This is a genomic window from Cupriavidus sp. LA-1, from assembly GCF_055385985.1.
Genome location: NZ_AP031387.1, coordinates 3,653,528 through 3,709,085, shown reverse-complemented (window position 1 = coordinate 3,709,085; position 55,558 = coordinate 3,653,528). Strand labels below are relative to the sequence as shown.

56 protein-coding genes (2 of these 56 cut by a window edge) are annotated in these 55,558 nt (G+C 68.0%); 44 read left to right on the top strand and 12 right to left on the bottom strand.

The genetic code is table 11. The features are described from left to right. From ACZ5MJ_RS17370 to ACZ5MJ_RS17350, 5 genes are all read left to right on the top strand, one after another. On the top strand, positions 1-402 hold the 3' end of the coding sequence (locus ACZ5MJ_RS17370; RefSeq protein ID WP_432258916.1) for a homocysteine S-methyltransferase family protein. Its footprint begins 660 nt before the window's first position; 402 of the gene's 1,062 nt are visible here — the last part of the coding sequence; its start codon lies beyond the left edge, outside the window; its stop codon occupies positions 400-402. A 17-nt stretch (positions 403-419) separates the two neighbouring features. Further along, positions 420-3,167, top strand: a complete 2,748-nt coding sequence (metH, locus tag ACZ5MJ_RS17365; RefSeq protein WP_464221020.1) for a methionine synthase — start codon at positions 420-422, stop codon at positions 3,165-3,167. Positions 3,168-3,430: 263 nt separating this feature from the next. Then, entirely contained in the window at positions 3,431-3,820 is a 390-nt protein-coding gene (locus tag ACZ5MJ_RS17360; protein ID WP_464221018.1) for a hypothetical protein, read from the top strand. Between the two features lie 329 nt (positions 3,821-4,149). After that, positions 4,150-4,782, top strand: a complete 633-nt coding sequence (locus ACZ5MJ_RS17355; RefSeq protein ID WP_464221017.1) for a response regulator — start codon at positions 4,150-4,152, stop codon at positions 4,780-4,782. A gap of 81 nt (positions 4,783-4,863) precedes the next feature. Then, complete coding sequence (locus tag ACZ5MJ_RS17350; RefSeq protein WP_464221016.1) at positions 4,864-5,271, top strand: response regulator; 408 nt, start codon at positions 4,864-4,866, stop codon at positions 5,269-5,271. A 15-nt stretch (positions 5,272-5,286) separates the two neighbouring features. Here ACZ5MJ_RS17350 and ACZ5MJ_RS17345 read toward each other — a convergent pair whose 3' ends face one another. Continuing rightward, positions 5,287-6,690: a sensor histidine kinase gene (locus ACZ5MJ_RS17345; protein ID WP_464221015.1), complete on the bottom strand. Its 1,404-nt coding sequence runs from the start codon at positions 6,688-6,690 to the stop codon at positions 5,287-5,289. Between the two features lie 547 nt (positions 6,691-7,237). Here ACZ5MJ_RS17345 and ACZ5MJ_RS17340 point away from each other — a divergent pair. Next, positions 7,238-7,405: a DUF1328 domain-containing protein gene (locus ACZ5MJ_RS17340; RefSeq protein ID WP_464221014.1), complete on the top strand. Its 168-nt coding sequence runs from the start codon at positions 7,238-7,240 to the stop codon at positions 7,403-7,405. A gap of 49 nt (positions 7,406-7,454) precedes the next feature. Further along, a complete protein-coding gene (locus ACZ5MJ_RS17335) occupies positions 7,455-7,883 on the top strand; it encodes a DUF883 family protein (protein WP_464221012.1) in 429 nt (142 codons plus the stop codon). Between the two features lie 174 nt (positions 7,884-8,057). Here the strand turns inward: ACZ5MJ_RS17335 and ACZ5MJ_RS17330 are convergent, their stop codons facing one another. After that, positions 8,058-8,378 carry a DUF1840 domain-containing protein gene (locus ACZ5MJ_RS17330; RefSeq protein ID WP_464221011.1) on the bottom strand — a complete coding sequence of 107 codons (321 nt, stop codon included), beginning with the start codon at positions 8,376-8,378 and terminating at the stop codon, positions 8,058-8,060. A gap of 233 nt (positions 8,379-8,611) precedes the next feature. Between ACZ5MJ_RS17330 and argS the strand changes: the two genes are divergently transcribed. The 5 genes from argS (at position 8,612) to ACZ5MJ_RS17305 (ending at position 13,830) form a co-directional block, all read left to right on the top strand. Beyond that, on the top strand, positions 8,612-10,408 hold the full coding sequence (gene argS, locus ACZ5MJ_RS17325) for an arginine--tRNA ligase (RefSeq protein WP_464221009.1): 1,797 nt from the start codon (positions 8,612-8,614) through the stop codon (positions 10,406-10,408). Between the two features lie 117 nt (positions 10,409-10,525). Next, positions 10,526-11,260 (top strand): SPOR domain-containing protein, encoded by a 735-nt coding sequence (locus ACZ5MJ_RS17320; protein WP_464221008.1) that lies wholly within the window; start codon positions 10,526-10,528, stop codon positions 11,258-11,260. A 184-nt stretch (positions 11,261-11,444) separates the two neighbouring features. Next, the gene (locus ACZ5MJ_RS17315) at positions 11,445-12,080 is read left to right on the top strand and encodes a thiol:disulfide interchange protein DsbA/DsbL (protein ID WP_464221006.1); all 636 of its coding nucleotides are present in this window, start codon (positions 11,445-11,447) and stop codon (positions 12,078-12,080) included. Between the two features lie 107 nt (positions 12,081-12,187). Further along, entirely contained in the window at positions 12,188-12,994 is an 807-nt protein-coding gene (locus ACZ5MJ_RS17310) for an SDR family oxidoreductase (protein WP_464221004.1), read from the top strand. Positions 12,995-12,996: 2 nt separating this feature from the next. Beyond that, a complete protein-coding gene (locus ACZ5MJ_RS17305) occupies positions 12,997-13,830 on the top strand; it encodes a helical backbone metal receptor (RefSeq protein ID WP_464221003.1) in 834 nt (277 codons plus the stop codon). A 16-nt stretch (positions 13,831-13,846) separates the two neighbouring features. Here ACZ5MJ_RS17305 and ACZ5MJ_RS17300 read toward each other — a convergent pair whose 3' ends face one another. Then, a complete protein-coding gene (locus ACZ5MJ_RS17300; protein ID WP_464221002.1) occupies positions 13,847-14,923 on the bottom strand; it encodes an MBL fold metallo-hydrolase in 1,077 nt (358 codons plus the stop codon). Positions 14,924-15,129: 206 nt separating this feature from the next. Between ACZ5MJ_RS17300 and ACZ5MJ_RS17295 the strand changes: the two genes are divergently transcribed. The 26 genes from ACZ5MJ_RS17295 to ACZ5MJ_RS17170 all read left to right on the top strand — a co-directional run bounded on the left by ACZ5MJ_RS17295 (position 15,130) and on the right by ACZ5MJ_RS17170 (position 40,166). Further along, the gene (locus ACZ5MJ_RS17295; protein WP_464221001.1) at positions 15,130-15,594 is read left to right on the top strand and encodes a MerR family transcriptional regulator; all 465 of its coding nucleotides are present in this window, start codon (positions 15,130-15,132) and stop codon (positions 15,592-15,594) included. Positions 15,595-15,722: 128 nt separating this feature from the next. After that, entirely contained in the window at positions 15,723-16,199 is a 477-nt protein-coding gene (locus ACZ5MJ_RS17290; protein ID WP_464221000.1) for a PaaI family thioesterase, read from the top strand. 62 nt (positions 16,200-16,261) lie between these two features. Further along, the gene (locus ACZ5MJ_RS17285; RefSeq protein ID WP_464220999.1) at positions 16,262-17,443 is read left to right on the top strand and encodes an isovaleryl-CoA dehydrogenase; all 1,182 of its coding nucleotides are present in this window, start codon (positions 16,262-16,264) and stop codon (positions 17,441-17,443) included. A gap of 113 nt (positions 17,444-17,556) precedes the next feature. Then, on the top strand, positions 17,557-19,377 hold the full coding sequence (aceK, locus tag ACZ5MJ_RS17280; RefSeq protein WP_464220997.1) for a bifunctional isocitrate dehydrogenase kinase/phosphatase: 1,821 nt from the start codon (positions 17,557-17,559) through the stop codon (positions 19,375-19,377). After that, positions 19,374-20,045 carry a carbonate dehydratase gene (can, locus tag ACZ5MJ_RS17275; protein ID WP_464220995.1) on the top strand — a complete coding sequence of 224 codons (672 nt, stop codon included), beginning with the start codon at positions 19,374-19,376 and terminating at the stop codon, positions 20,043-20,045. Before aceK ends, can begins: the two co-directional genes overlap by 4 nt. A 49-nt stretch (positions 20,046-20,094) precedes the next feature. Continuing rightward, positions 20,095-21,273, top strand: a complete 1,179-nt coding sequence (locus ACZ5MJ_RS17270; protein ID WP_464220993.1) for an acetyl-CoA C-acetyltransferase — start codon at positions 20,095-20,097, stop codon at positions 21,271-21,273. A 115-nt stretch (positions 21,274-21,388) separates the two neighbouring features. Beyond that, positions 21,389-22,069: an SDR family oxidoreductase gene (locus ACZ5MJ_RS17265; protein ID WP_464220992.1), complete on the top strand. Its 681-nt coding sequence runs from the start codon at positions 21,389-21,391 to the stop codon at positions 22,067-22,069. 31 nt (positions 22,070-22,100) lie between these two features. Further along, complete coding sequence (locus tag ACZ5MJ_RS17260) at positions 22,101-23,231, top strand: acyl-CoA dehydrogenase family protein (RefSeq protein ID WP_464220990.1); 1,131 nt, start codon at positions 22,101-22,103, stop codon at positions 23,229-23,231. Positions 23,232-23,364: 133 nt separating this feature from the next. Further along, entirely contained in the window at positions 23,365-24,030 is a 666-nt protein-coding gene (locus ACZ5MJ_RS17255) for a DsbA family protein (RefSeq protein WP_464220988.1), read from the top strand. Then, complete coding sequence (locus ACZ5MJ_RS17250) at positions 24,027-24,713, top strand: HAD family hydrolase (protein ID WP_464220986.1); 687 nt, start codon at positions 24,027-24,029, stop codon at positions 24,711-24,713. The genes ACZ5MJ_RS17255 and ACZ5MJ_RS17250 overlap by 4 nt, the downstream gene beginning before the upstream one ends. Then, positions 24,710-25,147 (top strand): YchJ family protein, encoded by a 438-nt coding sequence (locus ACZ5MJ_RS17245; protein ID WP_464220985.1) that lies wholly within the window; start codon positions 24,710-24,712, stop codon positions 25,145-25,147. The genes ACZ5MJ_RS17250 and ACZ5MJ_RS17245 overlap by 4 nt, the downstream gene beginning before the upstream one ends. Then, entirely contained in the window at positions 25,144-25,821 is a 678-nt protein-coding gene (locus ACZ5MJ_RS17240) for a glutathione S-transferase family protein (RefSeq protein ID WP_464220983.1), read from the top strand. The genes ACZ5MJ_RS17245 and ACZ5MJ_RS17240 overlap by 4 nt, the downstream gene beginning before the upstream one ends. A 60-nt stretch (positions 25,822-25,881) precedes the next feature. Continuing rightward, entirely contained in the window at positions 25,882-27,489 is a 1,608-nt protein-coding gene (locus ACZ5MJ_RS17235; protein ID WP_464220981.1) for a carboxyl transferase domain-containing protein, read from the top strand. A gap of 32 nt (positions 27,490-27,521) precedes the next feature. Next, positions 27,522-28,418, top strand: coding sequence for a dienelactone hydrolase family protein (locus tag ACZ5MJ_RS17230; protein WP_464220979.1), 897 nt, complete (start codon positions 27,522-27,524; stop codon positions 28,416-28,418). Between the two features lie 47 nt (positions 28,419-28,465). Further along, positions 28,466-29,254 carry an enoyl-CoA hydratase/isomerase family protein gene (locus ACZ5MJ_RS17225; RefSeq protein WP_464220978.1) on the top strand — a complete coding sequence of 263 codons (789 nt, stop codon included), beginning with the start codon at positions 28,466-28,468 and terminating at the stop codon, positions 29,252-29,254. Positions 29,255-29,519: 265 nt separating this feature from the next. Then, positions 29,520-30,932 (top strand): adenosylmethionine--8-amino-7-oxononanoate transaminase, encoded by a 1,413-nt coding sequence (gene bioA / locus ACZ5MJ_RS17220; RefSeq protein ID WP_464220976.1) that lies wholly within the window; start codon positions 29,520-29,522, stop codon positions 30,930-30,932. Beyond that, complete coding sequence (gene bioF, locus ACZ5MJ_RS17215; protein ID WP_464220974.1) at positions 30,922-32,136, top strand: 8-amino-7-oxononanoate synthase; 1,215 nt, start codon at positions 30,922-30,924, stop codon at positions 32,134-32,136. The genes bioA and bioF overlap by 11 nt, the downstream gene beginning before the upstream one ends. Continuing rightward, positions 32,133-32,879 carry a dethiobiotin synthase gene (bioD, locus tag ACZ5MJ_RS17210; RefSeq protein ID WP_464220972.1) on the top strand — a complete coding sequence of 249 codons (747 nt, stop codon included), beginning with the start codon at positions 32,133-32,135 and terminating at the stop codon, positions 32,877-32,879. Before bioF ends, bioD begins: the two co-directional genes overlap by 4 nt. An 18-nt stretch (positions 32,880-32,897) precedes the next feature. Continuing rightward, positions 32,898-33,920 carry a biotin synthase BioB gene (gene bioB, locus ACZ5MJ_RS17205; protein WP_464220970.1) on the top strand — a complete coding sequence of 341 codons (1,023 nt, stop codon included), beginning with the start codon at positions 32,898-32,900 and terminating at the stop codon, positions 33,918-33,920. Between the two features lie 72 nt (positions 33,921-33,992). After that, positions 33,993-36,011: an acetyl/propionyl/methylcrotonyl-CoA carboxylase subunit alpha gene (locus ACZ5MJ_RS17200; RefSeq protein WP_464220968.1), complete on the top strand. Its 2,019-nt coding sequence runs from the start codon at positions 33,993-33,995 to the stop codon at positions 36,009-36,011. An 88-nt stretch (positions 36,012-36,099) separates the two neighbouring features. Next, positions 36,100-37,041, top strand: a complete 942-nt coding sequence (locus tag ACZ5MJ_RS17195; RefSeq protein WP_464220966.1) for a 2-hydroxyacid dehydrogenase — start codon at positions 36,100-36,102, stop codon at positions 37,039-37,041. Positions 37,042-37,078: 37 nt separating this feature from the next. Then, complete coding sequence (locus ACZ5MJ_RS17190) at positions 37,079-38,014, top strand: hydroxymethylglutaryl-CoA lyase (RefSeq protein ID WP_432258951.1); 936 nt, start codon at positions 37,079-37,081, stop codon at positions 38,012-38,014. Between the two features lie 41 nt (positions 38,015-38,055). Then, positions 38,056-38,544, top strand: a complete 489-nt coding sequence (locus tag ACZ5MJ_RS17185) for a YbaK/EbsC family protein (RefSeq protein ID WP_464220964.1) — start codon at positions 38,056-38,058, stop codon at positions 38,542-38,544. Beyond that, positions 38,541-38,969, top strand: a complete 429-nt coding sequence (locus ACZ5MJ_RS17180; RefSeq protein WP_464220962.1) for a thioesterase family protein — start codon at positions 38,541-38,543, stop codon at positions 38,967-38,969. Before ACZ5MJ_RS17185 ends, ACZ5MJ_RS17180 begins: the two co-directional genes overlap by 4 nt. 10 nt (positions 38,970-38,979) lie before the next feature. Then, entirely contained in the window at positions 38,980-39,240 is a 261-nt protein-coding gene (locus ACZ5MJ_RS17175; protein ID WP_010813277.1) for a DUF1289 domain-containing protein, read from the top strand. Continuing rightward, positions 39,237-40,166 (top strand): MBL fold metallo-hydrolase, encoded by a 930-nt coding sequence (locus ACZ5MJ_RS17170; protein ID WP_464220961.1) that lies wholly within the window; start codon positions 39,237-39,239, stop codon positions 40,164-40,166. The genes ACZ5MJ_RS17175 and ACZ5MJ_RS17170 overlap by 4 nt, the downstream gene beginning before the upstream one ends. Positions 40,167-40,188: 22 nt before the next feature. Here ACZ5MJ_RS17170 and ACZ5MJ_RS17165 read toward each other — a convergent pair whose 3' ends face one another. From ACZ5MJ_RS17165 to ACZ5MJ_RS17140, 6 genes are all read right to left on the bottom strand, one after another. Beyond that, positions 40,189-42,384 (bottom strand): TonB-dependent receptor, encoded by a 2,196-nt coding sequence (locus ACZ5MJ_RS17165; protein ID WP_464220959.1) that lies wholly within the window; start codon positions 42,382-42,384, stop codon positions 40,189-40,191. 158 nt (positions 42,385-42,542) lie between these two features. Next, positions 42,543-42,980, bottom strand: a complete 438-nt coding sequence (locus tag ACZ5MJ_RS17160) for a hypothetical protein (RefSeq protein WP_464220958.1) — start codon at positions 42,978-42,980, stop codon at positions 42,543-42,545. Then, on the bottom strand, positions 42,946-44,235 hold the full coding sequence (locus tag ACZ5MJ_RS17155) for a GTP-binding protein (RefSeq protein WP_464220957.1): 1,290 nt from the start codon (positions 44,233-44,235) through the stop codon (positions 42,946-42,948). The genes ACZ5MJ_RS17160 and ACZ5MJ_RS17155 overlap by 35 nt, the downstream gene beginning before the upstream one ends. Positions 44,236-44,485: 250 nt before the next feature. After that, the gene (gene dksA, locus ACZ5MJ_RS17150; RefSeq protein WP_078194821.1) at positions 44,486-44,905 is read right to left on the bottom strand and encodes an RNA polymerase-binding protein DksA; all 420 of its coding nucleotides are present in this window, start codon (positions 44,903-44,905) and stop codon (positions 44,486-44,488) included. A gap of 586 nt (positions 44,906-45,491) precedes the next feature. Continuing rightward, positions 45,492-46,565 carry a CobW family GTP-binding protein gene (locus ACZ5MJ_RS17145; RefSeq protein WP_464220955.1) on the bottom strand — a complete coding sequence of 358 codons (1,074 nt, stop codon included), beginning with the start codon at positions 46,563-46,565 and terminating at the stop codon, positions 45,492-45,494. A gap of 30 nt (positions 46,566-46,595) precedes the next feature. Beyond that, positions 46,596-47,132: a Fur family transcriptional regulator gene (locus tag ACZ5MJ_RS17140; protein ID WP_464220954.1), complete on the bottom strand. Its 537-nt coding sequence runs from the start codon at positions 47,130-47,132 to the stop codon at positions 46,596-46,598. A 109-nt stretch (positions 47,133-47,241) separates the two neighbouring features. Between ACZ5MJ_RS17140 and ACZ5MJ_RS17135 the strand changes: the two genes are divergently transcribed. The 5 genes from ACZ5MJ_RS17135 (at position 47,242) to ACZ5MJ_RS17115 (ending at position 52,154) form a co-directional block, all read left to right on the top strand. After that, a complete protein-coding gene (locus tag ACZ5MJ_RS17135; protein WP_464220953.1) occupies positions 47,242-48,141 on the top strand; it encodes an alpha/beta fold hydrolase in 900 nt (299 codons plus the stop codon). A 294-nt stretch (positions 48,142-48,435) separates the two neighbouring features. Beyond that, positions 48,436-49,422 carry a tripartite tricarboxylate transporter substrate-binding protein gene (locus tag ACZ5MJ_RS17130; RefSeq protein ID WP_464220951.1) on the top strand — a complete coding sequence of 329 codons (987 nt, stop codon included), beginning with the start codon at positions 48,436-48,438 and terminating at the stop codon, positions 49,420-49,422. Between the two features lie 228 nt (positions 49,423-49,650). Then, a complete protein-coding gene (gene hslV, locus ACZ5MJ_RS17125) occupies positions 49,651-50,187 on the top strand; it encodes an ATP-dependent protease subunit HslV (RefSeq protein WP_078194830.1) in 537 nt (178 codons plus the stop codon). 52 nt (positions 50,188-50,239) lie between these two features. Then, on the top strand, positions 50,240-51,571 hold the full coding sequence (gene hslU / locus ACZ5MJ_RS17120) for an ATP-dependent protease ATPase subunit HslU (protein WP_464220950.1): 1,332 nt from the start codon (positions 50,240-50,242) through the stop codon (positions 51,569-51,571). Between the two features lie 289 nt (positions 51,572-51,860). Next, on the top strand, positions 51,861-52,154 hold the full coding sequence (locus tag ACZ5MJ_RS17115) for a hypothetical protein (RefSeq protein WP_464220949.1): 294 nt from the start codon (positions 51,861-51,863) through the stop codon (positions 52,152-52,154). A 24-nt stretch (positions 52,155-52,178) separates the two neighbouring features. Here the strand turns inward: ACZ5MJ_RS17115 and ACZ5MJ_RS17110 are convergent, their stop codons facing one another. Beyond that, positions 52,179-52,790: a response regulator transcription factor gene (locus tag ACZ5MJ_RS17110; RefSeq protein WP_432258965.1), complete on the bottom strand. Its 612-nt coding sequence runs from the start codon at positions 52,788-52,790 to the stop codon at positions 52,179-52,181. Beyond that, positions 52,787-54,181: an ATP-binding protein gene (locus ACZ5MJ_RS17105; protein WP_464220948.1), complete on the bottom strand. Its 1,395-nt coding sequence runs from the start codon at positions 54,179-54,181 to the stop codon at positions 52,787-52,789. The genes ACZ5MJ_RS17110 and ACZ5MJ_RS17105 overlap by 4 nt, the downstream gene beginning before the upstream one ends. Positions 54,182-54,356: 175 nt before the next feature. On the opposite strand from ACZ5MJ_RS17105, the gene ACZ5MJ_RS17100 reads away from it, so the two are divergent. After that, positions 54,357-54,839, top strand: a complete 483-nt coding sequence (locus tag ACZ5MJ_RS17100) for a copper chaperone PCu(A)C (protein WP_464220947.1) — start codon at positions 54,357-54,359, stop codon at positions 54,837-54,839. 175 nt (positions 54,840-55,014) lie between these two features. On the opposite strand, the gene ACZ5MJ_RS17095 is transcribed toward ACZ5MJ_RS17100, so the two are convergent. Beyond that, positions 55,015-55,558 carry the 3' portion of a LysR family transcriptional regulator gene (locus ACZ5MJ_RS17095; RefSeq protein ID WP_464220946.1) on the bottom strand. The gene runs 392 nt beyond the window's last position, so only the last 544 of its 936 coding nucleotides appear in the window; its start codon lies off the right edge, out of view; the stop codon is at positions 55,015-55,017.

Genomic DNA, 55,558 nt, shown 5'->3' with positions numbered 1-55,558 from the left:
ATCTCCGGCACCGTGACCGATGCCTCGGGCCGGATCCTGTCGGGCCAGACCGTGGAGGCGTTCTGGAACAGCCTGCGCCACGCCCGGCCCGTCACCTTCGGCCTGAACTGCGCGCTCGGCGCGACGCTGATGCGCCCGTATATCGCCGAGCTGGCCAAGATCTGCGACGCCGCGGTGTCGTGCTACCCGAACGCGGGCTTGCCCAACCCGATGAGCGACACGGGCTTCGACGAAACGCCCGAAGTCACCTCCTCGCTGGTGGAAGAGTTCGCCGCGTCCGGGCTGGTGAACCTGGTGGGCGGCTGCTGCGGCACCACCCCCGAGCATATTGCCGCGATCGCCCAGCGCGTGGCCAACAAGACCCCCCGCACCTGGCCCGGCCAGTACCGCGACGCCGCCTGAGCCCGGAGCCCCTGAACATGAGCGACAACAAACTGCCCCCGCGCCCGATGCGCCTGTCCGGCCTCGAGCCCTTCACCATCGACGACGACACACTGTTCGTCAACGTCGGCGAGCGCACCAACGTGACCGGCTCCAAGGCCTTCGCGCGCATGATCCTGAACGGCCAGTTCGACGAAGCGCTGGCGGTGGCCCGCCAGCAGGTCGAGAACGGCGCGCAGATCATCGACATCAACATGGACGAGGCCATGCTGGACTCGAAGGCCGCCATGGTTCGCTTCCTGAACCTGATCGCCTCCGAGCCCGACATCGCGCGCGTGCCGATCATGCTGGACTCGTCCAAGTGGGAAGTGATCGAGGCCGGCCTGCAGTGCGTGCAGGGCAAGCCCGTGGTGAACTCGATCTCGCTCAAGGAAGGGGAAGAACAGTTCCGCCACCACGCCGAGCTGATCCGCCGCTATGGTGCGGCAAGCGTGGTGATGGCCTTCGACGAGAAGGGCCAGGCCGACACCTTCGCGCGCAAGACCGAGATCTGCAAGCGCAGCTACGACATCCTGGTCAATGAAGTCGGCTTTCCGCCGGAAGACATCATCTTCGACCCGAATATCTTCGCGGTCGCCACCGGCATCGAAGAGCACAACAACTACGCGGTGGACTTTATCGAGGCCACGCGCTGGATCAAGCAGAACCTGCCGTATGCCAAGGTCAGCGGCGGCGTGTCCAACGTGTCGTTCTCGTTCCGCGGCAACGACGTGGTGCGCGAGGCGATCCACACCGTGTTCCTGTACCACGCCATCGGCGCGGGCATGGACATGGGCATCGTCAACGCGGGCCAGCTCGGCGTGTACGACCAGCTTGACCCAGAGCTGCGCGAGCGCGTGGAAGACGTGGTGCTGAACCGCCGCGAGGATTCCACCGACCGCCTGCTGGAGATCGCCGACCGCTTCAAGGGCGGCGGCGCCAAGAAGGAAGAAAACCTCGCCTGGCGCGGCACGCCCGAGCAGCCGGTGCCGGTGGGCGCGCGCCTGGCGCACGCGCTGGTGCACGGCATCACCACCTTCATCGTCGAAGACACCGAAGAAGTCCGCCAGCAGGTCGAGGCGCGCGGCGGCCGTCCGATCGAGGTGATCGAAGGCCCGCTGATGGACGGCATGAACATCGTCGGCGACCTGTTTGGCGCCGGCAAGATGTTCCTGCCGCAGGTGGTCAAGAGCGCGCGCGTGATGAAGCAGGCGGTGGCGCACCTGCTGCCCTACATCGAGGAAGAGAAGCGCCTGCTGGCCGAGGCCGGCGGCGACGTCAAGGCGCGCGGCAAGATCGTGATCGCCACCGTGAAGGGCGACGTGCACGACATCGGCAAGAACATCGTGTCGGTGGTGCTCCAGTGCAATAACTTCGAAGTGGTCAACATGGGCGTGATGGTCCCGTGCAACGAGATCCTGGCGCGCGCCAAGGTCGAGGGCGCGGATATCGTCGGGCTGTCGGGGCTGATCACGCCGTCGCTGGAAGAAATGGCGTATGTCGCGTCGGAAATGCAGCGCGACGACTACTTCCGCGTGAAGAAGATCCCGCTGCTGATCGGCGGCGCCACCACCTCGCGCGTGCATACCGCGGTCAAGATCGCGCCCAACTACGAAGGCCCGGTGGTGTACGTGCCGGACGCCTCGCGCTCGGTGAGCGTGGCCTCGAGCCTGCTGTCCGACGACGGCGCGGCAAAGTACCTCGACGATCTGAAGTCCGATTACGACCGCATCCGCACCCAGCACGCCAACAAGAAGGCCACGCCGATGGTGACGCTGGCGCAGGCGCGCGCCAACAAGACCCCGATCGACTGGAGCACCTACGTGCCGCCGAAGCCCAAGTTCATCGGCCGGCGCGTGTTCCGCAACTATGACCTGGCGGAGCTGGCCAATTACATCGACTGGGGCCCGTTCTTCCAGACCTGGGACCTTGCCGGCAAATTCCCCGACATCCTCAACGACGAGATCGTCGGCGAATCCGCGCGCCGCGTGTTCTCGGACGGCAAGGCCATGCTGTCGCGCCTGATCCAGGGCCGCTGGCTGACCGCCAATGGCGTGATCGCGCTGCTGCCGGCCAACACGGTGAATGACGACGATATCGAGATCTACACCGACGAGACCCGCAGCAAGGTCGCGCTGACCTGGCACAACCTGCGCCAGCAGAGCGAGCGTCCGGTGGTGGACGGCGTGCGCCGCCCCAACCGCTGCCTGGCGGACTTTGTCGCGCCGAGGGACAGCGGCATCGCCGACTACATCGGCCTGTTCGCCGTGACCGCGGGCCTGGGCGTGGAGAAGAAGGAGGCCCAGTTCGAAGCCGACCATGACGACTACAGCGCGATCATGCTCAAGGCGCTGGCCGACCGCTTCGCCGAAGGCTTTGCCGAGTGCCTGCACGAACGCGTGCGCCGCGACCTGTGGGGCTACGACGCCGCCGAGCAGCTCAGCAACGAGCAGCTGATCGCCGAGTCGTACCGCGGCATCCGCCCGGCGCCCGGCTATCCGGCCTGCCCGGAGCACACCGTCAAGGGCCCGATGTTCGAGTTCCTCGACGCGGCCGAGATCGGCATGGGCATCACCGAGTCGCTGGCGATGACGCCGGCCGCGTCGGTGAGCGGCTTCTACCTGGCGCATCCCGAGTCGACCTACTTCACCATCGGCAAGATCGGCCAGGACCAGCTCGACGACATGGCGGCGCGCCGCCACGAAGACCGCGCCACGCTGGAGCGCGCGCTCGCACCCAACCTGTAACCGGGTGCGACGGCAGGGCGGCGGCGGCGGCGGTAGTGCCCCGCCGCCAGCCCGTTGATGCGGCAGGGAAAAGCGCTGCGGGCGACCTGCCAGGCCATGCCGGGGAGCCGTGTACGGCGCCTCACAACTCCTTACAGAGCCTTTCAACTGCTCACAGACCGGCGCGGTCCGGCTCCCTAGACTGAGGGCTCGATACACGCAATCACCAGCGTGATCACCGCGGCGAATGTTTCGCCGTGGGGCATCCTGAAAGGAGTCTGTCCATGAAGAAACTGCTGCTCTCCCTGTCCGTCCTGTCGATCGCCGCCGCTTCCTCGCTGGCCATGGCCCAGGGCACCGGCGTCTCGGTTGGCACGAAGGCCGATGTCGGTGCATCCGTGAGTACCCCCTCGCCCGCCGCCGCGGCGCACGGTGGCCTGAATACCGCCGGCAGCGCCGCGACGGGTGCCGCAGGCGCGGCTGAGAAGGGCCTGTCCACCGCCGGCTCGGCCGTCGACAAGAGTGTGGGCACCGCCGCCGACACCGCCGATGCCGCCAAGGCAGACGCAGGCAGCGCGGCCAAGCATGGCAAGCACGCCGCCAAGTCGGCCAAGAAGTCGAAGGCCGACGTGGGTGTCAGCGCTGGTGCGGAAGCTGGCGCCAAGGCGCAGTAACCTCGCCAGTCAGCGCACCGCAGTAAGCGCCAATAGTCTCTTGCAGTACTAGCCCCAGCCTCAACCGGTGCCGGCCGCGCCGGGCCCCCTCCAGGGATGTCACGGGCCTGACGCGCCGCAGCAAAGCGGGACGGATCTTATCCGTCCCGCTTTGCATTGGTGCGCGGAGAACGCGCGCCGGGTGCGCTGCTGCCGCCTCGCATTGTCAGCCTGACACCGACATCCTGCGCGCGCGCCCGGCACTACAATGACATCATCGCAAGCGGTTCCGCCTGCACCCGACGTGCACCGGGCTGATGTGCCGGGCCGCTCAACCCGTGGAGCCCACCATGATCCGTGTCCTGATCGCCGATGACCACGAGATTGTGCGTGCCGGGCTGCGCCAGTTCATTTCCGAAGAGCCCGATATCCAGGTGACGGGCGAGGCCGGCAGCGGCGACCAGGTCATGGCGCAATTGCGCGATGCCGAGTTCGACGTGCTGGTGCTCGACATCTCCATGCCCGACCGCAACGGCATCGATGTGCTCAAGCTGATTCGCCAGCGCAAGCCCGAATTGCCGGTCCTGATCCTGTCCACCTACCCGGAAGACCAGTACGCGATCAACCTGATCCGTGCCGGCGCCTCCGGCTACCTGACCAAGGAAAGCGCCCCTGACGACCTGGTCAAGGCGATCCGCACGGTGGCGCAGGGCCGCCGCTACGTGAGCGCCGTGGTGGCCGACCTGCTGATCGGCGGGCTCGACAAGCCGACCGAGCAGCCGATGCACCAGATGCTGTCCGAGCGTGAATTCCAGATCTTCTGCAAGCTGTCGCGCGGGCAGTCGGTGTCGGTGATTGCCGACGAATTGTTTCTCAGCGTCAAGACCGTCAGTACCTATCGATCCCGGATCCTGGAGAAAATGGGCATGAAGACCAACGCTGACCTGACCTACTACGCAATCAAGAACGGCCTGGTCGAATAGGGGGGCCGCAAACTGACTGTATGGCGAACTGCATCACGGACCACGTTGGCCCGCACCGGACGAGAACCAGCAATACTGAATATGTCGGAGCAGGCTTCCAACACTTCCTACCGCGCGCTGAGCATACTGCTGATTGAAGACTCGGCGGTCCTGCGAGGCATGTTGCTCGAATACCTGAAGGATTTCCCGTTCATCGAGAACGTGGACTGGGCCGACACCGAAGCCATGGCCCTGCGGCTGCTCGCCGCCGGCAAGTACGATGTGGTGATCGTTGATATCCAGCTGCGCCAGGGCAACGGCATCAATGTGCTGCGCGCGATGCAGCGCAACGGCTCCGGCGCGGTGCGCATCGTCTACACCAACCACGCCCAGGTCAGCATGTACCGGCGCCAGTGCACCGAGGCCGGCGCGGACTACTTCTTCGACAAGTCGCTCGAGCTCGAGCAGGTGTTCCGCGTGATCGAAGAGCACGCTGCGCCAGCGCCCTGAGCCGGCCGGCACGCGTCAGGCGCGCGCCGGTTCCTGGTTTTCCGGCGCCTCTGCCGGCGCCAGCACCGCGTCTGTCAGCGGCACTTCGATGCGGATGCGCACCCCCGCCTGCGCCGAGGAATCGATCCGCATGCTGCCGCCCAGTGCGGTGACGCGCTGCTCCATGCCCAGCAGCCCGTGGTGGCCGGCGATGCTGCCTGCGTCGAAGTCGGGCGGCAGGCCCTTGCCGTTGTCGCGCACGGTCAGCGTCAGCAGGCTGTCCTGGCAGGCCAGGCTGACATCGATATGCTTGGCTTCAGAGTACTTGCTGGCATTGGTCAGCGATTCCTGCACGATCCGGTACAGCGCGATCGCCGCCTCGTCGCGCAGCGGCGGCAGGTCCTCCGGCACGCTGACCTCGGTTTCCCAGTCATTGCGCGCGCCCACTTCCTCGACCAGCTGGCAGACCGCCGCGCGCAGGCCCAGGTTCAGCAGCACGGTGGGGCGCAGGTCTTCGATCAGGCGGCGCTTGATCTGGATGCCCTGGTCCACGTGCAGCATCACGCGAGTCAGGCGCTCGGCCGCCACCGGATGGTCGTCCTGCACCTTGCGGCGCACCCAGTGCAGGTCCAGCTTGATCGCGGTGAGGATCGCGCCCAGTTCATCGTGCAGCTCGCGCGCCAGGCGTGTCTTCTCGTCCTCGGTCACGCGCTGCAGGTGGGCCGCCAGCGCCGACAGCTGGCGCGTGCGCGCGCGCACCTTGCGGTCCAGCCGCACGCCTTCCTCTTCCAGCTGGGTGCGCACCGCCTCGGCCATGGCCAGGCGCTTGGCATGGCCGAATCCCACCGCCATCATCAGGATGATGTTGATGGCGGTGAGCAGGGCGATGCCGTAGCGCGACAGCTGCACGTCATTGTCGGCGCCCTCCAGCCGGTGCGAGACCGTGCCGGCTTCGCGCGCCTGCAGCTGCTCCAGCCCGCGGCGCGCGTTGTCCATGGTCTGCTTGCCGTAGCCGGTGCGGATCAGGTCCAGCGCCACTTCCAGGTCGCGCTTGCCGTACACCAGCGTCAGCGCCATTTCGTTGAGCTTGCTGTTGACCAGCTTGGAGGTGTCGCCGAACTGCTTCAGGCCCTCGGGGTCATTGGCGTAGCCCGCGCGGATCTGCGCCATCAGCTCGGCGATGCGCGGCAGTGCCTTGTAGTACGGCTCCAGGTAGTTTTCCTTGCCGGTCAGCAGGAAGCCGCGCTGGCCGGCCTCGGCATTGACCAGCTCGCCGTTGAGCGCGGCCAGCTCGGTCTGCAGGCGCTGCGAGCGGATCACGTCGGTATAGCTTTCGCGCAGGCGGATATTGCCGGTTTCCGACGCCACCAGCACTGCCAGCGTCAGCAGGATGCCGCCCGCCAGCAGCAGCGTATGGGGGAGAAAGGACTGCTTGAACATGGGGCAATTCCTGTAAGGACCCGTTTCATCATGAAACAGGGGCGCGAAGGCTGCTGCCGGGCCGCAGGGCTAGGCGTGGCCGACGCCGCGTGGTTACTCCACGCAAGGAGGCCGCAACAACGCCATGCGGCCCGGCAGCAGCCTTCCCTGCGGGTTCAAGCCAGGCGCGGCGCATGCGTCGTTGCGGGCCTTGACCTTGGAATGACCAAGGCCGGCGACCCGCGCCTAGCCTGCGCCGCGCCTGGCTTGAACGCGTCCCCTGTTTCATGATGAAACGGGTCCTAAGGCGCGCCGCTCGCCCGCCGCAGCGCCAGGGAGCGCCCATGGAATCACATCGAACACCAGGGGTCAACCTGGAAACTGCGCCCGCGCGGGCGTTGTCCGGGTGCCTGTAGGACTCCGCTGACAGTGGAATCGGCTCGCTGTCAGTATTGGTGCGCGTGCCGGCTTTCTACGATGAGGCTATGAGCTTGCACCGCTTGGCGCAAGCCCTCACACGGGCCCAGCCGGTGCGCCTGGCGTGGTCCGATCGCTCGGGAGCGTAGCCATGCTGCAATATGCACTCGTATTTTTTGTTATCGCGCTGATCGCCGCGATCTTCGGCTTCGGCGGCATTGCCGCCGGCGCCGTGGAGATCGCCAAGATCCTGTTCTTCATCTTCCTGATCGTGGCGCTGGTCGCCGCGGTCATGGGTCTGGTGCGCAGGGGACGATAGCCGGCGCAGGCCGGCATTGCCCCGCACCGACCGAACCTGAGGAGACCGTATGCTGACGCAGAACCCGAAAGTCCGGAAGGAACTGAACCATCTGTCCGACAGTGCCGACAGCGCCATCCGCCATATCAGGCACGCCGCGCGCGACACGCGCGACGCGGCGGCGCCGGTACCTGCCGAGGTCAGGGCGCTGATCGCCCAGCTGGAGCACACCATCGAAGTGCTGGCGCGCGAGGGCTCTGCGGAGAGCATGCGCGCCGGGCAGCGCCTGCGCGAGCGGGCCAGCGACATGGCGCAGCGCCTGCGCGCCCAGACCGCAGACGGCATGATGCGCGCCCGCGAGCGCATGGACGGCGCGGTAGAGCACGCCCAGCACCGTGTGGCGGAGTCGCCGCTGATGGCGGTGGCGCTTGCCGCGGCAGTCGGTGCGCTGATCGGGCTGCTGCTGGCCAATGGCCGGAATCGCTCAGAGGAGGACTAGCCAGTCTGGCTGAAAGACGTCAAGACCTGCACCGGTATCCGCCTGGCATGCCAGGCGGGTTCCGCAGGGATTTCCCCCTTTTCCGGAATCCTCGTCCGGAAGCCCGGCAGCCTACTGCGGTGCCGGGCGTTTTTTTGCGCGCGGCACGCAGAGGCAAGGCGGCGTCAGGGCGGGTCAGACACCCCAGAGCACGTTGGCGCCCTCGCGTTGCGAGGCACGCAGCATGTCCAGGAACGGGTAGGCGCGCTGGCCCAGGTGCAGCGGTTCCTCTTCTTCCTCGGCGGCGGGCTGCGTTTCGACCGCGGCGTCGGCGGGATGGGCGCGCCGGGCATCGGCGACGGCCGCTTCCAGCTTGTGGATCGCGTGCGGCAATTCTTCGACCGTGATCACCCCTCGCTCCCCAAGACGCTTGCCGATGATGCCCAGCAGCGTCACAGCCAGATCCTTCATCATGATCAGGTCCTGCGCAGCGTGGGATTTGAAGGTGATCAGCATGATGGTTTTTCCTTTCACGGATGGCCGGTCTGGCCAGGATTTGTGGCCCGGATTGTGGTCCGCAGCCATCCTCGCGCATGATGTCAGCATAGCACCTGATAAAATTCCGCGTTCCCGATTCCCATGCCTGTCACGCGGCGCGGCGTTGATTTGCCGTCACTTGCCGTATTCCGGGCGCCGGCGCTGCCCCAGGGCTGCGCCTGAATACCTTGCCCACAGGGCTTCCGACATCCATGCTGCCTGTTCAGACCTCCAATCTTGCCGCCGCGTTCACTGAAGCGGTGCGCGCGCTCGCCCCGGCCGATGCCACCCTGCCCGCCGTCACCTTCGAGCGGCCCAAGGTGGCCGCCCACGGCGACCTTGCCTGCAACATCGCCATGCAGGTCGCGCGCGCGCTCAAGAGCAATCCGCGCGAGCTGGCGCAGCGCATCGTCGATGCCGTGCAGGCCGACGCGCGCGCGCAGGGCCTGGTCCAGGCCATGGAGATCGCCGGCCCCGGCTTCATCAACCTGCGCCTGACCCCGGCCGCCAGGGCCGACGTGCTGCGCGCGGTGCTGGCCGAGGGCGACCACTACGGTGCGCGCGAGCGCGGCGTGCATGGCCAGGTGCTGGTGGAATTCGTCTCGGCCAACCCGACCGGCCCGCTGCACGTCGGCCACGGCCGCCAGGCGGCGCTGGGCGACGCGCTGGCCAACCTGCTGTCGTGGCAGGGCTGGCACGTGCACCGCGAGTTCTACTACAACGACGCCGGCGTGCAGATCCAGACCCTGGCGCTGTCGGTGCAGGCGCGCGCGCGCGGCCTGAAGCCGGGCGACGCCAGCTGGCCCGAGGCCGCCTATAACGGCGACTACATCGCCGACATCGCCGCCGACTTTCTGGCCGGCAAGACCGTCAGCGCCTCGGACGGCGAGCCCGTGACCGCGTCGGGCAACGTCGAGGACATCGACTCGATCCGCAAGTTTGCCGTCACCTACCTGCGCAACGAGCAGGACATCGACCTGCAGGCCTTCGGCGTCAAGTTCGACCGCTACTACCTGGAATCGTCGCTGTACAGCGACGGCCGCGTCGAAGCCGCGGTGCAGTCGCTGATCGGCAAGGGCAAGACCTACGAGAGCGAGGGGGCGCTGTGGCTGCGCACCACCGACGACGGCGACGACAAGGACCGCGTGATGAAGAAGAGCGACGGCACCTATACGTACTTCGTGCCGGACGTGGCCTACCACACCACCAAGTGGGAGCGCGGCTTCACCAAGGTCATCAACGTGCAGGGCAGCGACCACCACGGCACCATCGCCCGCGTGCGCGCCGGCCTGCAAGGCCTGGACATGGGCATCCCGCAGGGCTACCCCGACTACGTGCTGCACAAGATGGTCACCGTGATGAGGAACGGCGAGGAGGTCAAGATCTCCAAGCGCGCCGGCTCCTATGTCACCGTGCGCGACCTGATTGAATGGTCCAATGGCCAGGATGACACCTGCGAGACCATCCGCGGCTGCCTGGACGCCGGCGTGGCCGACTGGCCCGCGCACTTCACCCGCGGCCGCGACGCGGTGCGCTTCTTCCTGCTGTCGCGCAAGGCCGATACCGAGTTCGTGTTCGATGTCGACCTGGCGCTCAAGCAGAACGACGAGAACCCGGTGTACTACGTGCAGTACGCCCACGCGCGCATCTGCTCGATCTTCGAGTCGTGGGGCGGCGCGGACTGGGACGCCCGCCTGGCCGAACTGGCCGGCGCCGACCTGTCCGCCGTGACCGGACCCGAAGCCAGCGCCCAGGCGCAGGCGCTGGGTCGCCGCCTGGCCGAGTTCCCGGACATGCTGTCGGCCGCCGCGGCCGAGCTGGCGCCGCACGCGGTGGCCTTCTACCTGCGCGACCTGGCCGGCGACTTCCACGCCTTCTACAACGCCGACCGCGTGCTGGTGGACGACGAGGCCGTCAAGCGCGCCCGGCTGGCGCTGCTGGCCGCCACGCGCCAGGTGCTGCGCAACGGCCTGGCGGTGATCGGCGTGTCCGCCCCGCGCCGCATGTAAGCAGGCGTCTGGCGTCCCCCGCGCGGGACGCACGGGGCCATCCGGCCCCGGGGACGATGCCAGTGCGGCCGTTGGCGGCACTGGCCCTATAATCCCGGCATCACCGAAGAGGACTTCATGCAACAGCAACGCAAGCGCGAGTCGCGCAAGGTCCGCCGCAACCAGCAACGCGGCGGTACGTTCCTGGGCCTGGTGCTAGGGCTGATCGTCGGGCTGGCCATCGCCGTGGTGGTCGCCCTGTACATCACCAAGTCGCCGACCCCGTTCCAGCAGAAGAATGCCCCGCGCCCGAGCGAGCCGGGCAATGTCGCCAGCCAGCTGCCGCCGCCGGCCCAGCGCGCCGAGGAGGCCCCGAGCGACCCCAACAAGCCGCTGTGGAGCAAGACCCCGGCCAAGCCGGTGGGCCAGCCGCCGGAGCCCGAACCGAAGCAGAACGGCCAGTCCCAGCCCCCGGTGGCGGTGGCCCGCCCGGCCGAGAAGCCGGTGGAAAAGCCCGCGGAACGGCCCGTGGAGAAGCCGGCTGACAAGCCTGTCGCCAGCAAGCCGGCCGAGAAGCCCGCCGAGAAGCCGGTGATCGACCCGATCGCCGAGATCGCCCAGGCCGACGCGCACAAGGTGGGCTACCTGCTGCAGGTGGGGGCGTTCCGCTCGTCGGACGACGCCGACCGCCAGAAGGCCAACCTGGCGATGCAGGGTTTCGAGGCCAAGATCACCGAGCGTGACGTGAACGGCGTCAAGATGTACCGGGTGCGCCTGGGGCCGTACAACCGCATCGACGATATGACCAAGGCGCGCGACCGGCTGCAGTCGTCGGGCTTCGAGTCCTCGGTGATCCGCTTTACCAAGCAGTAAGCCGGACCGCAGGGTCGGGCGTTATCCGGTTATCCCGGGCGGGCGCGGCGGATTGCCGCACCCACCGCCGGATGCCCGGTAACAGCCGCAACACGTTGTCACCAGACGCGGCCGGCGTTTCGCTGAACCGGACGCCGCCGCCGCTGTCATACGCTCATCGTCCAAACCGCAAGGCCGCTCCAAGATGAAAAAACTCGCCGCACTGTTCGCCATGTTCGCCGCCGTGGGCGGCCTGCTGATGTCCGCCCCGTCCCGGGCGGCGCCCGCCGAGGGCAAGGAATACCAGGTGCTGAAGGCGCCCCAGCCGGTCGCCGCGGGCAAGGTCGAGGTGACCGAATTCTTCTGGTACGGCTGCCCGCACTGCTTCGATTTCGAGCCGGAGCTGGAAGCCTGGGTCAAGAAGGAGGGCAGCAACATCGTGTTCAAGCGCGTGCCGGTCGCGTTCCGTGAAGACCTGTTGCCGCACACCAAGATCTTCTATGCGCTGGAAGCCATCGGCAAGCTCGACGCCATGCACACCAAGGTCTTCAACGCCATCCACGTGGACCGCAAGCGCATGACGGACCCCAACGAGATCGCTGACTTCATGGCCAAGAACGGCGTGGACCGCAAGGCCTTCCTGGATGCCTACAACTCGTTCACGGTGACTACCAACTCGCAGCGCGCCAACAAGATCGCCGACGCCTACAAGGTCGACGGCGTGCCGACCGTGGTGGTGCAGGGCAAGTACGTGACCTCGCCGTCGATTGCCGGCAACAAGCAGGGCGCGATCCAGACCATGGATTACCTGGTTGATCAGGTGAAGGCCAGGAAGATGTAATTTGCCGGCGACCTTCGCAAGCCGAGGGTGATCGAAGACCTGTAGCAAGCCAGACGGCTGGTATCCTGTACCAGCCGTTTTCTATTTCAGACTGCATTCCTGCCTTCATGCGCCCCCTCAAAGTCTTCCTCACCGGCGCCTCCAGCGGACTGGGCCAGGCCCTCGCGCGCGAATACGCGGCGCAGGGCGCCATCCTCGGGCTGGTGGCGCGCCGCGAGGACGCGCTGCGCGAGTTCGCCGCCACGCTGCCCAACCCCGGCGCGGTGCGCGTCTACGGCGCCGATGTGCGCGACGCCGACGCCATGGCGCGCGCCGCCGAAGACTTCCTCGGCCATTTCGGCTGCCCGGATGTAGTCATCGCCAATGCCGGGGTCTCGGTCGGCACCGTCGCCAGCGAGCGCGAGGACCTCGACGCCTTCCGCCGGGTGATGGATACCAACTGGTTTGGCGTGCTCACCACCTTCCAGCCCTTCATGCACGCGATGCAGGCGCGCGAGCCCGGCCACTTCGGGCGCCGCGGCACGCTGGTCGGCATTGCCAGCGTCGCCGGCGTGCGCGGCCTGCCGGGTGCGGGTGCCTACAGTGCGTCCAAGTCGGCGGTGATCAAGCTGCTGGAAAGCCTGCGGCTGGAGCAGCGCGGGCACGGCATCCGCGTGGTCACGATCGCGCCCGGCTATATCCGCACGCCGATGACCGCCCGCAACCCGTACCGCATGCCGTTCCTGACCGATGCCGATGTGTTCGCGCGCAAGGCCGTGCGCGTGATCGCGGCCGGCCGGCGTTTCCGCGTGATCCCGTGGCCGATGGGCGTGGTGGCGGCGCTGCTGCACGTGATGCCGCGCTGGCTCTACGACGCGCTGGCCGCGGGCGCGCCGCGCAAGCCGCGGCGCGCCGATCCGCCGCAGGGGTCCTGACCATGTGGCGCGACGCCATCGGCCAGCAGCATGCCGCCGCCACCGGCGTGGTGCGGATCGCATCGCTGGTGCCGTCGGTGACCGAGCTGCTGTTCGCGCTTGGGCTGGCGCGGCAGATGGTGGCGCGCACCGGCTTCTGCATCCACCCGGAACCGGCCGTGCGCGCGTTGCCCAAGGTAGGCGGCACCAAGGACGTGAACGTGGCGCGGCTGCGCGAACTCGCCCCCACGCACGTGGTGGTCAATATCGACGAGAACCGGCGCGAGACCGTGGAAGAGATCCGCGCCTTCGTGCCCAATGTGATCGTCACCCACCCGTGCGCGCCGGAAGACAATTTCGGGCTGTACCAGTTGCTGGGCGGGATCTTCGGCTGCCATGCCGAGGCCGAGGCGCTGTGCACGGCGCTGCAGGTGCAGCTGGACGCCATCCGCGTGCGTCCGTGGCCGGCGCGCCGCGTGCTGTATGCGATCTGGCAGGATCCGTGGATGACGGTGTCGCGCGACACCTATATCAGCCGCATGCTGGCGCTGGTCAACTGGCAGACCTGGCCGGACGGCAGCGCCGCCTTGCAGGCCTGTGCAGGTGGCGATTGCAGCCGCCCGAACGCGCCCGGCGAGCGCTATCCCAGCTTCCGCTGGAGCGATGCGCTGGTGCGCGAACTCGACCTGGCGCTGCTGTCGACCGAGCCCTACCGCTTCACTGAGGACCACGCCGACGCGCTCGAGCGCCAGCTCGGCAAGCCGGTGCTGCTGGTCGATGGCGAGATGCTGTCCTGGTACGGCAGCCGCGCCATCGACGGCGTGCGCTACCTGGCGGCGCTGGCGGCCGCCAACTAAGGCTCGGCTAAGCCATTCAGGCCGCGCGGAAGCGGATCACGCCGTCGTCGCCGGTTTCGCGCACCAGCTCGCCGCGGTGCCACAGGCAGTGCAGGTGGGCCAGCGACTCGCCCATGGCGAAGGTCATCTGGTGGATGTCGAACTGGCGCCTGAAGATCACGCTGACGATGTCATGCGCGCTGCAGGCCTTCTCGCGGCAGGCTTCGAGCGTTTCGGCGAGGCGGTCGACATGGTGCTCGCGCAGCTGCATGATGCGGGTATGCAGGTTGCGGAAGGGGCGGCCGTGCGAGGGCAGGATCAGCACGTCCTGCGGCAGCGGCTCGTACTTGCCAAGCGAATCCAGGTAAAGCTGCAGCGAATTGCCCTCGGGCTCCATGTCGAACACGCTGACATTGGTCGAGATGCGCGGCAGCACCATGTCGCCGGAGATCAGCACGTTGGTGGCTTCGTTGTACAGCGCCACGTGCTCGGGCGAATGGCCGAAACCGGTGATCACGCGCCAGCCCGAAGTGGCCGCATCGGTGCCGATCCGTACCGTGTCGCCCTCCATCATGCGGCGGTACTGTGCCGGCAGGTCCGGCACCAGCGACGGGTAATAGGTCTTGCGCGCGCGCAGCTTTTCCTGGCTGTCGGGATCGGTCAGCCCATGCAGCGCGAAGTGCGCGGCGGCGGCTTCGCCGCCCGCGCTGGAGCCGGCGCCGGTGCCGCTGCCCATCACGCGCGCGCTCATGTAGTCGCCCAGGCTCATCCACAGCCGCACGCCGAAGCGCTTGCACAGCCAGTGCGCCAGGCCGACGTGGTCGGGGTGGCTGTGCGTGACCAGCACGCGCAGCACCGGCAGGCCTTCCAGCTCATTGGCGAAGATGGTTTCCCAGTGGCCCTTGATGACATCGTTGGTGATGCCGCAGTCGATGATGGTCCAGCCGTCGCGGCCGTCCAGGCGGTCGCGCAGCAGCCACAGGTTGATATGGTCGAGCGCGAACGGCAGCGGCATGCGCAGCCAGTAGACGCCGGGGGCGACTTCCTGCTTTGCGCCGGGCTCGGGCATGGTGTCGCCGAACGGGTATTGGAGCTGGTGTTCGAGTGCGTTCATGAGGAGTCTCGTGGTCGAAGCCTGGCGCGGGGCGCGGGCTTTCTCATTCTGCCGCCACGCCGGTCTGCATGAGCAGGAGCGTGAAAGCACCGGTTGCCAGCCGTCGTGGTTGACGCTAACGTAAACGTCAATCATACGGCTCGTTTCCATCTTAAGCGAAAACTTGACTTCGCAACGAACGACCGTTCACTTTCTTTGGGCAGGCTATGTCAGCGACGCCAGCGGCGGCTTCCGCCACTTACACCATCACCGACCTTGCGCGTGAATTCGACGTCACGCCGCGGGCCATCCGCTTCTATGAGGACCAGGGCCTGCTGTCGCCGGAGCGTGAAGGGCCGGGCGGGCGCAAACGCGTCTACAACGGCCGCGAGCGGACCCGCCTGAAGCTGACGCTGCGCGGCAAGAGGTTGGGGCTTACTCTCAATGAGATCCGCGAGATCCTTGACCTCTATGAGTCGCCGCGCGATACCGCCCCGCAACTGGAGCGCTTCCTGCACTCGCTGGCGGCGCACCGGAGCGCGCTCGAACGGCAAATGGAAGACCTGCAGGCGCAACTGGCCGAGATCGACCAGCATGAGCGCCAGTGCAAGGCCCTGCTGGCGGCGCAGATCGGCAAGCCGCCAGCGGACTCGGAAGGCGGCGATGCGCCGGCCCGGACCACCGCCGCCTGAAGCGCCACTTTCACTGGCATCCGTGCCGCCCGGGATTGACGTTTACGTAAACGTAAATAGAATAGCCGGACGGCGCGCCACACTTGTGCGCTGCCCGGCAATCCAAGCTCCTCATCCGGAACCCTGCCATGACCCCATCGACCGCCAGTGCCGTACCCGCTGAACCGGAATCGTTGTCCGCCGCGCGCGCCGACGCCATCGCCACCAGTTTCTCGCGCCAGGGGCTGATGACCACCTTCGGCGCGACCCTGCAGCGGGTGGATCGCGGCGAGGTCGAACTGGCGATGCCATGGTCCGAGGGCGTGACCCAGCAGCATGGCTTCTTCCACGGCGGCGTGGTGGGCGCGCTGGCCGACAGCGCCTGCGGCTATGCCGCGCTGACGCTGGTGGGTGAGGATGAGGCGGGCCTGACCGCCGAGTACAAGATCAACCTGCTGTCCCCCGCCCAGGGCGAACGCCTGGTGGCGGTGGGGCGGGTGCTCAAGCCCGGGCGCACGCTGATCGTGGCGCAGGGCGATGTCCATGTCGAGCAGGACGGCCGCCGCAAGCAGGTGGCCACCATGCTGATGACGCTGTGCGTGGTCAAGACTCTGGGCCACGTCTGAACCGATTGATCCGGGCAATCCGTCCGGAAACCCGACACACACCGATTCCTAAGGAGACCATCATGACCGAACTGCCAGGCCTGAAATTCGATCTGGGCGAAGACATCGAGATGCTGCGCGGCGCCGTGCGCGACTGGGCGCAGGCCGAACTGGCCCCGCGCGCCGGCGAGATCGACCGCACCGACCAGTTCCCGATGGACGCCTGGAAGAAGATGGGCGACCTGGGCGTGCTCGGCATCACGGTGGCCGAGGAATACGGCGGCGCCAACATGGGCTACCTCGCGCACATGATCGCGATGGAGGAAATCAGCCGCGCGTCGGCGTCGGTCGGCCTGTCCTACGGCGCCCACTCCAACCTGTGCGTGAACCAGATCCACCGCAACGGCACCGCCGCGCAGAAGGCTAAATACCTGCCCAAGCTGGTCTCGGGCGAATGGATCGGCGCGCTGGCGATGAGCGAGCCCAATGCCGGCTCCGACGTGGTCAGCATGAAGCTGCGCGCCGAGTTCAAGGGCGACCGCTACGTGCTCAATGGCACCAAGATGTGGATCACCAACGGCCCGGACTGCGACGTGCTGGTGGTCTACGCCAAGACCGAGCCCGAGCTGGGCGCGCGCGGCATGACCGCCTTTATCGTCGAGAAGGGCATGAAGGGCTTCTCGGTGGCGCAGAAGCTGGACAAGCTGGGCATGCGCGGCTCGCACACCGGCGAACTGGTGTTCCAGGACGTGGAAGTGCCGGCCGAGAACATCCTGGGCGCCGAGAACGGCGGCGCCAGGGTGCTGATGAGCGGGCTGGACTATGAGCGCGCGGTGCTGTCCGGCGGCCCGGTCGGCATCATGCAGGCGTGCATGGACGTGGTCACCCCGTATATCCACGACCGCAAGCAGTTCGGCCAGAGCATTGGCGAATTCCAGCTGATCCAGGGCAAGGTGGCCGACATGTACACCACGCTGCAGGCCGCGCGCAGCTACCTGTACACGGTCGGCAAGAACCTGGACGCGCTCGGCAGCGACCACGTGCGCCAGGTGCGCAAGGACTGCGCCGCGGTGATCCTGTACACCGCCGAGAAGGCCACCTGGATGGCGGGCGAGACCGTGCAGATCCTCGGCGGCAACGGCTATATCAACGAATACCCGGCCGGCCGCCTGTGGCGCGACGCCAAGCTGTACGAAATCGGCGCCGGCACCTCGGAGATCCGCCGCATGCTGATCGGCCGCGAGCTGTTCGCGGAAACCATGTAAGCGCAGCCCGGGGGCGCCGAAATCACCCGGAGCCCCCGCCCGAACCCCATTACAATCACACTACCTGTCGCAAGACCTCTCGCCGCACTGTCGCCCCCGGCCCCCGTCGACCCATGTCCCACTTCCCCAAACTGCTCTCTTCGCAGATTGCCTTCGATGTGGCGAGAACGATGCTCGACGGGTTCGACAAGCACTACCGCCTGTTCCGCGAGGTCAGCCACCAGGCCAAGCTGAAGTTCGAGGCCGGCGACTGGCACGGGCTGCAGCAGATCCAGCGCGACCGCATCGCGTTCTACAACGAGCGCGTGCGTGAATCGAGCGTGATCCTGGAAGACGAGTACGACGCCGAGAATATCGAGGACGAGATCTGGCAGCAGATCAAGCTGCACTACATCGGCCTGCTGACCAACCACCACCAGCCCGAGCTGGCCGAGACCTTCTTCAACTCGGTCTGCACGCGCATCCTGCACCGCTCGTACTTCAACAACGATTTCATTTTCGTGCGCCCGGCGATCTCGACCGAATACATCGAGAACGAGGAGTCGCCCACGCGCCCGACCTTCCGCGCCTACTATCCGGGCAGCCGCGAGGGCATGGCCGCGTGCTTCGAGCGCATCGTGCACAACTTCCAGCTGGAGCGCCCGTTCGAGGACCTGCCGCGCGACATCGGCTATGTGGTGCGCGCGGTCAGCGAGCATTTCGGCGACCTGCGCATCGCGCCGAATTTCCAGATCCATACGCTGTCGTCGCTGTTCTTCCGCAACAAGGCGGCCTTCATCATCGGCCGCATCCTGAACGGCGACCACGCGTTTCCGCTGGCCATCCCGATCCTGCACGGTCCCGGCGGCAAGCTGACGCTGGACACGGTGCTGCTGAAGAAGGAACAGCTGCTGATCCTGTTCTCGTTCACGCACTCCTACTTCATGGTCGACATGGAGATCCCGTCGGCCTACGTGACCTTCCTGCGCGACATCATGCCGCGCAAGCCGCGCGCGGAGATCTATACCGCGCTGGGTTTGCAGAAGCAGGGAAAGAACCTGTTCTACCGCGATTTCCTGCACCACCTGCAGCATTCGTCGGACAAGTTCATTGTCGCGCCCGGCATCCGCGGGCTGGTGATGCTGGTGTTCACGCTGCCGTCGTACCCGTACGTGTTCAAGGTCATCCGCGATTTCTTCCCGGCGCCCAAGGAAACCACGCGCGAGCTGGTCAAGTCCAAATACCAGCTGGTCAAGCAGCACGACCGCGTCGGCCGCATGGCCGATACGCTGGAATACTCCGACGTGGCCTTCCCGCTGTCGCGCTTCGACGAGGACCTGGTGCGCGAGTTCGAGCAGCACGCGCCGTCGATGATCGAATACCAGCGCGGCAAGCACGGCGGCGAAGAGATCGTGGTGCGCCATGTCTATATCGAGCGCCGCATGACGCCGCTGAACATCTACCTGACGGAGGGCTCCGACGCGCAGGTCGAGCACGGCGTGATCGAATATGGCAACGCGATCAAGGAGCTGATCGCCGCCAACATCTTCCCGGGCGACATGCTGTACAAGAACTTCGGCGTCACGCGCCACGGGCGCGTGGTGTTCTACGACTACGACGAGATCGAGTACCTGACCGACTGCAATATCCGCCACGTGCCGCAACCGCGCAACGAGGAAGAGGAGATGTCGGGCGAGGTCTGGTACACGGTGCGTCCGCACGACATCTTTCCCGAAACCTACCGCACGTTCCTGCTGGGCAATCCGCGCGTACGCGCGGCGTTCCTGCGGCATCATGCGGATTTTTTCGACCCTGCCATGTGGCAGAGTCACAAGGACCGGCTGCTGGCCGGACACGTCCATGACTTCTTTGCCTATCACAGTTCAGAGCGATTCATTCACCGTTACGGCGTCGCTGCCGTTCCCGATCCTGGTCCTGCAAGGAGAGTCGCATGACTGACGCCATCGCACAGCTGTTCCGCAACAACCGCGAGTGGGTCGACCGCGTCAACGCGGAAGATCCGACCTTTTTCATGCGCCTGGCCAACCAGCAGGCGCCCGAGTACCTGTGGATCGGCTGCTCCGATTCGCGCGTGCCGGCCAACCAGATCCTGGGCCTGGCCCCGGGCGAGGTGTTCGTCCACCGCAATATCGCCAACGTGATCGCGCACAGCGACCTGAACGCGCTGTCGGTGATCCAGTTCGCGGTGGAGGTGCTCAAGGTGCGCCATATCACCGTGGTGGGCCACTATGGCTGCGGCGGCGTCAAGGTTGCGCTCAAGCGCGAGCGCATCGGCCTGGCCGACAACTGGCTGCGCCATGTGCGCGACGTGGCCGACAAGCATGAGGCCTATCTGGGCACGCTGCTGCGCGAGGACGACGCCCATACCCGGCTGTGCGAGCTCAACGTGATCGAGCAGGTCAATAACATCTGCCAGACCACGGTGCTCCAGGACGCCTGGGACCGCGGCCAGGCCGTGACCGTGCATGGCTGGGTCTACGGCGTGTCCGACGGCCTGCTGCGCGACCTGGGCATGGCCGCCAGCAACAACGACGAGCTGCACGAGCAGCTGGCCGCGGCCTACCGCCAGTACGGCGACCCGCCGCAGGCGTCGATCCGCTGACCGGCGCACCGAACACCGCTTCCTCATACACCGATCCAGGAGACCCGACATGGAAGAGATCGTCATCGTTTCAGCCGCCCGCACGCCGATGGCTGCGTTCCAGGGCGAATTCGCCAGCGTCACCGCGCCGCAGCTGGGCGCCGTGGCCATCCGCGCCGCCGTCGAGCGCGCCGGCCTGAAGCCCGAGCAGGTGGAAGAAGTGGTGTTCGGCTGCGTGCTGCCCGCCGGCCAGGGCCAGGCCCCGGCGCGCCAGGCCGCGCTGGGCGCCGGGCTGCCGCTGGGTGTGGGCTGCACCACTGTCAACAAGATGTGCGGCTCGGGCATGCGCGCGGCCATGACCGTCCATGACGGCCTGATCGCGGGCTCGTTCGATATCGCTATCGCCGGCGGCATGGAGAGCATGACCAATGCGCCGTACCTGATCCCGAAGGGCCGCGGCGGCTACCGCATCGGCCACGGCATGGTCTACGACCACATGATGCTGGACGGCCTGGAAGACGCGTATGACAAGGGCCGCGCCATGGGCACCTTTGGCGAGGACTGCGCCGCCAAGTACGGCTTCACCCGCGAGCAGCAGGACGCGTTTGCGATGGAAAGCGTGCGCCGCGCCCAGCAGGCCACCGAGAACGGCGACTTCCGCTGGGAAATCGCGCCGGTGACCGTGTCCGGCAAGGGTGGCGACACCGTGATCGACACGGACGAGGGCCCGCGCCGCATCAAGCTCGACAAGATCCCGTCGCTCAAGCCCGCCTTCGCCAAGGACGGCACCATTACCGCCGCCTCGTCGTCGTCGATCAACGACGGCGCCTCGGCGCTGGTGATGATGCGCGCCTCCACCGCGAAGCAGCTGGGACTGCAGCCGATCGCGCGCATGCTGGGCCACACCACCCACGCGCAGGCGCCGGGCTGGTTCACCACCGCGCCGGTCGAGGCCATCGCCAAGCTGTACCGCAAGCTGGACTGGACCACCGACAGCGTCGACCTGTTCGAGATCAACGAGGCCTTCGCCGTGGTGCCGATGGCGGCCATGCACGACCTCAAGATCCCGCGCGACAAGGTCAATATCCACGGCGGCGCCTGCGCGCTGGGCCACCCGATCGGCGCCTCGGGCGCGCGCATCATGACCACGCTGATCGGCGCGCTGCGCAAGACCGGCGGCAAGCGTGGCGTGGCCAGCCTGTGCATCGGCGGGGGCGAAGCCACGGCGGTGGGGATCGAGATCCTGTAAGGCCCTCTCTCCGGCTAGTTTTCTCCCCTCTCCCGCAAGCGGGAGAGGGAGCAAGACAGAGGCACTTTGCTTAACCCGCGGAGCACCACGTTCCGCCCGACAAAGGAGCACAGCCTTGCCAACCGTCCTGATCCTCGGTGCCTCGCGCGGCATCGGCCTTGAATTCGTGCGCCAGTACCGTGCCGACGGCTGGCGCGTCATCGCGGCGGCGCGCACGCCCGAAGGCGTGGGCGCGCTGCAGGCACTGGGCGCGGAAGCCCACCAGGCCGACCTGTCCGATGCCGGCGCGGTCGCGGGCCTGGGCTGGAAGCTCGATGGCGAAGCCCTCGACGTGGCGATCTACAACGCCGGCGTGCTCGGCCCCCGCACCGAAGGCGCGCAGCCGGTCACGCCGCAGGAGTTCGACCAGGTGATGCATGTCAACGTGCTGGGCCCGATGATGGCGCTGCCGCTGCTGCTGCCCTACGTCGAAGCCGGCCAGTCCGGCCACGGCGGCGTGCTGGCGGTGCTGTCCTCGCGCATGGGCAGCATCACTGCGATGGAGCACAACGCCAGCTGGCTGTACCGCGTCAGCAAGGCCGGCGCCAACGCGGCGCTGCGCGCGGTCTCGCTCGATGCGCGCCACGCCACCTGCGTCGCGCTGCACCCGGGCTGGGTCAGGACCGACATGGGCGGCCAGGAGGCCGACCTGACCGTGCAGCAGAGCGTCAAGGGCATGCGCCAGGTGCTGGCCAGCGTCAAGCGGCGCGACAACGGCACCTTCCACAACTACGACGGCACGCCCATCCCCTGGTAGGCGCGCCCGCACACCTCATCACCGAACCGACATGCTGCTGACTCCCGAACAGGAAATGATCCGCGACGCCGTGCGCCAGTTCGCGCAGGAAGTGATCGCGCCGCAGGCTGCGCAGTGGGACCGCGACAAGACCTTCCCCAAGGACGTGCACCGCGAACTGGCCGGGCTGGGCGCCTATGGCGTGGCGGTGCCGGAGGAATATGGCGGTGCCGGCCTCGACTACCTGTCGCTGGCGCTGATCCTGGAAGAGATCGCGGCCGGCGATGGCGGCACCTCCACCGTCATCAGCGTCAACAACTGCCCGGTGTGCAGCATGCTGATGTCGTTCGCCAGCGAGGCGCAGAAGCAGCAGTGGCTGGTGCCGCTGGCGCGCGGCGAGATGCTGGGCGCGTTCTGCCTGACCGAGCCGCATGTGGGCTCGGACGCGTCGGCGCTGCGCACCAGCGCGGTACGCGACGGCGACCACTATGTGCTGAACGGGGTCAAGCAGTTCATCACCAGCGGCCAGAACGCCGACGTGGCGATCGTGCTGGCGGTGACCGACAAGGCCGCCGGCAAGCGCGGCATCAGCGCCTTCATCGTGCCGACCTCGACCCCCGGCTACGTGGTGGCGCGGCTGGAGGACAAGCTCGGCCAGCATTCGTCGGACACCGCGCAGATCCTGTTCGAGGACTGCCGCGTGCCGGCGGCCAACCTGCTGGGCGACGAGGGCGGCGGCTACAAGATGGCGCTGTCGGGGCTGGAAGGCGGGCGCATCGGCATTGCCTCGCAGAGCATCGGCATGGCGCGCGCCGCGTTCGAGGCAGCGCTGGCGTACGCCAGGGAACGCGAGAGTTTCGGCCAGCCGCTGTTCCAGCACCAGGCGGTCCAGTTCCGCCTGGCCGAGATGGCTACCCGCATCGACGTGGCACGGCAGATGGTGTGGCACGCCGCCGCGCTGCGCGACGCCGGCCGGCCCTGCCTGAAGGAAGCGGCGATGGCCAAGCTCTTTGCCAGCGAGATGGCCGAGCGGGTGTGCTCGGACGCGATCCAGGTGTTCGGCGGCTACGGCTACGTCAGCGACTTCCCGGTGGAGCGCATCTACCGCGACGTGCGCGTATGCCAGATCTACGAGGGTACCAGCGATATCCAGAAGATCCTGATCGCGCGCGCGCTGGCGTGATGGTGGTTTCAATGGCGGCGCCAATGGCGATGCAATAGGCGTAGGATGGCAGGACGTGCCGCAGGCGCCGCAGGCGTCGGCGGCGCACCCTCCGCGACCTGTACCGGCAATACAAGAAAAAGGGGCCCTCGACATGACCGCAGCAATCGACTTCTACTTCGACTTTTCTTCACCCTACGGCTATTTCGCCAGCACCCGCATCGACGAGCTGGCGCAGAAATACGGGCGCATCGTCGCCTGGCATCCGGTCCTGCTAGGCGTGGTGTTCAAGACCACCGGTGCCTCGCCGCTGCCTCAGATCCCGATCAAGGGCGAGTATTGCTGGCGCGACTTCGAGCGCACCGCAAGCTTCCACGGCATAGAGTACAAGCGCCCGAAACATTTCCCGCTGCCGACCACGCATGCCGCCCGCGCCATGCTGTGGCTGCAGAACCATCACGGCGATGACATTGCAGCGGCCTTTGCCAAGTCGGTGTACCGCGCGCTGTTCGTCGACGACATCAATATCGCCGAGCCGGCCGAGATCATGAAGCTGGCCGAGCCGCTGGGCATCGACGTGCAGGCCATGGATGCCGGCGCCACCAGCTACCAGATCAAGGACCAGCTCAAGGCCGAGATCGACGTGGCCATGGCCAAGGGCGTGTTCGGCTCGCCCTTCGTCATCGTCGACGGCGAGCCGTTCTGGGGCTTCGATCGCTTCGAACAGCTCGAGACCCACCTGAAGAGCCGCCGCCAGACCGAGCTCCGGGCGGTACCCAATGTCCCCGACCTGGAAAACAAGGAAAAGAAACCCGCATGACCGCAGTAACCCAAGGCCACTCCGGCCGATTCGATTGTGTGATCTTCGACTGCGACGGCGTGCTCGTCGACAGCGAGCCCATCGTCAACCGCGTGCTCAACCAGATGCTGAACGAGCTCGGCATCGAGATTTCGCTGGAAGACTCCACGCGCCTGTTCCTGGGACGCGCCGTGCGCGAGGAGCTGGACATGATCGCGCGCATGCGCGGCGCACCGCTGCCCGAGAACTGGCTGTCGACCTGGCTGGCACGCCGCAACGCGGTGCTGGAAGAGGAGGTCGCGGCGGTGGCGCACGTGCGCGAGGCGATCCGCGCGGTCGCCGCGACCGGCATGCCGGTATGCGTGGCTTCGGGCGCGGACCGTATCAAGGTCAAGCTGCAGCTGACCAAGACCGGGCTGGTGGAACTGTTCCAGCAGGATGAGCGCGAGCATATCTTCTCGGCCACCGAAGTGGCGCGCAGCAAGCCGGCACCCGATGTGTACCTGCTGGCCGCGCGCACCATGGGCGTCGAGCCCGCGCGCTGCGCCGTGGTGGAGGACAGCCCGACCGGCGTGACCGCGGGCGTGGCCGCCGGCATGACCGTGTTCGGCTACGCCGAGCGTAACGATGCCGCGCTGCTGCGCGAGGCCGGTGCGCACACCATCTTCACCGATATGCGCGACCTGCCGGAGCTGGTGAGATGACGGCGAAGGCGGCACGCCGCCTGCCCAAGGCCGGTCCCGTGCCGTGCCCGTGCGGCAATGCGGACTATGCCGCCTGCTGCGGCCGCTTTCACCGCGGCGAGGCGCTGCCGCCCAATGCCGAGGCGCTGATGCGCTCGCGCTATAGCGCTTATGTGCTGAACGACATGGAATGGCTGCGGCAGACCTGGCATGCGTCCACCTGCCCGGCCGACCTGGTGCCCGACACCGCCACGCGCTGGCTGGGGCTGGCGGTCAAGGCGCATGCGCAGCAGGACGATACGCATGCCGAAGTGGAATTCGTGGCGCGCTACAAGGTGGGCGGGCGCGCCTGGCGGCTGCATGAGCGCAGCCGCTTCGTCTGCGAAGCGCGCGCGCCCGGCGAGGCGCCGCGCTGGCTTTATGTGGATGGTGACATGATCGGGGAGGCACCATGAGCGTCGAGAAGCGGAAAGAGCCGGAGTACCTGCTGTATTGCTTTGCCCAGTCCGGCAATGCCTACAAGGTGGCGCTGCTGCTGGAAACCGTTGGCGTGCAGCGCGGCCAGCAGCTGTGGCAGCCGCGCTTTGTCGATTTCTTCAATGGCGAGACCCGCACGCCCGAGTACCGCGCCATCAATGTGATGGGCGAGGTGCCGGTGCTGGAATTCGCCGGCCAGCGCCTGTCGCAGTCCGGCGCCATCCTGGAAACGCTGGCCACGCGCCTCGATGCCTACGGCGCGCGTGACGAGGCCGAGCGTGCCGAGGTGCTGCGCTGGCTGCTGTTCGACAACCACAAGTTCACCTCGTATACGGCCACCTACCGCTTCATGCGCAACTTTGCCAAGGCCCCGGATCCGGCCGTGCTGGAGTTCTTCCGCGCGCGCTGCGAAGGCGCGTGGAACGTGCTCAATACGCACCTGGCAGGGCGCGGCTTCCTGCTGGGCGAGCGCACCACCATCGCGGACTTCTCGCTGGCGGGCTACGTCTTCTTCGATGACGAGATTGGTGTGCACTGGCGCAAGGAGTATCCGCATATCCACGCCTGGACCGAGCGTATCCGCGCATTGCCGGGATGGAAGCATCCCTATGACCTGATGCCCGGGCATCCATTGCCGAAGGCAGCAGGCTGAGTCCTGCCGCAGGCGGGACGGCACAAAGCGGCACCAACCAAAGCTAGCAGGAATACCGAGATGCCTACGCTGGAAACCAAACTCAACGCCCGCTCGGAATCCTTCAAGGCCAACGCCCAGGCGATGCAGGCCCTGGTGGCCGACCTCAAGGCCAGGATCGCGAAGCTGGCCGAAGGCGGTGGCGAGGACGCGCGCAACAAGCACCTGTCGCGCGGCAAGCTGCTGCCGCGCGAGCGCGTGCAGCAACTGCTCGATCCGGGCACGCCGTTCCTGGAACTGTCGCAGCTGGCCGCGTACGACATGTACGACAATGCCGCACCCGGCGCCGGCATCATCACCGGCATCGGCCGCGTGGCCGGCCAGGAATGCGTGATCGTCTGCAACGACGCCACCGTCAAGGGCGGCACCTACTACCCGATGACGGTCAAGAAGCATGTGCGGGCACAGGAGATCGCCGAGCAGAACAACCTGCCATGCATCTACCTGGTGGATTCCGGCGGCGCCAACCTGCCGAACCAGGACGATGTATTCCCCGACCGCGACCACTTCGGCCGCATCTTCTACAACCAGGCCAACCTGTCCAGGCAGGGCATCCCGCAGATCGCGGTGGTAATGGGCTCCTGCACCGCCGGCGGCGCCTATGTGCCGGCGATGAGCGACGAGTCCATCATCGTCAAGAACCAGGGCACCATCTTCCTGGGCGGCCCGCCGCTGGTGAAGGCCGCCACCGGCGAGGAAGTCAGCGCGGAAGACCTGGGTGGCGCCGACGTGCACACCCGCCTGTCCGGCGTGGCCGACTACTTCGCGCAGAACGACCATCATGCGCTGAGCCTGGCGCGCAATATCGTGCAGCACCTGAACCGGCGCAAGCCCGACCAGATCCGCCTGCACGAGCCGGTAGAGCCGCTGTACCCGGTGCAGGAGCTGTACGGTGTGATCCCCACCGACACGCGCAAGCCCTACGACGTGCGCGAGGTGATCGCGCGCATCGTCGACGGCTCCGAGTTCGACGAGTTCAAGGCGCGCTACGGCACCACGCTGGTATGCGGCTTCGCGCGCATCTGGGGCTACCCGGTCGGCATCATTGCCAACAACGGCATCCTGTTCTCGGAGTCCGCACTCAAGGGCGCGCACTTTATCGAGCTGTGCTGCCAGCGCAAGATCCCGCTGGTGTTCCTGCAGAACATCACCGGCTTCATGGTGGGCCGCAAGTACGAGAACGAAGGCATTGCCCGCAACGGCGCCAAGATGGTGACGGCGGTGGCCACGGCGCAGGTGCCCAAGTTCACGGTGATCATCGGCGGCTCGTTCGGCGCGGGCAACTACGGCATGTGCGGGCGTGCGTACTCGCCGCGCTTCCTGTGGATGTGGCCGAATGCCCGCATCTCGGTGATGGGCGGCGAGCAGGCGGCGAGCGTGCTGGCCACGGTGCGCCGGGATGGTATCGAAGCAAAGGGCGGCAAGTGGAGCGCCGAGGAAGAAGACGCCTTCAAGCAGCCGATCCGCGACCAGTACGAGCACCAGGGGCATCCGTACTACGCCAGCGCGCGGCTGTGGGATGACGGCGTGATCGACCCGGCGCAGACGCGCACGGTGCTGGGGCTGGGTCTGTCGGCCAGCCTCAATGCGCCGATCGACGACATGAAGTTCGGCGTGTTCCGCATGTAGTCCCCGGCCACGCCATTACCGCCTTCCACCCCATGCGCCGCGTCGCCCGCCTGCTTTGCAGCCTCGCCCTGGTCACGGCGTTCGCCATGCTGGCGCCGCTGTGCGGGCATGCGCAGACGGCGAACGGCAATGGCCACGCGGTGCCGCGCATGCGCTTCCAGGAGCAGGTGGTGATGCTGCCCAAGGCGGCGATCCCGTCGCGCATCGACCTGGAGGCCACCGTGTTCAAGCCGGCCGGCGAAGGGCCGTTTCCGCTGGTGGTGATCAACCATGGCAAGGCCCCGGGGCGGCCCGGCATGCAGGGGCGCGCGCGCTTTCCGGCGCAGAGCGTGGAATTCCTGCGCCGCGGCTACGTGGTGGTGCTGCCGATGCGGCAGGGCTTTGCGCGCTCGGGCGGCGCCTACGTGGGCGGCAGTTGCGATATCGAGACCAACGGCATGATGCAGGCCGACGATGTCGTCGCCACGCTCGACTTCATGGCCACGCAGCCCTATGTGGACATGGAGCGCATTGTCGTGATCGGCCAGTCGCATGGCGGGCTGACCGCGATGGCCTTCAGCACCATCGGCTATCCGGGAGTACGGGGCGTGGTCAACTTTGCCGGCGGGCTGCGCAACCTGAACTGCCCGGACTGGGAAGAGCGCCTGGTCGATGCCTTCGGCAACTACGGCAGCCTGGCGCGCTACCCGTCGCTGTGGGTCTACGGCGACAACGACAGCTACTGGCCGGTGCCATTGCCGAGCCGTATGTTCAACGCCTTCAAGGCGCGCGCCACCGGCCCCGCCGCCAAAGCCCGGCTGATCGACGTGGGCGAGTTCGGCGCGGACTCGCACCGCCTGTTCAGCGCGCGCGAAGGCATCCAGGTGTGGCTGCCGGAGGTCGGCAACTTCTTCCGCGCGCTGGGGCTGCCGTTCGACACTGGCACCTGAGCGGCACCTGAACCGCACCACACAACCATCCGCCAACGGAGCGAACCATGGAATTCACTGCCCTGACCGTCAATATCGCCAACCACATCGCCACCGTCACGCTGAACCGGCCCGACGTGCGCAACGCCTTCAACGAGACCGTGATCGCCGAACTGACCGGCGCCTTCCGCGCGCTGGGCGACATGGACGAGGTGCGTGCCATCGTGCTGGCCGGCAACGGCCCGGCCTTCTGCGCCGGCGCCGACCTGAACTGGATGAAGAAGATGGCCGGCTACTCCGACGACCAGAACCGCGCCGATGCGCTGACGCTGGCGCAGATGCTGCACACCATCTGGTCGTGCCCGCGCCCGGTGATCGCGCGCATCCAGGGCGACACCTACGCCGGCGGCATGGGCCTGGTGGCAGCCTGCGATATCGCGGTGGCGGCCGAGCACGCGCACTTCTGCCTGTCGGAAGCGCGCCTGGGCCTGCTGCCCGCCACCATCAGCCCGTATGTGATCCGCGCGATGGGTGAGCAGGCCGCGCGCCGCTACTTCATTACCGCCGAACGCTTCGACGCGGCCGAGGCGCTGCGGCTGGGCTTTGTGCACACGGTGGTGCCGGCCGAAGCCCTGGACGCCAAGGTCACCGAACTGGCGACCGCGCTGGTGGCCAACAGCCCGAATGCCGTGCGAGAGAGCAAGCGGCTGGTGCAGGACATCTCCGGGCGCGTGATCGACAACGACCTGCTGGCCGATACCGCGGACCGGATTGCGAAGATCCGGGCGTCGGAAGAGGGGCGTGAAGGGGTGAAGTCGTTCCTGGAGAAGCGCTCGCCGTCGTGGCGGCCCGCCTGAGTCACACCTGCGGCCTGCCGCAGTGAAAAAAGACCACCGGCAGGTTGCGTGGAGATAGCGGCACGCTAGCGACAAGGATGGCTCTTTATGCCGATAACGTTCGGCAAGTCCGGTTAATGCGCAGCTAACGCTAAATGTTCGGCTTCATTGCCAAGCCCGGGAAGACATTCCTAACATGACCCTCCCAAACCTGTCCGCCACTGTCGCACTGCCCGGCCCCGCCGGCAGCGGCGCCCGCGCGGACGGTCAACAAAGGAGGGCTATCTTGGATCACCTGTCCCTTTCCCCAGGCAGCGGCGCGCCGGCACTTGGCCAGCGCAGCCGCAACGCCGTCTGGCACCCCTGCACGCGCCTGCGTCCCGACGACGATGCGGTGCCGCTGGCGATTGTGCGAGGCGTTGGCCCGTGGCTGCACGATGCCGACGGCCGCCGCTATTTCGACGCCACCAGCTCGTGGTGGGTCAACCTGTTCGGCCATGCCAATCCGCGCATCAACGCCGCGCTGGCAAAGCAGCTGGAGACGCTTGAACACGTGATGCTCGCCGGCTGCACCCACGCCCCGGCGGTGGAGCTGGCCGAGCGCCTGTCGGCGCTGACCAGCGGCGCGCTCGGCAATGTCTTCTACGCCTCGGACGGCGCCTCGGCGGTCGAGATCGCGCTGAAGATGAGCTTCCATTACTGGCGCAATACCGGCCTGCCGGCCAAGCGCGAGTTTGTCTGCCTGCGCCACGGCTATCACGGCGAAACCGTGGGTGCGCTGGCGGTGACCGATGTGGAGGTCTTCCGCGATGCCTACGATCCGCTGATCCGCCGCGCGCATGTGGTGATGTCGCCGGACGCACGGCAGGCCGCACCCGGCGAGAGCGCCGCGGACGTGGCCGCCCGCGCGCTGGCCGAGCTGGAAACGCTGCTGCGCGAGCGCGCCGGCCAGATCGCCGCGCTGATCGTCGAGCCGCTGGTGCAGGGCGCGGCCGGCATGGCGATGCATGACCCGTCGTATCTCGACGGCGCGCGCGCATTGTGCGACCGCTACCGCGTCCACCTGATCGCCGACGAGATCGCGGTCGGCTGCGGGCGCACCGGCACCTTCTTTGCGTGGGAGCAGTCCCGCGCCGGCGAAGCACCGCTGCCCGCGCACCTGTGGCCCGACTTCCTGTGCCTGTCCAAGGGCATCAGCGGCGGCTACCTGCCGCTGTCGCTGGTGCTGTCGCGCCCCGGGATCCAGCGCGCCTTTGTCGCCGACGAGCTGGCGCGCAGCTTCCTGCATTCGCATTCGTACACCGGCAACCCGCTGGCCTGCCGCGCCGCGCTGGCCACGCTGGACCTGTTCGCGCAGGACGACGTGCTCGCGCGCAACCGCGAGCGCGCGCACTGGCTGGCCGACGGCATGGCCGCGCTGGCCGCCGACGCGCGCCTGCTGCACGTGCGCCAGCGCGGGCTGATCTGGGCCGCCGATGTGCGCGATGACGTGGCCGGCGCCGACTTCGCCTCGCGCTTCCACCACGCCGCGCGCGCCCGCGAATTGCTGGTGCGCCCGATCGGCAATACGCTGTATGTGATGCCGCCCTATATCTTCGATGCCGCGCAGGCGCGCTGGCTGGGCGAGCAACTGCTGGCGACGCTCGACGATGTGACCACCGATGTGAACACGAGCGGGGAGGTGCGCCATGCTGCTTGAACAACTGAAACAGGCCGCCGCACAGCGCCACGCGCTGGCCCTGACGCGCCGCCGCCGCATCGCGCACACGGCATGCGCGCCGCACCAGGCCGTGGGCGAGGACGGCGCCGGTCCGGAATCGCTGCTGACCTTCTGCAGCAACGACTACATGGGGCTGGCCAACCACCCGGACGTGATCGCCGCGCTGGTGGAAGGCGCGCAGCGCTATGGCGCGGGCAGCGGTGCCTCGCACCTTGTCAGCGGCCATTCGCTCGCGCACGCGCAACTGGAGACCGAGCTGGCGCGCTGGCTCGCGCCGCATATCCCGCACGCGCGCACGCTGTATTTCTGCACCGGCTACATGACCAACATGGCGGTGCTGACCGCGCTGGGCACGGCGGGTGCCACGCTGTTCTGCGAATCGCTCAACCATGCCTCGCTGATCGATGGCGCCCGCCTGGCGCGCGCCGACGTGCAGCGTTACCCGCATTGCGACACCGCCGCGCTGGAAGCGCTGCTGGCGGCCAGCACCAGCGAACGCAAGCTGATCGTGACCGACAGCGTGTTCAGCATGGACGGCGATGTCGCGCCGCTGCGCAAGCTGCTGGAACTGGCCGAGCGCCATGACGCGTGGATCATCGTCGACGATGCGCACGGCTTCGGCGTGCTGGGCGAGCAGGGCCACGGCGTGCTGGAGGCGCTGGGCCTGTCGTCCGAGCGCTTCATCTACATCGGCACGCTCGGCAAGGCCGCGGGCGTGGCGGGCGCCTTCGTCGCCGCGCACGAGACCATCATCGAACACCTGGTCAACACCGCGCGGCCCTATATCTACACCACGGCCGCGCCGCCGGCGGTCGCGCATGCGCTGCTGGCCAGCCTGGCGATCATCGAAGGCGAAGAGGGCCGGCAGCGCCGCGCGCAACTGACGCGCTGCATCGCCATGCTGCGCGAGGGGCTGGCCCGGCTCGCCGCGATGGCGGGCTGGACGCTGGGCGACAGCGAGACCGCGATCCAGCCGCTGATCGTCGGCGACAACGGCGCGTCGCTGTCGCTGTCGGCCACGCTGGAGGCCGATGGCATCCGCGTCGGCGCGATCCGGCCGCCGACCGTGCCCGAGGGCACCGCGCGGCTGCGCATCACGCTGTCGGCGTCGCACACCGAAGCCGACGTGCAGCGCCTGCTGGATGCCCTGAACGCCGCGGTGGCGCAGCGGGAGGCCGCATGAGCACGCGCGCGCCCTTCCCGCCTTTCGCCTGCTTCGTCACCGGCACCGATACCGGCATCGGCAAGACCCACGCCAGCGCCACGCTGCTGCACGCGCTCCATGCCGCCGGCTACCGCACCGCGGGCATGAAGCCCGTGGCCAGCGGCAGTGAGTGGCGCGACGGCCACTGGCACAACGACGACGTGGCGCAGCTGCGCGCCGCCAGCTCGGTGGCGGTGCCGCTGGGGCAGACCTGCCCGTTCCTGCTGCGCACGCCGTGCTCGCCGCACCTGGCCGCCGCGCACGAGGGCGTGCGCATCACGCGCGCGCCGATCCGCATGGCCTTCGACGCGCTGCGCCGCCAGGCCGATGCCGTGGTGGTCGAGGGCGTGGGCGGCTTCAACGTGCCGCTGGACGCCGGCGCCGTGCGCTGGAACACCGCCGACCTGGCGGTGATGCTGGCGGTACCGGTGGTGATGGTGGTCGGCATCCGGCTCGGCTGCCTGAACCACGCCGTGCTGACCGCCGAAGCCATCCGCGCGCGCGGCCTGCCGCTGGCCGGCTGGATCGCCAACCGGGTCGACCCGGACATGCTGCTGGCCGACGAGAACATCGCCACGCTGCACGCGTCGCTGGACGCGCCTTGCCTGGGGGAACTGCCCTGGCAACTGGCGCCCGCCGCCGCCGCGGACCGGCTCGACCTGGCGCCGCTGTTCGCCGCCACCACCCAATACCAGGCCGAGGCCGCCGGCCTTGCTGCCTGAACCAGAATCCGACTGATCATGACCCAAGCTCACACCGTTACCACCATCTCCGCCGAAGCGCTGCGCCAGACCGCGCGCCAGCATGCCCTGCCCGAGGACGCCGCCTGGCGCGTCGACGACGTCGCCGCGCTGTTCGCGCTGCCGTTCAACGACCTGCTGTTCCGCGCCCAGCAGGTCCACCGCGAGAACTTCGACGCCAACACCGTGCAGCTGTCCACGCTGCTGTCGATCAAGACCGGCGGCTGCGAAGAGGATTGCGGCTACTGCCCGCAGAGCGCGCACCATGATGCCGGCGTGAAAGCCGAGAAGCTGATGGCGCTGGACGAAGTGCTGGACGCCGCGCGCGCGGCCAAGGCCAACGGCGCCACGCGCTTCTGCATGGGCGCCGCCTGGCGCAGCCCCAAGGACCGCCACCTGGAGCCGGTGATGGACATGGTGCGCGAAGTGAAGGCCATGGGCCTGGAGACCTGCGTCACGCTGGGCATGCTCAAGGCCGAGCAGGCGCAGCAGTTGAAGGATGCCGGGCTGGACTACTACAACCACAACCTGGATACCTCGCCCGAGTTCTACGGCAAGATCATCACCACGCGCACCTACCAGGACCGTCTGGACACCATTGGCCATGTGCGCGACGCCGGCATCAATGTCTGCTGCGGCGGCATCGTGGGCATGGGCGAATCGCGCGAAGCGCGCGCCGGCCTGATCGCGCAGCTGGCCAACATGGACCCGTATCCGGAGTCGGTGCCGATCAACAACCTGGTGCAGGTCGAGGGCACGCCGCTGGCGGGCACCGAGGCGCTGGATCCGTTCGAGTTCGTCCGCACCATCGCCGTGGCACGCATCACCATGCCGCGCGCCATGGTGCGCCTGTCCGCCGGCCGCGAGGCCATGGACGAAGCGTTGCAGGCACTGTGCTTCATGGCCGGCGCCAATTCCATTTTCTACGGCGAGAAGCTGCTGACCACCGGCAACCCGCAGGCCGACCGCGATCGCGCCCTGCTGGCCCGTCTCGACATCCGCGCAGAGGGTTACGCGGGATAACGATGCGGAAATGACCCGTTGGACAGCTCGCCGCCGTAAGATCCCGATAACAGGGATAACAAGGAGGGAGCGATGTTCAGCAAGATCCTGATCGCCAACCGCGGCGAGATCGCCTGCCGCGTGGCCGCCACCTGCCGCCGGCTCGGCATCCGCACCGTCGCGGTGTACTCGGATGCCGACGCCGATGCGCGCCACGTCGCCTTCTGCGACGAGGCCGTGCATATCGGCGGCGCGGCCGCGCGCGACAGCTACCTGCGCGCCGACCATATCATCGAGATGGCGAAGGAAGCCGGCGCCCAGGCCATCCACCCGGGCTACGGCTTCCTGTCCGAGAACGAAGCGTTTGCCGAGGCCTGCGCCGCGGCGGGGCTGGTCTTCATCGGCCCGCCGGCGTCGGCCATCCACGCGATGGGCAGCAAGAGCGCGGCCAAGCAGTTGATGGAAAAGGCCGCGGTGCCGCTGGTGCCGGGCTACCACGGCGAGGACCAGGATCCGGCGCTGCTGCGCCGCGAGGCCGACCGCATCGGCTACCCGGTGCTGCTCAAGGCAAGCGCCGGTGGCGGCGGCAAGGGCATGCGCGTGGTCGAGTCGGGCGACGGCTTCGAGGCCGCGCTGGCCTCGGTCAAGCGCGAGGCGTCGGCCAGCTTCGGCGACGACAAGGTGCTGGTGGAGAAATACCTGACGCGCCCACGCCATATCGAGATCCAGGTATTTGCCGATACCCACGGCAACTGCGTCTACCTGTTCGAGCGCGACTGCTCGGTGCAGCGTCGCCACCAGAAGGTGCTGGAAGAGGCGCCGGCGCCAGGCATGACCGGGGAGCGCCGCCGCGCGATGGGCGAAGCGGCTGTCGCCGCGGCCAAGGCCGTGGGCTATGTCGGCGCCGGCACGGTGGAGTTCATCGCCAACCAGGACGGCTCGTTCTACTTCATGGAGATGAACACGCGCCTCCAGGTGGAGCATCCGGTCACCGAGATGATCACCGGGCAGGACCTGGTCGAATGGCAGCTGCGCGTCGCCGCCGGCGATGCGCTGCCGCTGACGCAGGAGCAGTTGCGCATCGACGGCCATGCGCTGGAAGCGCGTATCTACGCCGAGAATCCCGACAAGCAGTTCCTGCCGTCCACCGGCACGCTGCGCTTCCTGCGCACGCCGCCGGCGGTGCAGTTCATGCGTGGCGAGGATGCGCACGGCCCGGCGGGTATCCGCATTGACGCTGGCGTGCGCGAGGGCGACACCATCAGCCCGTTCTACGACCCGATGATCGCCAAGCTGATCGTGTGGGGCAAGGACCGCGACGAGGCGCTGGCGCGCATGCGCCAGGCGCTGGCGGCCTACCACGTGGTGGGGCTGTCGACCAACGTGGCCTTCCTGCAGCGGCTGGTGTCGTCACAGGCCTTCCGCACGGCGGATCTCGATACCGGCCTGATCGAGCGCAACGAGAAGATCCTGTTCCCGCCGCCGGCGCCGGTCGGCATGGAGATCATCGCGCTGGCGGTGGCGGCGCTGCTGGACCGCGAGACGCGCGAGCGCCGCATCGATGCCGCCGACCAGCATTCGCCGTGGACCCATGGCGGGGCGTGGCGGCTGAACGGCGGCGTGTCGCGTACGCTGCGGTTCGGCTATGGCGATCACGTGCTCGACGTGACGCTGAACACCAACGATCGTGGCAGCACGCTGATCTATGCGGACCAGGCCACGCCTTTCGCGTTTACCTGCCAGGCCGACGATATCCGTATCAACCTCGGTACCCGGCGCGCGCATGGACAGGTGCATGCGGATGGCGAGAATTTTCACGTTTTCTATGCCGGGCGGCATGTGAGCCTGGCGTGGCTCGATCCGCTGGCGCATGCCGGCGAGTCCGAAAGCGAAGGCGGCAAGCTCACTGCACCGATGCCTGGGAAGGTGATTGCGGTGATGGTCGAGGCCGGCAGCGCGGTCACGCGCGGGACGCCGCTGCTGGTGATGGAGGCGATGAAGATGGAGCACACCATCAGTGCGCCAGTGGATGGGGTGGTGAGTGAGGTGCTTTTTGGGGTAGGGGAGCAGGTGGCGGAGGGGGCGCAGCTTCTGGCGTTCAAGGGGGAATAAGGACGGGTTTTGGCGTGTCGCCATGCGGTCGGTTTGCGGCTCTGCCAAAATACCCCTTTCACCCCACCAGAATTCCCCTGGAGACAAAATGAAGTTGCAGCTGTACGTCCCCGATGGCCGCTACGATCCCTGGATCGCAGGCTTCGCCGAGGCACTGCCCGAAGCCCGGTGCGTGACCTGGGAGGACAGCCGTGGCGAACCGGCCGATTACGCCGTGGTCTGGCGCCCGCCCGTGGAGATGCTGCGTGGCCGGTCCGACCTGAAGGCGGTCTTCAACCTGGGCGCCGGGGTCGACGGCATCCTGCGCCTGCGCGATGAGGCCCCGGATGCCTTGCCCGCGGGCGTGCCGATCGTGCGGCTGGACGATGCCGGCATGGCCGCGCAGATGGCGGAGTACGTCACCCACGCGGTGCTGCGCTATTTCCGCAAGCTCGATGCCTACGACGGTCAGCAGCGCGCGGGCAACTGGAAGTTCCTCAAGCCGCATCGCCGCGCGGACTTCACCATTGGCGTGATGGGGGTGGGTACGCTTGGCACGCATATCGCCCGCACGCTGGCGGGGTTCGGCTTCCCGGTGCGTGGCTGGAGCCGCACCGCGCGGGTGATCGAGGGCGTGAGCGGCTTTTATGGCGATGCCGGGCAGGCGCCGTTCCTCGACGGCCTGCGCGTGCTGGTCAATGTGCTGCCGCTGACGCCGCAGACCGAAAACATCCTCAATGCCGGGCTGTTCGCGCGGCTGGCACAGGGCGCGTATGTGATCAACGTCGCGCGCGGGCAGCACCTGGTCGAGGACGACCTGCTTGCCGCGGTGCAGTCGGGACAGGTCGGCGGCGCCACGCTCGACGTATTCCGCACCGAGCCGTTGCCCGCCGAACACCCGTTCTGGCAGGAGCCGCGCATCACCATCACGCCGCATATCTCGGCGCTCACGCTGCGCGAGGACAGCATCACGCAGATCGCCGGCAAGATCCGTGCGTTGCGCGCGGGCCAGCCGATCGCGGGCGTGGTCGATGTGCAGCGGGGCTACTGAGCGCCCCGACCGGAACGAACCAACACAGGAGACAGCCATGACCATGCCGAACTACGTGAAGATCGTTGAAGTCGGCCCGCGCGACGGCCTGCAGAACGAGAAGGCGATGGTGCCGACCGAGGTCAAGGTGGCGCTGATCAACCAGCTCACCGATGCGGGTTTCGTCAATATCGAGGCCGCATCGTTCGTGTCGCCGAAGTGGGTGCCGCAGATGGCCGATGGCGCCGAGGTGATGGCGCGCATCCAGCGCCGCGCGGGTACGCTGTACTCGGCGCTGACGCCGAACATGAAGGGATTCGAAGGCGCGATCGACGCTGGTGCCGACGAGGTGGTGATCTTCGGCGCGGCCAGCGAGGCGTTTTCGCAGAAGAACATCAATTGCTCGATCGCCGAATCGATCGCGCGCTTTGCGCCGGTGGCCGCCGCCGCCAGGGAAAAGGGTGTGCGCCTGCGCGGCAGCATCTCGTGCGCGCTGGGCTGCCCGTACCAGGGCGAGGTGCCGGTGCATGCGGTGGTCGACGTGGTACGGCGCATGCGCGAGCTGGGTTGCGACGAGATCGATATCGCCGACACCATCGGCGTGGGCACCCCCGTGCGTGTGCAGGAAGTGATGCGCGCCGCGGCGGCGGAATTTGCGCTGGACCGCCTGTCGGGCCATTTCCACGATACCTACGGGCAGGCGCTGTCCAATATCCTGGCCAGCCTGGAAGTGGGCGTCTCGATCTTCCATGCGTCGGTGGCGGGGCTGGGCGGTTGTCCGTACGCCAAGGGCGCGACCGGCAACGTGGCGACCGAAGACGTGCTGTACATGCTGCACGGCATGGGCATCCACACCGGGATCGACCTGGAGGCGGTGGTGCGCACCGGCGACTACATCTCGCAGGCGCTTGGCCGCGCCAACAGCTCGCGCGTGGGCAAGGCCCTGCTGACCAAATGGGCCGCCGCCAGCGATGCGGCGCCTGCCTGCGCGTGAGTGCGTACCACGCGCGGGCCACGGAACAAGGAGAAAGACGCATGACGGTGAATGACGAAGCGCTGCCCGAATCCGCGCAGCGCGTGGCGGACCTGCTGGCCGGACTCGGCCACGACCGGCCCGTGGTGATGCTGCCGGCCACCGGCAAGACCTCGGCCGAGGCCGCGGCGGGGCTGGGCTGCAGCGTGGCGGAGATCGCCAAGTCCATCATCTTCCGGCGCGTGGCCGACGATGCGCCGGTGCTGGTGATCGCCAGCGGCAGCAACCGTGTGGACGAAGCCAAGGTGGCCGCGCGCGTGGGCGCGCTGGGCAAGGCCGATGCGCGCTTCGTGCGCGAAAAGACCGGCTATGCCATCGGCGGCGTGTGCCCGATCGGCCATGCGGTGGCGCCGGTGATGCTGCTGGACCAGGACCTGTTCCAGTACGCGAGCCTGTGGGCTGCCGCCGGCCATCCGCATGCCGTGTTCAATCTGACGCCGCACCAGCTGCAGCAGATGACCGGCGCGGAAGTGGCCGACGTCGCGGCATGAGTCCCGACCTGCGCCCCGGCCTGACCTTCAACTGGCAGTACACGGTACCGCCCAAGGCCACGGTGCCGCGCCTGTACGACGATATCCCGGGCTGCTCCGAGATGCCCGACGTGCTGGCCACCGGCTATCTGGTCGGCATCATGGAGTGCGCCTGCCTGCAGATGCTGCGCGGGCACCTGGACTGGCCACGCGAGCAATCGCTCGGCACGCTGGTCAGCTTTTCGCACCTGGCGCCGACGCCGCCGGGCATGACGGTGACGGTCAAGGGCGAACTGGTCGAGGTGGACGGGCGCCGCCTGCGCTTCCAGCTGAGCGCATGGGACGGCGAGGACAAGATCTCCGAGGGCGTGCACGAGCGCCACCTGATCGACGCCGGCCGCTTCAATGAGAAGGTGGCGGCCAAGGCCGCGCGCGCGGCAGGCTGAGCGCTGTCCGATGGCCACCATGCCCACGCCCGTCCCTTCCGCGGCTGAACTGGCGGCGCAAGCCGACCTCGCGCTGCGCGCGTCGCCTGTGCCTTCGCCGTGCCGCAACATTTGCCACATGGACCCGTTCAGCGGCTACTGCGCAGGTTGCCTGCGCACGATCGACGAAATCGCCGGCTGGTCCTCGGCCAGCGACGAAGACAAGCGCCACGTGTGGGCGCAACTGCCGCAGCGCGCCGCTTGGCTCGCGGGCGAGGAGGCATCCCCTTGAGCGAACCACCGGTCCCGCGGTTGCCGGCCACCATGCGCGTGTTCGAGCGCGGCTGGCTGTCGGCCAACAATATCCTGTTTGCCGATGGCGTCGATACGGCACTGGTCGATACCGGCTACGTCACCCACGCGCCGCAGACGGTAGCGCTGGTGGCGGCGGCCTTGCAGGGCCGGCCGCTCGCGCGCGTGATCAATACCCATCTGCACTCCGACCACTGCGGCGGCAACGCCGCGCTGCAGGCGCGCTGGCAGCCGCGCACCGCGATCCCCGCGGCCGAGGCCGCAGCCGTTGCCGCGTGGGATACGGAGGCGCTCAGCTACAAGGCCACCGGCCAGGAGTGCGACCGTTTCACCTTCGACAGCGTGCTGAACGACGGCGACACGCTGCGCCTGGGCGGCATGGACTGGCAAGTGGTGGCCGCCCCCGGCCATGACCCGCACGCGGTGATGCTGTTCGCGCCGGCCGGGCGCATCCTGATTTCCGGCGACGCGCTGTGGGAGAACGGCTTTGGCGTGATCTTCCCCGAGCTCGACGGCGAAAGCGGCTTTGCCGAGCAGGCGGCGGTGCTGGAGCGCATCGCGCAACTGGACGTGCGGCTGGTGATTCCCGGCCACGGCCGGATGTTCACCGACGTGGCGGCGGCGCTCGAACGCGCGCGAGGGCGCCTGGGCTACCTGAGCGCCGATCCCGCACGCAATGCCAGCCATGCGGTCAAGGTGCTGGTGAAATTCAAGCTGCTGGAGCAGCAGCGCATGACGCAGGAGGCGCTGGTGGCATGGATGGAGGCCGCGCCGCTGATGGTGCGCATGCGGCAGCGGTTCATGCCGGGGCTGGAGATGGCCGGGATCTGCGCGCAGACGCTGCACGCGCTGGCGGGGGTGAAGGCGCTGGCAGTGGAGGGGGAGTGGGTGGTGAACCGGGATTGATTCACCACGCCGCCGGCCTCCCTCAGAACGACGTCCTGAACCCCACCTTCACGCTGCGCCCGCCCAGCGGCGCGATATCCCGCAGGATCGACGCTGCATTGCGTGCATCCTGGTTGGTCAGGTTGTCGCCGCGCAGGTACACCAGCGTCTGCGTGCCCGCCACCTTGAACTTGTAGGTCAGCGCCAGGCTCAGCAGCGTATAGGCGTCGGTCGGCGTGTCGTTGCTTGGCACGCGGGTCTGTTTCGCGGCGTAGGTCACGTCGACGCGCGCGCCCCACGGGCCGGCACCATACACCAGGGCGCCGCCCAGCCGCAGCGGCGCGAGGCGCGGCAGCGGTTCGCCGGTATTGCGGTTCTCGCCGCGCACGTAATCGGCGCGCGCCTCGAAGTCGAGCGTGTCGCTGGTGGTCAGCATTTTCTGCAGCAGCCGCGTCTTGCCTTCCGCCTCGAAGCCGTACAGCGTGGCCGGCACGCCCAGGTACTGGAATTCCGGCAGCGCACCCGGGCTGCCCGCGGCGACCACGTCGCCCGCCTCGTCGCGCGCGCGGCCGGTCGCGTTCAGCGCCAGGTAGTTGGCAAAGCGGCTGTAGTAGCCCGACACGCCGGCGCTGTGCGCGCCGGACTTGAAGCGCACGCCCAGGTCGATCGAGGTGGCCCGTTCCTTGTTGGCATTGGGGTCGCCCAGTTCCCAGGCGCCGGTGGCCACGTGGGGACCGTTGGCATACAGCTCGTAGAAGGTCGGCGCGCGCTCGGTGTACGACAGGTTGCTGGTCAGCGACCACACCGGGTTGACCTTGTAGAGCAGGCCCGCCGAGGCGCTGGTCGCGTTGAAGCTGCGGCTGGCGTCGGTGAAGCGGTCGTTGCCGTTGGCGCTGGCCTTGACGCTGCTGTGGTCCAGGCGCCCGCCCAGGTTCAGCTTGAGGTCGCCCGAGGCCGTCAGCGGCAGTTCCTCGAACACGAACAGCGCGGCATTGTCGGTGTTGGTGCTGGGCACGAATGCCTCGTCGCCCAGCGCCGAGAAGTCGGTATGGCCGAACTGCGTGCCGATCACGCCGGTCATGTTGCCGATCTTCGCGTGCCGGGCCTCGAAGCGCGCATCCCAGCCCCGGTTCTTGAAGACCGTGCCGGTCTCGCCGCCCGAGATCTCCCGGTGCTCGTAGTCGGTGTAGCTGAACTTGCCCTTGACCGATTCAAACCAGCCGCCAGTAGTGCCGGCGAGGTTGCGCGCTTCGCCTTCCAGGGCAAAGCGGTCCTGGCGCATCTTCAGCCGCACGTCGTCCTCGGCGGGCGTGCCGTACTCGTTGCGGTAGGCGCTGTAGTTGGCGCCGACAAAGCCGTCGGCCCAGGTGTAGGAGCCACCCATCGAGCCGCCTTCCTGCTGTGCGCTGGTGTTGGGCAGGCGGCCGTAGGCCTCGCTCTCGCCCGCGGGCAGCGGCTCGGCCGCGCGCAGGCGGTCGCTGCGCGCAAAGCCGGGGATGCGCAGGTCGCTGGTCTTGCGCGCGAAGGCGTCGGCATGCACGGCGAACTTGCCGTTGCCGGCCTCGATCAGCGCACTGGCGTTGCGCGCCTGGTCGCCGCCCGCGGTGGCGCTGGCATCGACCGCGCCGCCGATGCCCTCGATCGGCTCCCTGGGAATGCGGTTGTCGATCACGTTGACCACGCCGCCAATGGCGTTGCCGCCGTACATCAGCGCGGCCGGGCCGCGCACCACCTCGATGCGCTCGGCCACCAGCGGGTCCACCGGCACGGCGTGGTCATAGGACAGCGTGGAGGCGTCGACCGTGGTGCCGCCGTTCTGCAGCACCTTGATGCGGTCGCCGTCCAGGCCACGGATCACCGGCCGGTTGGCATTGGGGCCGAAATAGCTGGACGAGACCCCGGGCAGCTTGTCGAGCGTGTCGCCCAGCGTGCTGCCCTGGCGCACGGCCAGGGCGTCGCCGCCCAGGGTGGATACCGGCGCCACCATGTCATTGAGTTCACTGCCCAGCGGGTTGGCGGTGACCACGACTTCGCGCAGCGTGGCGGGGGCTGGCGGTGTGGCGGTGGCCGCGGCGGGTGCGGTATCGGTGGCAGGCGCCGTGGCGGTCTGTGCCAGCGCGGCGGGCGCCACCAAGGCTGTCGCCATGGTGGCGGTGAGGGAAGCGGCAAGGGCCGCCAGCGGGGTCAGGCGCGGTGCGCTGGTTGGTGCGGTGTAACTGTGTTTCTGGTTCTTCGACATGGCGCGCGGAGCGAGGCAATCGCAATCGGCCCGGCTGGCACGGCACTGCCTGGCACGGCGCCGGCCACGCGCGATGGGCGTGGCCGCGCAGCCGGAATGGGCAGGCGTTCAGCTCGGAATTGGTAAGGCCGGGGGCGCGGCGAGGGCCGCGTCCCGGATCAGGCGAGGGCGATGGCCGGCGCCGGTGGCGCGCGCGACCGGAAGGGGTGGGTAGCGGGCAGGTCGGGCCAGCGCCAGGCCAGGTTGGCCGGCTTGACCGGTTTGCCGAAGTCAAGCTGCGGCAGCGGCAGCTTGCCGCACAGGGTGTCGGCAATGGTGGCGCCATCGAACAGCACGCACGAGTGGCCGCTGAGTTTCTGCGCCAGCGGGTGCCGGTCGGTGTCCGCGACTGCGCTGCTGCCGGCCGTTGCCGCGATGGCAGCCGTCGCGGCCGCCGGCGTGAGCAAGCCCCCGTGCACGATGCGGTGGGTCAGCCCGGCATGCTGCGCCAGCAGCAGGCACAGCGCCAGCCACAGCGCGGACCAGAGGCCCGGGCCGCGCGCGCGCAGGCCGGCGAACCAGTCAGTGCGCATGCGGATGCCCGCCGTGGTTGCCATGTTCGTGCCCGGGGTCGCCGCAGCCACAGTCATCGCCATGGTCGTGGCCATGGGCATGATCGTGGTCGTCGTCGAATTCATCGACCCAGCCGGGGAAGGGGTCCGCATAGGTGGCCCAGGCTGCCGCGCCCGCGGACATCTCGGCATCGGTCAGCAGGCAGGCGTCGAGCCGGGCCTGCAGCGCTGCCTGGTTCAGGTCCAGGCCGATCAGCACCAGTTCCTGGCGGCGGTCGCCAAAGGGCGCCGGGGCACCGCCGATCTGCATATCGGCTTCCACTTCGGCGCGCTCGGCGGTGTCGGCCGGCCATTCGGCCGGATCCAGCGCGGCCCACCACGCGCCGGCACCGCCATGGCGGCACACGCCGCCCGACTGGTTCCAGTCGCCAGCGGTGTCCATGCGGCTGGCCAGCCAGAACAGGCCCCTGGAGCGCAGCACGCTGCCGTGCTCGCGCAGCCATTCGGTATGGATCAGGTCGGCGAAGCGCTGCGGGTGGAACGGGCGGCGGCGGCGGTAGACCAGCGTGGAGACGCCGCTGGCGCTGCCGGCGCTTACGGCCGGCACCTCGCCGCGCAGCGCGGCAAGCCAGCCCGGGGCGTCAGCGGCGGCTTCAAAGTCGAAACGGCCGGTGCCCTGCACGTGCTCGGGCGGGACCTTGCCGAAGCTGGCCTCGACGATGTCGGCGCGCGGGTTCAGCGCCTGCAGCACGGCGCGCAGCCGCACCAGGTCGGCGGCGCTGGCGAGGTCGGCCTTGTTCAGCACGATCACGTCGCAGCATTCGACCTGCGCCACCAGCACTTCGGCCACGGTGCGGTCATCGTCCGGGCCCTGCGCCAGGCCGCGGTCGGCCAGGAACTCGGCTTCGTTGAGATCGTGCAGGAAGGTGGCGGCATCGATCACCGTCACCAGGGTGTCGGCCTGCGCTGCCGCCTCGGGCCCGGCGCCGTGCTCGGCCTCGAACAGGAAGGCTTCGGCAATGGCCAGCGGCTCGTCCAGGCCGCCGGCTTCCACCAGCAGGGCGTCGAAGCGGCCTTCGGCGGCAAGCCGGGCGGTTTCGGCGAGCAGCGCCTCGGCCGACGGCAGCACTGTGGCCTCGCAGCCGGGCGGCAGCGGCGCCAGCGTCTGTCCATCCTGCGCGCCGCAGACCAGCACGCCGATACGGCCGCCCGCGCCATGCGCGAGCAGGTGGTTCAGCAGCGTGGTCTTGCCGGCGCCGGGGAAGCCGGACAATACGGTGACGGGCAGGCGATCAGCCATGGCAGGAAAGCAGGAAGGTTACGACGCTAAGGGGGACACCGCACGGCGCGCCCTGGCGGCGGCGATCCGTTGTTGCAACAAAGTTGCGAATTTACCAGAAAGGCCGGGTCGGCAACAGCGGGACGAGTCTCAATGGTAGGCCGTGGCAGCGGCACGACAAAGCGTGCGCAGCCTGCTGCGGCGCGCCCGCCCACAAAAGCAAACGGCCCGGGTACCCGGGCCGTCACGTCACGCCTGCCGCGCCGGCGCTTCAGTCGCCGAACAGCTTCTGGCGCAGTTCGCGGCGTTGCTGGGCTTCCAGCGACAGCGTGGCCGTGGGACGGGCCAGCAGGCGCGGCACGCCGATCGGCTCGCCGGTTTCCTCGCACCAGCCGTAGTCGCCGGACTCGATGCGCTGCAGCGACTGCTCCACCTTCTTCAGCAGCTTGCGCTCGCGGTCGCGCGTGCGCAGTTCCAGCGCATGCTCTTCCTCGATGGTGGCGCGGTCGGCCGGATCCGGCACGATGACCGTTTCGCGCAGGTGTTCCGTGGTCTGGTCAGCGTTCTTCAGGATGTCGTCGCGCAGCTGCTCAAGGCGGTGCTTGAAGAAGGCGAGCTGCGCTTCGTTCATGTAATCCTTGTCGCTCATCTTCAGGATTTCAGCTTCAGTCAGAAGTTTGTTGCTGCTCATGGTTGCTGCTGATTCTCTTGTTGATGCGGCCGGCGGCGTCTGGGTCCGCTCGGGTGCGCTGTCCGCGCGCTTGCGCGCCTCGGTTGTTTCACTCTGGCTGGCTGCAGTCTTGCTGCTTCGCGGGCCTCCCTTCGTCGCGCCCGCTTCGGCGTTCGCCGTACTGCCGCGGGGAGCGGGCGCGGCCTTCACAGGCTGCGCCTTGAGCGTCTCTGCCGCTGCACTACCTGTCTTGCTGCGGCTTTCTTTCGTCTTCGTTGCGGCTGTCATGGGGACACCTCTCTCTCGCGTCAGTCAGTGACGGCGCGCGTCGGGGCACCCCAAGCGGAACAGGCGGTCTCCGCACGAAGCACTGCGACCGCACCTGCCGGCGGCCTGCCTCATGCTGACGACGACCGCCGCCCTGCTGATACTGGCAGCGGGAAAAAGGTGCGCCACCGGTATCAAATCCGGCCTATTGTACTTGAACAAATTTTTCCGAGATACGGGGAAAACCGGCTGACGCTTCGGTATTTCCCCGGTACCCCGAACGGGGGGCGGCCGCGGAGCGGTGACTGGAAGGGCGCCGCCCATGCGGCGGCGGGTGCACTCAGGCCAGGCAGTTTTCCAGGCCCTTGAGGATGGCGTCGCGCGGCAGGTCCACGCCGATGAACACCATCCGCGTGCCCGGGGTCTCGTCATCCCACTTGGCGCCGATATCGCTGCCCATCAGCTGGTGGACCCCCTGGAACACCACTTTGCGGTCCACACCCTCCATATATAGTACGCCCTTGTAGCGCAACAGTTTTTCCCCGTACACGGCCAGGATGCCGGACAGGAATTCCTCCAGCTTGCCGTAGTGGAAGGGCTTGTCGCTGCGGAAGACGAACGACGCGATGCGGTCGGTATGGTTGTGGTGATGGTGATGGTCGTGCGCGTGGCCATGGGCGTGGTCATGGTCATGACCGCAGTCATCGCCGCAGTGCTCGCCGTGCGCGTGGTCATGATCGTGCTCATGCTCGTCGGCGCGCAGGAATTCCGGGTCGATCTCCAGCTTGGCGTTCAGGTTGAAGCCGCGCAGGTCAAAGATAGTGTCGATCGGCGCCTCGCCGAAGTTGACCAGGCGGATCGGCGCGCGCGGGTTCATGTGCAGCAGCCGGTGGCGTAGCTCGGCCACGTCGGCTTCGGTGACCAGGTCTGACTTGGTGATGAAGATGGCGTCGGCAAAGCCCACCTGGCGCTGCGCCTCTTCCTGCTGGTCCAGCTGCAGGTGCGCGTGCTTGGCGTCGACCAGCGTGATCACCGCGTCGAGCAGGTAGCGCGAGGCGATTTCCTCGTCCATGAAGAAGGTCTGCGCCACCGGGCCCGGGTTGGCCACGCCGGTGGTCTCGATCACCACGCGGTCAAAATCGATCTCGCCGGCGTCGCGGCGCGTCAGCAGCGTGGACAGGGCCTGCACCAGGTCGCCGCGGATGGTGCAGCAGATGCAGCCGTTGCTCATCTGCACGATCTGCTCGCGGCCGTCCTGCACCAGGATCTCGTTGTCGATGTTTTCTTCGCCGAACTCGTTCTCGATGACGGCGATCTTCATGCCGTGCTGCTCGTTCAGGATGCGCTTGAGCAGGGTGGTCTTGCCGCTGCCGAGGAAGCCGGTCAGGATCGTGACCGGAATCAGTTTGGACATTATTGTTCTCCGGGTATGAGAGAAAGCCGTTCAGAGCGAGGCGTCGCCAGGCGCGGCGGGCGTACGCTTGCCGCACTCGGCGCAGACGCCGTTCACGGTCAGTTCGACATGTTCGATGGCAAAGCCGCTGGGCACGCGCGGCGCGGCCGGCTGCACCGGGGCGCTGGCGTCGTCCAGGCAGAAGGTGCGGTCGCAGCGCGTGCAGTGAAAATGGCTGTGCTGGCGGTGCTCCTGCGCGCGCGCGGCTTCATGCTCGACCAGGCTGAAGCGGAATACGCGGTCGTTGCCGGCGCGCTTCTGCGCCACGCCCTGGTCCACCAGCCAGTCCAGCACGCGGTAGACGGTGACGCGGTCGATGGTCTCGCCCGCTTCGGGCAGGCGGTCGATCACGGCCTGGTGGGTCAGGGCCTCGTCGCTGCCGATCAGGCAGGCCAGGATGCACAGCCGCGGCTGGGTCACGCGCGCGCCCAGCTGGCGCAGGCGTTCATGGGCGGCCGCCAGGGCCGCCGGGGTCGGGATTGCCGGTTCCGGCGCCAGGGCCGGCCGGTCCGGACTGGAACGGGTCATGGCCGGATTTAACCATAGGCCTCGGGTTGATGCAATTCAGTTGCGTCAGCCGGGGCGGCAGTTTGCGCCTATGATCGGCACAGGACCACCCCAAAAGCGGAGACTACCCATGCTGAACGACGCCAGCGCGCTGCTGTTCCCGAATTTCGAACCCTTCCGGCAGCATGTCGGCGAGGTCGAGATCGCTGGCGTGCGCGGCGGTTCGGGGCCGCCGCTGCTGCTGCTGCACGGACACCCGCAGAGCCACCTGATCTGGCACCGGGTGGCGCCGGTGCTGGCTGACCACTTCACGGTGATCGCCACCGACCTGCGCGGCTACGGCAGCAGTTCGGCCCCACCGGGCAATGCCGGCCACGAGCACTACAGCAAGCGCACCATGGCGCAGGACCAGGTGGCGCTGATGGCGGCCTTCGGCTTCGGGCAATTCGCGCTGTGCGGGCACGACCGGGGCGCGCGCGTCGCGCACCGGCTGTGCATGGACCATCCGGAGGCGGTCAGCCGCGCCATGCTGCTGGACATCGCGCCCACGCTGGCCATGTACGAGCGCACCAGCATGGCCTTTGCCGCCGCCTACTGGCACTGGTTCTTCCTGATCCAGCCGGCGCCGTTCCCCGAGACGCTGATCAATGCCGAGCCGGACTTCTATATCCAGAAACTGATGGGCCTGCGCCACGCCGGCCTGGCTGCCTTTGCTCCCGACGCGATGGCAGCCTACACCGCGGCGATGCGCGACCCGGCCCGCGTGCACGCCATGTGCGAGGACTACCGCGCCGCCGCCACCATCGACCTGGAGCACGACCGCGCCGACCGCGAGGCCGGGCGCAGGCTGGCGCTGCCGCTGCGCGTGCTGTGGGGCGAGCACGGCGTGGTGGCGCGCTGCTTCGAGCCGCTGGTGCTGTGGCAGGAGGTGGCCGCTGAGGTCAGCGGCCGCGCGCTGCCCTGCGGGCACTACATCCCGGAAGAGGCCGCCGAAGCGCTGCTCGAGGAAATGCTCGGTTTCTTCCGCTAAGCCGTGCCTGGTGTCACAAACGCATCCCTTTGTAGCCGATCTCTGCCATATCTCCACGCTTTCCCGCCCTATGCGGCTGATTGCAGGCGGGTTAGCCCCTATACCTGCCTATTGTCTGCTGTTGCTAACATCAACCCCCTTTCTTGCCGTTTACGGCAGGGGAAGCGGAGCCGGCCGGCATGGTCCGGGAGCGCGGCCAGAAGGACCGCGCCAGAAGCGCCCCCGCACCAGCGGGGGCCGGGCCGGCGGCAACGCATTGCAGACGGGTATGACAGGGAACCAGGAGAAGAAAGCATGAAACGAGTGGCAAAGATGGTCGCGGCCGCGCTGGCAGTCAGCGCGATGGGCGTGGCGGCGGGCGCGTATGCCCAGGACTATCCGGGCGGCAAGCCGGTCTCGGCCGTGGTGCCGTTCGCGGCGGGCGGCCCCACCGACAAGGTCGCGCGCGAACTGACCGCGATCATGTCCAAGCAATTGGGCACCACCATCGTGATCGAAAACCTGGGCGGCGCCGGCGGCACCATCGGCGCCAAGAAGGTGGCTCAGGCCAAGAATGACGGCTACACCATCCTGATCCACCATATCGGCATGGCCACGGCCCCGGCGCTGTACCGCAACCTGGGCTTCGATCCGCTCAAGGACTTCGAGATGGTCGGCGAAATCGCCGACGTGCCGATGATCCTGGTCGGCAGCAAGCAGCTGCCGCCGAACAACTTCAAGGACCTGCTGCCGTACATCAAGGCCAACGCCAGCAAGCTGTCGCTGGCCAATGCCGGCATCGGCTCGGCCTCGCACCTGTGCGGCCTGCTGTTCCAGAGCGCGATCCAGACCGAGCTGACCACCGTGCCGTACAAGGGGGCGGCGCCGGCACTGACCGATATCCTGGGCGGCCAGGTCAACCTGCTGTGCGACCAGACCACCAACCTCGCCGGCCATCTCAAGGCCAGCTCGGTCAAGTCGTACGCGGCCATGCAGGGACGCCGAGTGGAAGCGTTCAAGGATGTCCCGACCGCGGCCGAGCAGGGCATGCCGGGCGTGGAAGTCAAGGTCTGGCACGCCATGTACGCGCCCAAGGGCACGCCCAAGCCCGTGATCGACAAGCTGTCGGCGGCGCTGCAGAAGGCCGTGGCCGATCCGACCTTCCGCGCCAAGATGGCCGAGCTGGGCGCCGAGGCCGTGCCGGCGCAGCGCGCCACGCCGGATTCGCTGCGCACCTACCTGAGCGCCGAGATCAACAAGTGGACCCCGGTGATCAAGAAGGCCGGCGTGTACGCCGACTGATCCATTGGGGTGATGCATGAGGCGCGCGGGCCGCAGGCCTGCGCGTTGCGGACAAGGGCCATGCGGCAGCGCATGGCCCTTTTTGCTTTCCGGCGGGGCGTCCGGCAGCCCGCCGGCAGGCATCCTATATTGGGTCAGACCGGCGGCGCTTCGCGGTGCGCGCGAGAGGCCTTGAAACCGGCCGGGAGCGTCGCCAACTACGGTCCTGACATATTCACGGAAGCCACCATGGAACAGTATCACGGCACTACCATCGTCAGCGTCCGCCGCGGCAATCAGGTCGCACTGGGCGGTGATGGCCAGGTCACGCTCGGCAATATCGTGATGAAGGGCACCGCGCGCAAGGTGCGCCGCATCTACAACGGCAAGGTGCTGGTAGGGTTTGCCGGCAGCACCGCCGACGCCTTCTCGCTGCTGGACCGCTTCGAAGCCAAGCTGGAAAAGCACCAGGGCAATCTCACCCGCGCCGCGGTGGACCTCGCCAAGGACTGGCGTTCGGACCGCGCGCTGCGCCGGCTGGAGGCGATGCTGATCATCGCCGACCGCGACACCACGCTGGTCCTCACCGGCAACGGCGACGTGCTCGACCCCGAGGGCGGCATCGCTGCGATCGGTTCGGGCGGCGCATACGCGCAGTCGGCCGCCAAGGCGCTGATCGAGAACACGGACCTGGCGCCCAGGGACGTGGTCGAGAAGTCGCTGGGCATCGCCGGCGAACTCTGCATCTACACCAATACCAATTTCGTCATCGAGACGCTGGAATGAGCGATGGCCGGCCGCCGCACAGGCAGCCGGCGCGCCCCACTGAACGGATACCATGTCGCACACCATGACCCCGTCGGAAATCGTTTCCGAACTCGACAAGCACATCATCGGCCAGAACAAGGCCAAGAAGGCCGTGGCGGTGGCGCTGCGCAACCGCTGGCGCCGCCAGCAGGTGGCCGAGCCCCTGCGCCAGGAAATCACCCCCAAGAACATCCTGATGATCGGCCCGACCGGCGTCGGCAAGACCGAGATCGCGCGCCGCCTGGCCAAGCTGGCCGACGCGCCCTTCATCAAGATTGAAGCCACCAAGTTCACCGAGGTGGGCTACGTCGGCCGCGACGTCGACACCATCGTGCGCGACCTGGCCGAGATGGCGATCAAGCAGACGCGCGAATCCGAAATGAAGAAGGTGCGCACCAAGGCCGAAGACGCGGCCGAGGACCGCATGCTCGACGTGCTGCTGCCGCCGCCGCGCGATATCGGCTTCTCGCAGCCGGAAGAGAAGGATTCCAACACCCGCCAGGTGTTCCGCAAGAAGCTGCGCGAAGGCCAGCTCGACGACAAGGACATCGAGCTGGAAGTCTCCGCCGGTATGCCGAGCATGGACATCATGGGCCCCCCGGGCATGGAAGACATGACCGAGCAGATCCGCACCATGTTTGCCGGGCTGGGCCAGGGCAAGAAGGCGCGCCGCAAGATGAAGGTCAGGGAAGCCTTCAAGCTGCTGATCGACGAAGAGGCCGCCAAGCTCGTCAACGACGAGGAGCTCAAGCACAAGGCCATCGCCAATGTCGAGCAGAACGGCATCGTGTTCCTGGACGAGATCGACAAGATCGCCAGCCGCAGCGAAATCGGCGGCGGCGAGGTCTCGCGCCAGGGCGTGCAGCGCGACCTGCTGCCGCTGGTGGAAGGCACCACGGTGAGCACCAAGTACGGCATGATCAAGACCGACCACATCCTGTTCATTGCCTCGGGCGCGTTCCACCTGTCCAAGCCGAGCGACCTGATCCCCGAACTGCAGGGCCGCTTCCCGATCCGGGTCGAACTGGATTCGCTGTCCGTGCAGGACTTCGAGGCCATCCTGACGCAGACCGATGCCAGCCTGACCAAGCAGTACCAGGCGCTGCTGAGCACCGAAGCGGTCAACCTGGTGTTCGCGCCGGACGGCATCCGCCGGCTGGCCGAGATCGCCTTCTCGGTCAACGAGAAGGTCGAGAACATCGGCGCGCGCCGCCTGTACACGGTGATGGAGCGGCTGCTGGAGGACCTGTCCTTCCACGCCACCCGGTCGTCGGGCGAGACCGTGACGATCGATGCGGCGTATGTCGACGAGCGTCTGGGCGACCTCGCCGGCAATGAGGACCTGTCGCGCTACGTGCTGTAAAGCCAGCGCGGTCATGGCATGAGGGGGCGCACCACGGTGCGCCCTTTCTTATTGGCTTCCTCGCAGAGGCCACGTGACCCGCACAGGGATCACATGGCCGGGTCACCCGCACGGACGGGATTTTGATGTCAGTGCGTTTCCACCTGCCACACCCCGGTAACCCTCGTAAGCATTGGTAAGCCCGCTGGCGCAGCCCTGCCGGGCGATGCGACCCTTGCGCACCTTGACGGTCGATTGACCGGTGCGGGAGCCACCGCATCCCCATCAACTCACTGGCAGGAGAAATCAGATGGTCATCTACAAGACCCGCCGGGTTGTATTCGCCACGGGCGGCTTGCTGGCCGCGCTGGCCGCGGCGACCGTATTCCTGTGCATCCGCCCGGCCATCCCGGCCGCCGAAGCGGCGCAATCGGGCAACCTCGGCGCGGCCGCTGCCGCGGCGGCGACGCTGGCGCTGGATTCAGGCGCGCTGGTCACGCTGGCGGACCGCCATGCCGGCGATGCCATGCGCATCGCCGAAGACGGCACGGGGCCGGACGGTGCCGAGGGCCTGGACTGGGACTACGTGCAGCTGCGCCTGTAACCGGGTGCCATCCGGCAGCAAGGTTCAGCGCGACACCGGCCGCTTGCCCAGCTTGCGCTGCAAGGTGCGCCGGTGCATGTTCAGCGCCCGCGCCGTGGCCGAGATATTGCCGCCATGCTCGGCCAGCACGCGCTGGATATGCTCCCATTCCAGCCGGGCCACCGACAGCGGCACCGGTTCTTCCAGCGCGGCCTGCGCCGCATCTTCAGACACGCCTGCCATCAGCGCGGTCAGGATCGAATCGACATTGGCCGGCTTGGCCAGGTATTCGTCCGCGCCTTGCTTGACCGCCGCCACCGCGGTGGCGATGCTGGCATAGCCGGTCAGGATCAGGATGCGCGCGTCGGGCAGGGCCTGGCGCAGCGGCGACACCAGCTGCAGCCCCGATTCGGCGGGCGCCGTGCTGCCGGCTTCCGGCGGCGGCTCCAGGTGCAGGTCCAGCGTGACATAGGCAAATTCGGTGCGCGCTGCCAGCGCGAGCGCGCTGCGGCAGTCGTGCGCCACCTCCACGGCATAGCCGCGGCGCGTGAGCGCGCGCGCCAGCGTGCCGGCAAAGACTTCGTCGTCGTCGATGACCAAGAAGGGCGTGCCAGCCGGTGCGGTGGCTTCGGGTACCGGGGTATGGGTGTCGGTCATGGGGTGGGTTGCGCGGTGGCGGCGGTGGCCGCGGATGCGGAAAGGTTGGAGAGCGCGGGCAGGCGCAGCTCGGCGACGGTGCCGCCGCCGGGGCGGTCATGCCAGGCCAGTTCGCCGCCCATCTGCCGGGCGGCGCTTTGCGCCAGGTACAGGCCGATGCCCTGGCCGCCGTGCTGGCTGGCCACCGGGGTTTCGCCCAACTGGCCGCGCAGCGCTTCGGGAATGCCGTCGCCGAGGTCGGCGACACGGAATGACAGCCACGGCGCGGTATTGCCCGGCGCCATCGCGATCTGCAGCTGCAGCGGCTGCGTGCCGCGGCCGGCGGCCTGCTGGCTGCGCGCGGCGTTGTCCAGCAGGATGGTCAGGATCTGGCCCACGCGCGCGGTTTCCACCGCCTGCGCGCCGGCGCCCGGTGTGGCGATGGCCTGCAGGCTGGCATTGGGGTGGCGCAGCTGCCAGCGCTCGGCAAAGGCCGGCAGCCAGCCGTCGATGCGCTGCGGCGCCAGCGTGGCCGGGTCTTCGCGCAGCCGCGAAAGCGTAGAGCGGCACAGCGCCAGCTGCTGCTCCATGGTCTGCAGGTCGGGCAGGTAGGCGTGGATCGCGGTGGCGCCGCGGCCCGGCTCGGAAGCATCGGCACGCAGCTCGCCGGCGATGACCGCCAGTGTGGCCAGCGGCGTGCCGATCTCGTGCGCGACCGCGGCCGCCTGGCCGTTCAGGTCTTCCACGCGCGCTTCGCGCAACAACTGCTCGCGTGCCAGGTTCAGCTGCGCCTCGCGCTGGCGCAGCACGCCGGACAGGCGCGCCACGAACAGCGCGATCATCACCGCGCTGGCGACAAAGTTCAGCCACATGCCGGCCAGGTGATAGTTCACCGCGTTGTCCGGGTTGTGCAGGTCCAGCGGCACATATTCGATCAGCAGCACGGTGTAGCAGGCCAGCGCGTACAGCGCCAACGCAATCACCTGGCGCCACGGCAGGATGGCCGCGGCGATGGCGAGCCCCGGCAGGTAGAACGAGACGAACGGGTTGGTGGCGCCGCCGGTGTAGAACAGGATGGCCGACAGGGCCGTCAGGTCCACCAGCAGCTGCCCCATCAGTTCGGCCTCGGCGGGGGCGCTGTTGCGCCGCGTGTGCTGGCGCAGGCGCAGGCCGGTCAGCAGGTTGAACAGCGCCTGCAGCCCGAACACCACCAGAAGCGGCCCGTAAGGCAGGCGGATGCCGGCGATGGGTTCGCAGCACAGCACCGTCAGCGCCTGGCCGGCCAGCAGCGCCCAGCGCAGCCAGAACAGCCGGCGCAGCGTCACCTGGCCATGGCGGGCGGAGGTGGCGGCCGGCATTGGCGACAGGAAGGGGAGGTCGGGCAAGCGGGTCACGGCGGCGGCGGTGGTCATGGCGCGAGTGTATCAATGCGGCCGCGGGGCACCGGTGCGTGCGACACCTTGCCGCATTGGCGCGGCGCCGCGCGGCCTGCCAGACTAGTCGGCTGCCTGCCGCACGGCAGCCATGCCAGGCGCATGCACGGCCCGGCATGCCATGGTCTAATGTCTGCTTTCAGGAGAGCCTTTCATGCAAGCCAAATTCCGCTCGGCCACGCTGGCCGTGTCGATCGCCCTCGCAGCCGCGCTGGCATCCGGCGCCGCATTGGCCCAGGTCGATGTCAGCAAGGCCTGGGTGCGCGGCACGGTGCCGACCCAGACCGCTTCCGGCGCCTTCATGGTGCTGCATGCGCACGAGAACGCGAAGCTGGTCGGCGTGTCGTCGCCGGTGGCCACGGCCGAGCTGCACGAGATGAAGATGGAAGGCAATGTGATGCGCATGCGCCAGGTCAAGTCGCTGGACCTGCCCGGGATGCAGGACGTCGAACTGAAGCCGGGCGGCTACCACGTGATGCTGATGGGCCTGAAGTCGCAGCTCAAGGCGGGCGACACCGTGCCCATCACGCTGAAGATCGAGCAGGGCGGCAAGGTGACCGAGCAGAAGGTCACGGCCGAAGTGCGCGACATGGTGCCAGCTGCCGCCAGCGGCAGCCACGGCGACCACAAGCACTGACCAGCCCGGCCGCCAGCGCCGGGCTGACCGCATCCGACATCATGGCCAACAAGCAGCACGGTACCCGGCAGAAGCTGGTCTTTCGCGGCCAGGCGGGGACCGGCAAGCCACCTGCCAGCCCCGCGCCGCGGCGTGAGCCACGGCCGCCGGCGCCCGCCGGGCCAGCGGTGCGCCGTCAGCCGCGCAAGCTGATCGGTTCTTCCGATTCCTGACTGGCCGCCGCGGCCAGCACGCGCTCGCGCAGCCAGGTGAGGGCGGGATCGGCCTCGGTGCGCTCGTGCCAGATCATGCTGAAGGTGAAGTCTTCCAGCGCAAACGGCGGCGCGAACACGGCGTAGCGCGGATCCTGTTCCAGCGCGGCCAGGCTGCGCCGCGCCGTGGTCAGCACCAGGTTGGTCCCCGCGATCAGTGCCGGCGCCACGCTCCAGTGCGGCACCACGCAGGCGATCTTGCGCCGTCCTCCCAGCCTGGCCACGGCGGTGTCGATCGCGTCCATGCGTTCGCTGTGCGTGGCCACCAGCACGTGCGAGCGCGCCAGGTAGGCCACCTGGTCGAGCCGGCCGGTGTCGCGCACGGTGGCGGCATCCACCGCGCACGCATAGCCCTCGCGGAACAGCTCGGCCGACTTCACGTCTTCCGGCTGGTGGGTGAACACCCCCAGCGCCATGTCGATCTCGCCGTCGGCCACTTGCGCGGTCATGCCTTCGCGGCTGGCCTGC

Coding starts and splice junctions, on each gene's coding strand:
- metH (WP_464221020.1), top strand. CDS start 420: ATGAGCGACAACAAACTGCCCCCGCGCCCGATGCGCCTGTCCGGCCTC.
- ACZ5MJ_RS17360 (WP_464221018.1), top strand. CDS start 3,431: ATGAAGAAACTGCTGCTCTCCCTGTCCGTCCTGTCGATCGCCGCCGCT.
- ACZ5MJ_RS17355 (WP_464221017.1), top strand. CDS start 4,150: ATGATCCGTGTCCTGATCGCCGATGACCACGAGATTGTGCGTGCCGGG.
- ACZ5MJ_RS17350 (WP_464221016.1), top strand. CDS start 4,864: ATGTCGGAGCAGGCTTCCAACACTTCCTACCGCGCGCTGAGCATACTG.
- ACZ5MJ_RS17345 (WP_464221015.1), bottom strand. CDS start 6,690: ATGTTCAAGCAGTCCTTTCTCCCCCATACGCTGCTGCTGGCGGGCGGC.
- ACZ5MJ_RS17340 (WP_464221014.1), top strand. CDS start 7,238: ATGCTGCAATATGCACTCGTATTTTTTGTTATCGCGCTGATCGCCGCG.
- ACZ5MJ_RS17335 (WP_464221012.1), top strand. CDS start 7,455: ATGCTGACGCAGAACCCGAAAGTCCGGAAGGAACTGAACCATCTGTCC.
- ACZ5MJ_RS17330 (WP_464221011.1), bottom strand. CDS start 8,378: ATGCTGATCACCTTCAAATCCCACGCTGCGCAGGACCTGATCATGATG.
- argS (WP_464221009.1), top strand. CDS start 8,612: ATGCTGCCTGTTCAGACCTCCAATCTTGCCGCCGCGTTCACTGAAGCG.
- ACZ5MJ_RS17320 (WP_464221008.1), top strand. CDS start 10,526: ATGCAACAGCAACGCAAGCGCGAGTCGCGCAAGGTCCGCCGCAACCAG.
- ACZ5MJ_RS17315 (WP_464221006.1), top strand. CDS start 11,445: ATGAAAAAACTCGCCGCACTGTTCGCCATGTTCGCCGCCGTGGGCGGC.
- ACZ5MJ_RS17310 (WP_464221004.1), top strand. CDS start 12,188: ATGCGCCCCCTCAAAGTCTTCCTCACCGGCGCCTCCAGCGGACTGGGC.
- ACZ5MJ_RS17305 (WP_464221003.1), top strand. CDS start 12,997: ATGTGGCGCGACGCCATCGGCCAGCAGCATGCCGCCGCCACCGGCGTG.
- ACZ5MJ_RS17300 (WP_464221002.1), bottom strand. CDS start 14,923: ATGAACGCACTCGAACACCAGCTCCAATACCCGTTCGGCGACACCATG.
- ACZ5MJ_RS17295 (WP_464221001.1), top strand. CDS start 15,130: ATGTCAGCGACGCCAGCGGCGGCTTCCGCCACTTACACCATCACCGAC.
- ACZ5MJ_RS17290 (WP_464221000.1), top strand. CDS start 15,723: ATGACCCCATCGACCGCCAGTGCCGTACCCGCTGAACCGGAATCGTTG.
- ACZ5MJ_RS17285 (WP_464220999.1), top strand. CDS start 16,262: ATGACCGAACTGCCAGGCCTGAAATTCGATCTGGGCGAAGACATCGAG.
- aceK (WP_464220997.1), top strand. CDS start 17,557: ATGTCCCACTTCCCCAAACTGCTCTCTTCGCAGATTGCCTTCGATGTG.
- can (WP_464220995.1), top strand. CDS start 19,374: ATGACTGACGCCATCGCACAGCTGTTCCGCAACAACCGCGAGTGGGTC.
- ACZ5MJ_RS17270 (WP_464220993.1), top strand. CDS start 20,095: ATGGAAGAGATCGTCATCGTTTCAGCCGCCCGCACGCCGATGGCTGCG.
- ACZ5MJ_RS17260 (WP_464220990.1), top strand. CDS start 22,101: ATGCTGCTGACTCCCGAACAGGAAATGATCCGCGACGCCGTGCGCCAG.
- ACZ5MJ_RS17255 (WP_464220988.1), top strand. CDS start 23,365: ATGACCGCAGCAATCGACTTCTACTTCGACTTTTCTTCACCCTACGGC.
- ACZ5MJ_RS17250 (WP_464220986.1), top strand. CDS start 24,027: ATGACCGCAGTAACCCAAGGCCACTCCGGCCGATTCGATTGTGTGATC.
- ACZ5MJ_RS17245 (WP_464220985.1), top strand. CDS start 24,710: ATGACGGCGAAGGCGGCACGCCGCCTGCCCAAGGCCGGTCCCGTGCCG.
- ACZ5MJ_RS17240 (WP_464220983.1), top strand. CDS start 25,144: ATGAGCGTCGAGAAGCGGAAAGAGCCGGAGTACCTGCTGTATTGCTTT.
- ACZ5MJ_RS17235 (WP_464220981.1), top strand. CDS start 25,882: ATGCCTACGCTGGAAACCAAACTCAACGCCCGCTCGGAATCCTTCAAG.
- ACZ5MJ_RS17230 (WP_464220979.1), top strand. CDS start 27,522: ATGCGCCGCGTCGCCCGCCTGCTTTGCAGCCTCGCCCTGGTCACGGCG.
- ACZ5MJ_RS17225 (WP_464220978.1), top strand. CDS start 28,466: ATGGAATTCACTGCCCTGACCGTCAATATCGCCAACCACATCGCCACC.
- bioF (WP_464220974.1), top strand. CDS start 30,922: ATGCTGCTTGAACAACTGAAACAGGCCGCCGCACAGCGCCACGCGCTG.
- bioD (WP_464220972.1), top strand. CDS start 32,133: ATGAGCACGCGCGCGCCCTTCCCGCCTTTCGCCTGCTTCGTCACCGGC.
- bioB (WP_464220970.1), top strand. CDS start 32,898: ATGACCCAAGCTCACACCGTTACCACCATCTCCGCCGAAGCGCTGCGC.
- ACZ5MJ_RS17200 (WP_464220968.1), top strand. CDS start 33,993: ATGTTCAGCAAGATCCTGATCGCCAACCGCGGCGAGATCGCCTGCCGC.
- ACZ5MJ_RS17195 (WP_464220966.1), top strand. CDS start 36,100: ATGAAGTTGCAGCTGTACGTCCCCGATGGCCGCTACGATCCCTGGATC.
- ACZ5MJ_RS17190 (WP_432258951.1), top strand. CDS start 37,079: ATGACCATGCCGAACTACGTGAAGATCGTTGAAGTCGGCCCGCGCGAC.
- ACZ5MJ_RS17185 (WP_464220964.1), top strand. CDS start 38,056: ATGACGGTGAATGACGAAGCGCTGCCCGAATCCGCGCAGCGCGTGGCG.
- ACZ5MJ_RS17180 (WP_464220962.1), top strand. CDS start 38,541: ATGAGTCCCGACCTGCGCCCCGGCCTGACCTTCAACTGGCAGTACACG.
- ACZ5MJ_RS17175 (WP_010813277.1), top strand. CDS start 38,980: ATGGCCACCATGCCCACGCCCGTCCCTTCCGCGGCTGAACTGGCGGCG.
- ACZ5MJ_RS17165 (WP_464220959.1), bottom strand. CDS start 42,384: ATGTCGAAGAACCAGAAACACAGTTACACCGCACCAACCAGCGCACCG.
- ACZ5MJ_RS17160 (WP_464220958.1), bottom strand. CDS start 42,980: ATGGCAACCACGGCGGGCATCCGCATGCGCACTGACTGGTTCGCCGGC.
- ACZ5MJ_RS17155 (WP_464220957.1), bottom strand. CDS start 44,235: ATGGCTGATCGCCTGCCCGTCACCGTATTGTCCGGCTTCCCCGGCGCC.
- dksA (WP_078194821.1), bottom strand. CDS start 44,905: ATGAGCAGCAACAAACTTCTGACTGAAGCTGAAATCCTGAAGATGAGC.
- ACZ5MJ_RS17145 (WP_464220955.1), bottom strand. CDS start 46,565: ATGTCCAAACTGATTCCGGTCACGATCCTGACCGGCTTCCTCGGCAGC.
- ACZ5MJ_RS17140 (WP_464220954.1), bottom strand. CDS start 47,132: ATGACCCGTTCCAGTCCGGACCGGCCGGCCCTGGCGCCGGAACCGGCA.
- ACZ5MJ_RS17135 (WP_464220953.1), top strand. CDS start 47,242: ATGCTGAACGACGCCAGCGCGCTGCTGTTCCCGAATTTCGAACCCTTC.
- ACZ5MJ_RS17130 (WP_464220951.1), top strand. CDS start 48,436: ATGAAACGAGTGGCAAAGATGGTCGCGGCCGCGCTGGCAGTCAGCGCG.
- hslV (WP_078194830.1), top strand. CDS start 49,651: ATGGAACAGTATCACGGCACTACCATCGTCAGCGTCCGCCGCGGCAAT.
- hslU (WP_464220950.1), top strand. CDS start 50,240: ATGTCGCACACCATGACCCCGTCGGAAATCGTTTCCGAACTCGACAAG.
- ACZ5MJ_RS17115 (WP_464220949.1), top strand. CDS start 51,861: ATGGTCATCTACAAGACCCGCCGGGTTGTATTCGCCACGGGCGGCTTG.
- ACZ5MJ_RS17110 (WP_432258965.1), bottom strand. CDS start 52,790: ATGACCGACACCCATACCCCGGTACCCGAAGCCACCGCACCGGCTGGC.
- ACZ5MJ_RS17105 (WP_464220948.1), bottom strand. CDS start 54,181: ATGACCACCGCCGCCGCCGTGACCCGCTTGCCCGACCTCCCCTTCCTG.
- ACZ5MJ_RS17100 (WP_464220947.1), top strand. CDS start 54,357: ATGCAAGCCAAATTCCGCTCGGCCACGCTGGCCGTGTCGATCGCCCTC.